The 57,671-nt window shown below is 67.8% G+C and carries 38 protein-coding genes (2 of these 38 only partly in view); 20 read left to right on the forward strand and 18 right to left on the reverse strand.

The window, feature by feature from the left end; translation table 11 throughout:
• From ACWPKK_RS15915 to ACWPKK_RS15930, 4 genes are all read right to left on the reverse strand, one after another.
• Positions 1 to 2,532, reverse strand: the 5' portion of a protein-coding gene (locus ACWPKK_RS15915) for a tetratricopeptide repeat protein (RefSeq protein ID WP_452005889.1). It extends 1,485 nt beyond the left edge of the window; only the first 2,532 of its 4,017 coding nucleotides appear in the window; the start codon lies at positions 2,530 to 2,532; the stop codon falls past the left edge of the window.
• On the reverse strand, positions 2,529 to 4,532 hold the full coding sequence (locus ACWPKK_RS15920; RefSeq protein ID WP_452005892.1) for a tetratricopeptide repeat protein: 2,004 nt from the start codon (positions 4,530 to 4,532) through the stop codon (positions 2,529 to 2,531). The genes ACWPKK_RS15915 and ACWPKK_RS15920 overlap by 4 nt, the downstream gene beginning before the upstream one ends.
• 179 nt (positions 4,533 to 4,711) lie before the next feature.
• Positions 4,712 to 7,024: an NADP-dependent malic enzyme gene (locus tag ACWPKK_RS15925; protein WP_452005895.1), complete on the reverse strand. Its 2,313-nt coding sequence runs from the start codon at positions 7,022 to 7,024 to the stop codon at positions 4,712 to 4,714.
• Between the two features lie 240 nt (positions 7,025 to 7,264).
• Positions 7,265 to 8,581 carry a dicarboxylate/amino acid:cation symporter gene (locus tag ACWPKK_RS15930; RefSeq protein ID WP_310116851.1) on the reverse strand — a complete coding sequence of 439 codons (1,317 nt, stop codon included), beginning with the start codon at positions 8,579 to 8,581 and terminating at the stop codon, positions 7,265 to 7,267.
• Between the two features lie 271 nt (positions 8,582 to 8,852).
• On the opposite strand from ACWPKK_RS15930, the gene ACWPKK_RS15935 reads away from it, so the two are divergent.
• The 8 genes from ACWPKK_RS15935 (at position 8,853) to treY (ending at position 25,824) form a co-directional block, all read left to right on the forward strand.
• A complete protein-coding gene (locus ACWPKK_RS15935; protein ID WP_452005898.1) occupies positions 8,853 to 10,697 on the forward strand; it encodes an ATP-binding protein in 1,845 nt (614 codons plus the stop codon).
• Positions 10,694 to 12,064, forward strand: a complete 1,371-nt coding sequence (locus tag ACWPKK_RS15940) for a sigma-54-dependent transcriptional regulator (protein ID WP_324870985.1) — start codon at positions 10,694 to 10,696, stop codon at positions 12,062 to 12,064. Before ACWPKK_RS15935 ends, ACWPKK_RS15940 begins: the two co-directional genes overlap by 4 nt.
• Before the next feature lie 439 nt (positions 12,065 to 12,503).
• Entirely contained in the window at positions 12,504 to 13,805 is a 1,302-nt protein-coding gene (locus ACWPKK_RS15945; protein ID WP_452005903.1) for an MBOAT family O-acyltransferase, read from the forward strand.
• A 26-nt stretch (positions 13,806 to 13,831) separates the two neighbouring features.
• The gene (locus ACWPKK_RS15950; RefSeq protein WP_452005906.1) at positions 13,832 to 14,953 is read left to right on the forward strand and encodes an alginate O-acetyltransferase AlgX-related protein; all 1,122 of its coding nucleotides are present in this window, start codon (positions 13,832 to 13,834) and stop codon (positions 14,951 to 14,953) included.
• A gap of 104 nt (positions 14,954 to 15,057) precedes the next feature.
• The gene (locus ACWPKK_RS15955; protein ID WP_452006667.1) at positions 15,058 to 16,746 is read left to right on the forward strand and encodes a hypothetical protein; all 1,689 of its coding nucleotides are present in this window, start codon (positions 15,058 to 15,060) and stop codon (positions 16,744 to 16,746) included.
• A 224-nt stretch (positions 16,747 to 16,970) separates the two neighbouring features.
• The gene (locus ACWPKK_RS15960) at positions 16,971 to 17,279 is read left to right on the forward strand and encodes a hypothetical protein (protein ID WP_109086367.1); all 309 of its coding nucleotides are present in this window, start codon (positions 16,971 to 16,973) and stop codon (positions 17,277 to 17,279) included.
• A gap of 120 nt (positions 17,280 to 17,399) precedes the next feature.
• Positions 17,400 to 23,006 (forward strand): malto-oligosyltrehalose trehalohydrolase, encoded by a 5,607-nt coding sequence (treZ, locus tag ACWPKK_RS15965; RefSeq protein ID WP_452005909.1) that lies wholly within the window; start codon positions 17,400 to 17,402, stop codon positions 23,004 to 23,006.
• Between the two features lie 37 nt (positions 23,007 to 23,043).
• Entirely contained in the window at positions 23,044 to 25,824 is a 2,781-nt protein-coding gene (gene treY / locus ACWPKK_RS15970; protein WP_452005912.1) for a malto-oligosyltrehalose synthase, read from the forward strand.
• 114 nt (positions 25,825 to 25,938) lie between these two features.
• Here treY and ACWPKK_RS15975 read toward each other — a convergent pair whose 3' ends face one another.
• Together ACWPKK_RS15975 and ACWPKK_RS15980 are read right to left on the reverse strand one after the other, a co-directional pair.
• Positions 25,939 to 26,343, reverse strand: coding sequence for a hypothetical protein (locus ACWPKK_RS15975; RefSeq protein WP_310116842.1), 405 nt, complete (start codon positions 26,341 to 26,343; stop codon positions 25,939 to 25,941).
• Positions 26,344 to 26,574: 231 nt separating this feature from the next.
• On the reverse strand, positions 26,575 to 27,021 hold the full coding sequence (locus ACWPKK_RS15980) for a response regulator (RefSeq protein WP_452005916.1): 447 nt from the start codon (positions 27,019 to 27,021) through the stop codon (positions 26,575 to 26,577).
• Positions 27,022 to 27,250: 229 nt separating this feature from the next.
• Here ACWPKK_RS15980 and ACWPKK_RS15985 point away from each other — a divergent pair, with 229 nt between their 5' ends.
• Complete coding sequence (locus ACWPKK_RS15985) at positions 27,251 to 27,469, forward strand: hypothetical protein (RefSeq protein WP_452005919.1); 219 nt, start codon at positions 27,251 to 27,253, stop codon at positions 27,467 to 27,469.
• Positions 27,470 to 27,477: 8 nt separating this feature from the next.
• Here the strand turns inward: ACWPKK_RS15985 and ACWPKK_RS15990 are convergent, their stop codons facing one another.
• From ACWPKK_RS15990 to ACWPKK_RS16030, 9 genes are all read right to left on the reverse strand, one after another.
• A complete protein-coding gene (locus ACWPKK_RS15990; RefSeq protein WP_452005921.1) occupies positions 27,478 to 28,260 on the reverse strand; it encodes an oxepin-CoA hydrolase, alternative type in 783 nt (260 codons plus the stop codon).
• The gene (locus tag ACWPKK_RS15995; protein ID WP_452005924.1) at positions 28,257 to 28,688 is read right to left on the reverse strand and encodes a PaaI family thioesterase; all 432 of its coding nucleotides are present in this window, start codon (positions 28,686 to 28,688) and stop codon (positions 28,257 to 28,259) included. The genes ACWPKK_RS15990 and ACWPKK_RS15995 overlap by 4 nt, the downstream gene beginning before the upstream one ends.
• An 11-nt stretch (positions 28,689 to 28,699) precedes the next feature.
• Positions 28,700 to 29,422, reverse strand: a complete 723-nt coding sequence (locus tag ACWPKK_RS16000) for an ABC transporter ATP-binding protein (protein WP_452005927.1) — start codon at positions 29,420 to 29,422, stop codon at positions 28,700 to 28,702.
• Positions 29,419 to 30,144 (reverse strand): ABC transporter ATP-binding protein, encoded by a 726-nt coding sequence (locus tag ACWPKK_RS16005; RefSeq protein ID WP_452005930.1) that lies wholly within the window; start codon positions 30,142 to 30,144, stop codon positions 29,419 to 29,421. The genes ACWPKK_RS16000 and ACWPKK_RS16005 overlap by 4 nt, the downstream gene beginning before the upstream one ends.
• On the reverse strand, positions 30,131 to 31,087 hold the full coding sequence (locus ACWPKK_RS16010) for a branched-chain amino acid ABC transporter permease (RefSeq protein WP_452005933.1): 957 nt from the start codon (positions 31,085 to 31,087) through the stop codon (positions 30,131 to 30,133). The genes ACWPKK_RS16005 and ACWPKK_RS16010 overlap by 14 nt, the downstream gene beginning before the upstream one ends.
• Positions 31,088 to 31,098: 11 nt before the next feature.
• Entirely contained in the window at positions 31,099 to 31,977 is an 879-nt protein-coding gene (locus tag ACWPKK_RS16015; protein WP_452005936.1) for a branched-chain amino acid ABC transporter permease, read from the reverse strand.
• 62 nt (positions 31,978 to 32,039) lie between these two features.
• A complete protein-coding gene (locus tag ACWPKK_RS16020) occupies positions 32,040 to 33,218 on the reverse strand; it encodes an ABC transporter substrate-binding protein (RefSeq protein WP_452005939.1) in 1,179 nt (392 codons plus the stop codon).
• Between the two features lie 50 nt (positions 33,219 to 33,268).
• A complete protein-coding gene (locus ACWPKK_RS16025; protein ID WP_452005942.1) occupies positions 33,269 to 34,837 on the reverse strand; it encodes a class I adenylate-forming enzyme family protein in 1,569 nt (522 codons plus the stop codon).
• The gene (locus tag ACWPKK_RS16030; RefSeq protein ID WP_452005944.1) at positions 34,834 to 35,985 is read right to left on the reverse strand and encodes an acyl-CoA dehydrogenase family protein; all 1,152 of its coding nucleotides are present in this window, start codon (positions 35,983 to 35,985) and stop codon (positions 34,834 to 34,836) included. Before ACWPKK_RS16030 ends, ACWPKK_RS16025 begins: the two co-directional genes overlap by 4 nt.
• A 247-nt stretch (positions 35,986 to 36,232) precedes the next feature.
• Here ACWPKK_RS16030 and ACWPKK_RS16035 point away from each other — a divergent pair, with 247 nt between their 5' ends.
• The 6 genes from ACWPKK_RS16035 to ACWPKK_RS16060 all read left to right on the forward strand — a co-directional run bounded on the left by ACWPKK_RS16035 (position 36,233) and on the right by ACWPKK_RS16060 (position 44,747).
• Positions 36,233 to 36,940, forward strand: a complete 708-nt coding sequence (locus ACWPKK_RS16035; RefSeq protein ID WP_452005947.1) for a glutathione binding-like protein — start codon at positions 36,233 to 36,235, stop codon at positions 36,938 to 36,940.
• A gap of 179 nt (positions 36,941 to 37,119) precedes the next feature.
• Entirely contained in the window at positions 37,120 to 38,370 is a 1,251-nt protein-coding gene (locus ACWPKK_RS16040) for a GNAT family N-acetyltransferase (protein ID WP_452005950.1), read from the forward strand.
• Between the two features lie 16 nt (positions 38,371 to 38,386).
• Positions 38,387 to 39,574 carry a carboxylate--amine ligase gene (locus ACWPKK_RS16045; protein ID WP_452005953.1) on the forward strand — a complete coding sequence of 396 codons (1,188 nt, stop codon included), beginning with the start codon at positions 38,387 to 38,389 and terminating at the stop codon, positions 39,572 to 39,574.
• Positions 39,575 to 39,694: 120 nt separating this feature from the next.
• Positions 39,695 to 40,528, forward strand: coding sequence for a metallophosphoesterase family protein (locus tag ACWPKK_RS16050; RefSeq protein WP_452005956.1), 834 nt, complete (start codon positions 39,695 to 39,697; stop codon positions 40,526 to 40,528).
• Positions 40,529 to 40,674: 146 nt separating this feature from the next.
• Positions 40,675 to 42,234 (forward strand): bifunctional metallophosphatase/5'-nucleotidase, encoded by a 1,560-nt coding sequence (locus tag ACWPKK_RS16055; RefSeq protein ID WP_452005959.1) that lies wholly within the window; start codon positions 40,675 to 40,677, stop codon positions 42,232 to 42,234.
• 8 nt (positions 42,235 to 42,242) lie between these two features.
• Positions 42,243 to 44,747 carry a sensor histidine kinase gene (locus ACWPKK_RS16060; RefSeq protein ID WP_452005962.1) on the forward strand — a complete coding sequence of 835 codons (2,505 nt, stop codon included), beginning with the start codon at positions 42,243 to 42,245 and terminating at the stop codon, positions 44,745 to 44,747.
• Positions 44,748 to 44,787: 40 nt separating this feature from the next.
• Here ACWPKK_RS16060 and ACWPKK_RS16065 read toward each other — a convergent pair whose 3' ends face one another.
• Complete coding sequence (locus ACWPKK_RS16065) at positions 44,788 to 45,126, reverse strand: DUF1491 family protein (protein ID WP_452005965.1); 339 nt, start codon at positions 45,124 to 45,126, stop codon at positions 44,788 to 44,790.
• Between the two features lie 95 nt (positions 45,127 to 45,221).
• On the opposite strand from ACWPKK_RS16065, the gene ACWPKK_RS16070 reads away from it, so the two are divergent.
• The 4 genes from ACWPKK_RS16070 (at position 45,222) to ACWPKK_RS16085 (ending at position 53,157) form a co-directional block, all read left to right on the forward strand.
• Positions 45,222 to 46,730, forward strand: a complete 1,509-nt coding sequence (locus tag ACWPKK_RS16070; protein ID WP_452005968.1) for a tetratricopeptide repeat protein — start codon at positions 45,222 to 45,224, stop codon at positions 46,728 to 46,730.
• A gap of 215 nt (positions 46,731 to 46,945) precedes the next feature.
• Positions 46,946 to 49,555, forward strand: coding sequence for a flagellar hook-basal body complex protein (locus tag ACWPKK_RS16075; RefSeq protein ID WP_452005971.1), 2,610 nt, complete (start codon positions 46,946 to 46,948; stop codon positions 49,553 to 49,555).
• A 144-nt stretch (positions 49,556 to 49,699) separates the two neighbouring features.
• Entirely contained in the window at positions 49,700 to 51,109 is a 1,410-nt protein-coding gene (flgK, locus tag ACWPKK_RS16080) for a flagellar hook-associated protein FlgK (protein WP_452005974.1), read from the forward strand.
• Positions 51,106 to 53,157 (forward strand): hypothetical protein, encoded by a 2,052-nt coding sequence (locus tag ACWPKK_RS16085; protein WP_452005977.1) that lies wholly within the window; start codon positions 51,106 to 51,108, stop codon positions 53,155 to 53,157. The genes flgK and ACWPKK_RS16085 overlap by 4 nt, the downstream gene beginning before the upstream one ends.
• Before the next feature lie 54 nt (positions 53,158 to 53,211).
• Here the strand turns inward: ACWPKK_RS16085 and ACWPKK_RS16090 are convergent, their stop codons facing one another.
• Positions 53,212 to 54,312: a TRAP transporter substrate-binding protein gene (locus ACWPKK_RS16090; RefSeq protein ID WP_324867478.1), complete on the reverse strand. Its 1,101-nt coding sequence runs from the start codon at positions 54,310 to 54,312 to the stop codon at positions 53,212 to 53,214.
• A gap of 213 nt (positions 54,313 to 54,525) precedes the next feature.
• Positions 54,526 to 56,241, reverse strand: coding sequence for an alpha-amylase family glycosyl hydrolase (locus tag ACWPKK_RS16095; protein WP_452005980.1), 1,716 nt, complete (start codon positions 56,239 to 56,241; stop codon positions 54,526 to 54,528).
• 200 nt (positions 56,242 to 56,441) lie between these two features.
• On the opposite strand from ACWPKK_RS16095, the gene ACWPKK_RS16100 reads away from it, so the two are divergent.
• Positions 56,442 to 57,671, forward strand: the 5' portion of a protein-coding gene (locus ACWPKK_RS16100) for a serine/threonine protein kinase (RefSeq protein WP_452005982.1). 396 nt of this gene lie beyond the right edge of the window; 1,230 of the gene's 1,626 nt are visible here — the first part of the coding sequence; the start codon lies at positions 56,442 to 56,444; its stop codon lies beyond the right edge, outside the window.

A 57,671-nucleotide genomic window follows, 5' to 3' on the forward strand; every position in this document is an offset into this window, starting at 1 on the left:
GTTGAGGACCAGCGCCCGCCGATGCCAGAGGATGGCGGCTTCGCCTCGCCCCGATCCGAGCAGGGTGAGACCGCCGTTGGTCCAGCCCGGCGGGTTCAGCGGATCGGCGGCAACGGCCTTGCGGTGGAGGGCGGCTGCCTCGGCCAATCGACCCTGTCGATGCAAAGAGACAGCTCGCTCCGACAACGCTTTGCTGGAAGGAGTTGAACCACTTCGTGAAGGAGGAACCGCTTTGGAAGCGAGCCTTGTCAGGCAATGGGCCATGTCGTCCAGCGTCGCCGACAGCGGTTCGCCGGGCCGGGGCTGGAACAGGCGCATCAATGGATACCAGGGACGCACCCCCGCCCCCAGCTGTGTCCAGTCCCGACCGCCGAAGCGCCAAATCGGCGCGCCGAGCGCGCCTGCTAGTTCGCCAACCGACATCGCCGGCGAGATGACGAGGTCCAGCCCGACGATCAGTGCAGCCACGCCGTCGAAATCGTCCTTGCGGTCCAGGTCGTCCCAGCGGTGCAGGCGAATGCCGAAACGCTGCTCGGCCTGTCGGATCTCCTCCTCCACATCGCCATACTGCAGCACCACCCATTGGATGCCGGGCAGCGCGAACAGCGGCGCCCAGGCATCGAGCGGCAGATAGGCGGTGCTGCGCTCCGCCGTCATCATCTGGCTGCGCCAGCCGATGCCCACCCGCAGGCCGGGGCCGAGTACCTCCAGCCGTCGGCGCCATCGCTCGACCAGGGTGGCGTCGGGGACCAGCCAGGACGGGCGCGGCGGGAAATCGGCCAGCCGACGGCGCAGGACCCGCGGCAGCGAGCCCATCGGCACATGGCGATCGTAATCCGGGATCGCCATCGCCTCCCGCCCCTGCCTGTCCAATGCCTCCGCCCTGACCCTGAGGGTCGGAAAGGAGCGGGCGAACAGCGGCACCAGCCGACGATCGACCTCCAGGATGGTGGAGACGGCGCGGCCGGCCAATTCAGCACAGAGGGCGGAGAACAGGATGGTGTCTCCCACCCCCTGCTCCCCCCAGATCATCAGGCGCCGGCCGGTTAGACCCTCGCCGCGCCATGGCTGTGCACGAGGCTGGCGTCCCTGCCCGACCTGCCCCGACCCGAAGCGCCAGGCATAGCCGGGCCAGCCACGGTCGAGGTCGCCGGCCTCCAACCGCAGCAGGCCTTTGTTGAAGTGGGACAGCGACAGATCCGGGCGCAGACACAAGGCGCGGTCATAGCAGCGTTCTGCAGCGCTGGCATCGCCGAGCCGCTGGCGCGCCAGCCCCAGATTGCTCCACGCTTCGCCATAGGCGGGTTCCAGCGCCAGGGCGCTGCGATAGCAGCCTGCCGCTCCGGCATGGTCGTGCCGGCCTTGGCGCAGATGGCCCAGGTTGTTGCGGGCCGGCGCCTCCAGCGGGGCGAGGAGGATGGCGTGGCGCTGTGACCGTTCGGCCTCGGCGAAGCGCTCGGCGTTGCGCAGGGCGTTGCCAAGGTTGGTGTGGGTTTCGGCCAGGGCGGGATCGAGTGCCAGTGCCGTATGCCATGCCCGCCATGCCTCCGCGGTGCGGCCGGCGGCGTGGCGAGCATTGCCCAGATTGTTCCACGCTCCAGCGATATCGGGGCGGTGGCCGATCGCCTGCCGGTGCAGTGCCTCGGCCTCGGCATAACGGCCTTGGGCGTTGCGGATGCTGCCGAGATTGTCCAGTGCCTCCGCATGGTCGGGCTCGATGGCGGTCGCCGCATCGAAGCAGACGGCGGCATCATCCAGCTGACCAAGCGCTTTAAGACAAAGTCCCAAGCCATTGAGGCAGAACGAGTTCTTCGGGTCGATCCGCAATGTGTCGGCGTAGCGCTCGGCCGCCTCTTCCGTCCGGCCGGCCGCGTGGAGCGCAGCGGCCAATGCCGACAACGTCGCGGGGTCGTTGCCGCCGCCGCCCAGTGTCGCGGCCATACGCAGCGCGTCGGCCGCTTCGGTCATCCGTCCGAGGTGACGCAGGCTGACCGCAAGGTTGGTCCATGGGCGTGGATCGCCGGGCAGCAGTTCCGCCGCCTTCGCGTGGGCCTCAAGCGCCTCTTCCGCTTGGCCGAGCCCTTGCAGAGCGGCGCCAAGGTTCAAGTGTGCGTCCGCCAAGCCGGGTGACAGGCGGGCAGCCTCCGCATAATGGGAAGCCGCCTCCGACAAGCGGTCCTGTGCCGCCAGCACCAGTCCCAGATTGAAGTGAGCGCCCACATGGCCGGGGTCCCGCTCCAACGCCTGCCGCTGGGCAGCCTCCGCCTCGACCAGCCTGCCCAGCCGTTGCAACACGATGCCGCGATTGGCGTGGTAGTCGGCGACATGCGGCGCATGTTCAACGGCGTTATCAATCAAACCAATAGCTTGTTCGTTTTTATTAATCTGATGGTAGAGGACACCCAGTAGGTGCAGGGCGTCTGCGTGATGCGGTTCCGCATCGAGAACCTGCCGATACAACGGTTCGGCATCTGCAAGAGCGCCCGCCTGATGGTGGCGAAGCGCTTCGGCGAACCGGTCGATGACGCTCACAGGCCACCTGCAGAAAGTCCGGCAACCATCTGTGCTGCCAGAGGAATGGCGTCGCTGATGCCGGTATTGTCCTGTGGATGGATACAGCGCATGGTCGGAAACCAGGGGCGGACCCCGGTGCCCAGTTTGGTCCAGTCCCGCCGGCCGAGCCGCCAGACCGGCACGCCGAGTGCCGCTGCCATCTCTCCGGCGGAGGACGCCACGGTGACCGCCAGATCCAGGTTGGCCATCAGCGCCGCGGTGCTTTCCAGATCGCCGATCTGGTCCAGATCGGACCAGCGGTGGATGCGCAGGCCGTACCGGTCCTCGACCGCCGCAATCTCCTCCTCGCGTCCGTCATATTGCAGACTGACCGGGTGCAGGCCGGGAAGGCGCAGCAAAGGAAGCCAGTCTTCCAACTCGGTATAGGACTGGCGGCGTTCGGTGGTGATGCGCTGGCTGGTCCAGGCGATGCCGACCGCCAGACCGGGCCCGAGCGCATCCAGCCGCTGCCGCCATGCGGCCACCCGTTCCGGGTCCGGCTTCAACCAGCCGGCGGGAGGCGCCGGGACGGGCGACGCCCTCCACATCAGCCGGGGCAGCGAACCGAAGGGCAGATGGCAATCGACATCGGTGGGCCGGCGCGTCGGGGCTCGTACAGTCGTACCGGGGAAGGAGCGCTGGAACAGCGACACCAGCCGCGGTTCGCATTCGACGATCAGGTCGGGATAGCGGGCGATGGCCTGCGGCAGCAGGGCGCCGAACATGAACTCGTCGCCCAGCCCCTGCTCCGCCCACAGCAGAAGGCGGCGGCCGGCGAGGTCGTTCCCCTCCCATTCCGGGATGCCGAACGGCCGCTTGGGGCCAAGCCGACCGGAGTCGAAGCGCGACGCATAATCCTCCCACCCCTCGGTCAGCCGTCCCCGGCGCAGGCGCAGGATGGCGCGGTTGAAGCGGGCGAGCGCCTGTTCCGGATCGGCGTCGAGCGCGCGGGTGAATTCCTGTTCGGCTCCTGCCTCATTGCCCAGATCCTGAAGGGCGAGCGCCAGATTGGTATGGGCGGCGGCATAGCCGGGGCGCTGGTCCAGCGCACGTCGTTGCAGATCGGCAGCCTCCCCGGCCCGACCCTGCAAGCGGCGGATGGTGCCGAGGTTGGTCATCGCCTCCGCCATCGCCGGCGCCAGCCGCAGTGCGCGGGCGAAGGCCTCCGCCGCCTGCTCGATGCGGTCGGCGTTTTGCAGGGCGAGACCGAAGGCGTTCCACGCTTCGGCATCCGCCGGTTCCAACGCCAGATAGCGTCGGTAGGCGGGCTCGGCATCCCCGCAACGGCGTTGCAGGGAGCCGGCCAGCGCCAGCGCCGCAGCAGCGTGGTCGGGCCGGCGGGCCAGGACATCGCGCAGCGCCGCCTCACCCTCGTCCGCACTGCCGAGGTCGAGCAGAGCGAGGCTAAGAGCGGCGCGCGCCTCCGTCAGCGCCGGGTTGGCGGCCAGTGCGTGGCGCAGCAGCGGTTCGGCCTCCGCCGAGCGGCCGAGGCTGCGCAGCACGGCGCCGAGGTTGCCCTCGGCCTCCGCATAATCGGGGCGGGCGCGCAGGGCCGCGCGGTAGGCGGTCGCCGCCTCTTCAGCCTTGCCCTGGGCGTTCAGGGCATTGCCGAGCGTGTTGGCGGCTTCGGGGAATGGGTTGCGCAAGCGCAGTGCATTGCGGGCCGCCCGCTCCGCCTCCGCCGATCGGCCAAGTGCCTGGAGGGCATAGGCGAGGTTGGCATGGTAATCGGGAACGTCACGCTTGGCCGCCACCGCCTGTCCGATCAGGTCGGCGGCCTCCTTGAGGCGGCCGGTTTGGCAGGCGATCATGCCCAGCAGGTGGAGCGCGTCGGGATGACGTGGCTGGAAGCTCAGCGCTTGGCGGTAAAGGGCTTCCGCCTCAGCCAGCCGGCCGGCCTGATGCAGCGGCACGGCTTGGCCCACCAGCGCCGCGGCGGTGGCGGCAGCGGAGTTGCCGGATTTGCGCTGGTTGCTCATGCCCCGTGCCGTACCTGTTGGCTACGGGTAAGGGATAGCACGAATTGAATGCGGTGGAAGGGGTGGAGAGCCGTGCCCCACCCCAACCCTCCCCCGCTCTCGGCCGACCGAAGATCGGTCCGATTGCGGAAGAGGGAGTAGGCGATGGCACCTGAAACGCAGCCGTGTTCAGGGCCGTTTTACGCCCCCACGCCCACCGGCGGGGTCGGGGCGGCGTTGACCGGGTCGGCAAGCTGGGCGTCGACCACGGCCACGGCGGTCATGTTGACCAGACCGCGGGTGGTGACCGACGGGGTGACGATGTGAACCGGCCGCTGGACGCCCAGCAAAATCGGGCCGACATTCTGCGCCTCACCCAGGATCTTCATCATGTTGAAGGCGATGTTGGCGGCGTCCAGCGTCGGCATCACCAGCAGGTTCGCCTCGCCCTTCAGGCGGCTGTCGGGCAGCAGCTCCTTGCGGATGGCGGGAGCGAGGGCTGCATCGGCGTGCATCTCGCCGTCGATCTCCACATCCGGCATCTGCTCATACGCCAGTTCCACCGCGGCGCGCATCTTGCGGGCCGACGGCGTGTCGGCGCTGCCGAAGTTGGAGTGGGACAGCAGCGCCACCTTCGGCTCGATGCCGAAGCGCTTCACCTCGTCCGCCGCCAGCCGGGCGATCTCGGCCACCTGCTCGGCGGTCGGGTCGGGGTTGACATAGGTGTCGGTGATGAAGTGGACGCCCTTCTGCGAGATCAGCGCGTTCATCGTCGCGGCGACCTTCACGCCCTCGCGAAGACCGATCAGGCCGCAGATATGCGCCCAATGCTCGTTGAAGCGGCCGGTGGTGCCGCAGACCAGCGCATCGGCCTCGCCACGGCGGACCATCAGGGCGCCGAACACGGTCGGCTGGGTCCGCACCACGTTGGCGGCATGGCTGGGCGACACGCCGCGGCGGCCCATCAGCTTGCGGTAATGTTCGGTGAAGTTGTGATAGCGCGGGTCGCGGATGATCTCGATGACCTCCACATCCTGGCCGATCTTCAGGCGCAGGCCCATCTCGGAAATGACGCGCTCGATCACCTCGCGGCGGCCGATCAGAACCGGCTGGGCGATGCCGTCGTCCACCACCACCTGTGCGCAGCGGATGACGCGCGGGTCCTCGCCCTCGGCGTAGACGACGCGCTTGGGCGCGGTCTTGGCCTTGGTGATGACCGGCTTCATGAACAGGCCGGAGCGGATGACGTACTGGTTCAACTGGTCGCGATAGGCGCGGAAATCGGGGATCGGCCGGGTGGCGACGCCGGACTCCATCGCGGCCTTGGCGACGGCAGACGACACCTCCACGATCAGACGCGGATCGAAGGGCTTTGGCAGGATGTAGTCCGGGCCGAAACGCAGCGATTCACCGACATAGGCCGCCGCCACCACGTCCGACGGTTCGGCGCGGGCGAGGTTGGCCATGGCGTGGGTCGCCGCGATCTTCATCTCCTCGTTCACCGTGGTGGCGCCGACGTCCAGCGCACCGCGGAAGATGAAGGGGAAGCAGAGGACGTTGTTGACCTGATTGGGGAAGTCCGAGCGGCCGGTGGCGATGATCGCATCCGGGCGGGCTTCGCGGGCCAGATCCGGCATGATCTCCGGCTCCGGGTTGGCGAGCGCCAGGATCAGCGGCTTGTCGGCCATGCGGGACAAAAGGTCCGGCTTCAGCACCTTGGCACCGGACAGGCCGAGGAAGATGTCGGCGCCGTCGATGACGTCGGCCAGCACGCGGGCGTCGGTCGCCTGCGCATAGGCTTCCTTGTATTCGTTCATCTCCTCGTTGCGGCCCTTGTGGACCACGCCGATGCGGTCGACCAGCCAGACATTCTCTCGCCGCACGCCCAGCGACAGCATCAAATCGAGGCAGGCGATGCCGGCCGCGCCGCCGCCGGTCGAGACCACCTTGACCTTGGAGATGTCCTTGCCGACCAGCGCCAGACCGTTCAGCACGGCGGCGCCAACCACGATGGCGGTGCCGTGCTGGTCGTCGTGGAACACCGGGATCTTCATGCGCTCGCGGCAGCGGCGCTCGATCTCGAAACAGGCGGGGGCGGCGATGTCTTCCAGATTGATGGCGCCGAAGGTCGGCTCCAGCCGGACGATGGTGTCGACCAGCGCATCGACGTCAAGCTCGTTCAGCTCGATGTCGAAGCAGTCGATGCCCGCGAACTTCTTGAAGAGGACGGCCTTGCCTTCCATCACCGGCTTGGCGGCATAGGGACCGATGTGGCCCAGGCCCAGCACGGCGGTGCCGTTGGTGACCACCGCGACCAGATTGGCGCGCGAGGTCAGCTCCGCCGCCTTCGACTGGTCCTCGGCAATGGCGGTGCAGGCGTGGGCCACGCCCGGCGAATAAGCCAGCGCCAGATCGCGCTGGTTGGCCATGGGCTTGGTCGCGACGATCGCCAGCTTACCGGGCCGCGGGTTGCGGTGATACTCAAGCGCCATCGCCTCAAAATCGCCGGACATCGGGTCTCTTCCTCCGGTTAACGAGATTTCAGTTAATTCTTTGCGTTCACTTCACCTGATCGGCGGTTATAGCCCATTCGGGCTGATGCGCCAACCATCCCCGGCAAACGGACAGGGGACGATTCGAACCAAATCGAACCGTCCCCCATACCTTACAGGATCCGCGGACAGGCCGGATGGATCATCTTTGGAATTTCCAAATCCGGCACCGCATGCGTGACGCGTGTCTTTTGCGTATCGTCAGAGCCGGGCCAGCGCCGGCTCCTTGAAGTGCTGCTGGTACTCGGCGACCGCCTTGGTCTCGTCGAACTCGCCTTCCATCTTGGCGACGACGACGGTGGCGACGCCGTTGCCGACCAGATTGGTCAGGGCACGGGCTTCCGACATGAAGCGGTCGACGCCCAGCAGCAGGGCCAGACCTTCGATCGGCAGCACGCCGGTGGCCGACAGGGTGGCGGCCAGCGTCACGAAGCCGCCGCCGGTCACCGCCGCCGCACCCTTGGAGGTCAGCATCAGGATGACCAGGATGTAGAGCTGCTGCCAGATCGTCAGGTCGACGTTGAAGGCCTGGGCGATGAAGATCGCGGCCATCGACAGGTAGATGGAGGTGCCGTCCAGGTTGAAGGAGTAGCCGGTCGGGATGACGAGGCCGACGACATGCTTGGAGCAGCCGAACTTCTGCATCTTCTCCATCATGCGCGGCAGCACGGACTCCGAGGAGGAGGTGCCGAGCACGATCAGCAGTTCCTGGCGGATGTAGCGGATGAAGTTCCAGATGCTGAAGCCGTAGGCCTTGGCGATGCCGCCGAGCACGACGAAGACGAAGATCGCCATCGTGATGTAGACCGACGCCATCAGCTGGCCCAGCGCGGTCAGCGAGGAGATGCCGTACTTGCCGATGGTGAAGGACATGGCGCCGAAGGCACCGACCGGGGCGACGCGCATCAGGATGCCGATCACGCCGAACAGGGCGTGGCCGATCTTGTCGAAGATGTCCTCGACCACCTTGCCCTTCTGGCCCATGGCGGACAGCGCGACGCCGAACACCACGGCGAAGAACAGGATCTGCAGCATGTCGCCCTGGACGAAGGCGCCGACGACGTTGTCGGGCACGATGCCGACGACGAAGTCGATGAAGCCGTGTTCCTTGGCGGTGGTGGCGTATTTCTGCACCGAATCGGCCTGCAACTGGCCGGGCACGATGTTCATGCCGGCGCCCGGACGCACGAGGTTGACGACCAGCAGGCCGATGCCGAGCGCGAAGGTGGTCACAACCTCGAAATACAGCAGCGCCTTGCCGCCGACCTTGCCCACCTTCTTCAGGTTGCCGATCGAGGAGATGCCGGTCACGACCGTCAGGAAGACGATCGGACCGATCACCATCTTGACCATCTTGATGAACAGGTCGCCCAGCGGCTTCATCTGCACCGCGATGGACGGATAGAAATGGCCCAGCAGGATGCCGATGGTGATGGCGGTCAGAACCTGGAAGGTCAGGTTGGTGTAGAAGGGCTTCTTCGCCGTGCCCGGCCGGCCGGCGGTCGCTTCTGCGCTCATGCTACTCTCCTCGTGGCGTTCCTCAGAACGGCGTTCCTGGCGGGGTGCCCGTTCTTTCGTCCGGCTTTGGCGCCGGCTGGGCGGGCGGCCCCCAACTGATTGCCAGTGAAAGCAAGCGGTGGGCCAATTGCTGAATCCAGCAACATCAAGCATTTGGCGAAAGACGGAGGGCGAGAATCCGCACGACACGGGCCATTCCGATGTGCGAAAATCCGCACACTTCACAGCGCTGCGGCATCTTTGTTGCGGCGCAGCAAGACGAAAGACGCCGTTGCTTAGCGATCCGAACGACCCGGCGACAGATTCCACCGCCCATTCAGCCGCTCCACCGGCACCCGCCCCGCCGTCCCGCGCGGTGCAGATGGTGGCACGGGCGCTGGAACGACCGCGCCGGCTGCTGATGGCGGCGCTGCTGCTGGGCGTGCCGGTGGCGGCGGCTCTGGCGGCCGGCTGGGCGTCGTCGCTGGCGCAGGACGATTTGCGGGACAGTGCGCGGGCGCAGCTGACACTCTACAACGCCAATCTCCGGGCGGAGTTGGAGCGGCATGCCGCCGTTCCCCTGGCGCTGGCCCAGGATGCGGAGGTCCGCGCCCTGCTGGCCTATCCGTCGCCGGCGGCGATGGACCGGCTGAACCGCAAGCTGGAGGACATCGCGCAGGCGTTGGACGCGCTGGCGCTCTATGTGATGGACGCCAAGGGCACGACGGTGGCGGCCAGCAACTGGAACGACGCCGCCAGCTTCGTGGGTGAGAATTTCTCCTACCGGCCCTATTTCCGCATGGCGATCGACCAGGGGGAGGGCCACCACTTCGCGCGGGGCACAACCTCGCTGGTGCCGGGCTACTACACCGCCAACCGGGTGGTGGCGGAAAACCGCACAGTGGGCGCGGTGGTGCTGAAACTGGGCTTCGACCGGCTGGAGCGGGCCTGGGCGCCGGGGCAGGAAAAGCTGCTGGTGACCGACCGCGACGGGGTGGTCTTCATCACCAACATGCCGTCCTGGCGCTATCACGCCCTGCCCCGCCGGCTGCCGATCAGCCTGCCGATCATCCCGCAGGGCGCCAGCGAGGGGCTGGACGTGCTGCCCTGGGTCTTCGGCGGCGCGTCCGACCGCATCGCGCTGGAGGAAAAGGGCGGGCTTCGCCACTATCTGCTGTCGTCGGTGGCCATGCCCGGCGGCGATTGGACCCTGCACAGCCTGACCAGCCTGGATCCGGTGACGGCCCGCGCCTGGGTCGCGGGTCTGCTCGCCGCGGCAGTGGTGGCGATGGCCGCACTCACCGCCTATGCCGTGGCGCTCCGCCGCGTCGCCCTGGTCGAGCGCATCGCCCTGCAGGAGGAATCGCGGGCTGAGCTGGAACGTCGGGTCGCCGCCGCCACCGCCGATCTGCGCGCGGCGGAAAACGAGCTGACCCAGGCGGCGAAGCTGGCGGCATTGGGCCAGATGTCGGCGGGCATCGCGCATGAGATCAATCAGCCTCTGGCCGCCATGCGCAGCTTCGCCGACAATGCGGTGGTCCTGCTGGAGCGCGGGCGGACGGACGCGGTGCGCGACAACCTGGCGGAGATCGCGGAGCTGACCGACCGCATGGCGGCCATCACCCGCCAGTTGAAGGGGTTCGCACGCCGCGCCTCCGGCACGCTGGGGCCGGTGTCGGCCCATGCCGCCGTCGGGCAAGCCCTGGCGCTGCTGGAATCCAAACTGCGGCGGGACGATATCACGGTCGAGGTCGACCTGCCCGACCGGCCGGTCCGTGTGGTGGGCGAGGACGTGCGGCTTCAGCAGGTGCTGGTCAACCTGATCGGCAACGCGACGGACGCCATGCGAGGCTGTCCCGTGCGCCGCCTGCGCATCGGGCTGGTCACGGCGGACGGGGAGGCGCTGCTGAGCATCGCCGATACCGGCAGCGGCATCGCCGAGGCCGACCTGCCCCGCCTGTTCGTCCCATTCTTCACCACCAAGGAGGCCGGCGAGGGGCTGGGGCTCGGCCTGTCGATCAGCCACGGCATCGTCGAGGATTTCGGCGGCAGCCTGACCGCCGCCAACCGGAACGGGAAGCCCGGCCAAGGCGCCGTCTTCACTTTGCGGCTCAAGACCACGGAGCAGCCTGCATGACCCGGTCCCTTTCCGAAAGCACCGCCCATGATGACGCCGGCAGCGTCCTGTTCGTGGACGACGAGCGCGCGGTGAGGGTGGCCGGGCAGCAGGCGCTCGAACTGGCGGGGTTCGAGGTGACCGCCTGCGACGGGGCGGAGCGGGCGCTGCGCCATCTCGGCCGTGATTGGCCGGGCTGCCTCGTCACCGATGTGCGGATGCCGCAGATGGATGGGCTGGCATTGCTGGCGCGGGTGCAGGAGATCGATCCCGACCTGCCGGTCATCCTGATCACCGGGCATGGCGACGTGCCGATGGCGGTCGAGGCGATGCGCAACGGCGCCTATGATTTTCTGGAAAAGCCCTTCCCCTCCGACCGGTTGACCGAGATCGCCCGCCGCGCGGTGGAGAAGCGCCGGCTGGTGATGGAGAACCGCCGGCTGCGGGCGCAGATCGCCGGCGGTGCCGATCCCGCCGGGACCATCGTCGGCCGCACCCCCGGCATCGAGCGGCTGCGCACCACCATATCCGCAGTCGCCGATACCGACGCCGACGTCCTGGTGTTCGGCGAAACCGGCACCGGCAAGGAAATGGTCGCCCGCGCGCTGCACGAGGCGAGCGGACGTCGCAAGAATCCCTTCGTCGCGCTGAACTGCGGCGCCATGCCGGAATCGATCTTCGAGAGCGAGTTGTTCGGGCATGAGGCCGGCGCCTTCACCGGCGCCGCCAAGCGGCGCGTCGGCCGGATCGAGCATGCCAGCGGCGGTACCCTGTTCCTGGACGAAATCGAAAGCATGCCGCTGTCGCTGCAGGTGAAGCTGCTGCGGGTGATTCAGGAACGGGTGGTCGAGCCGCTGGGATCGAACGAGCAGGTGCCGGTCGACCTGCGGGTGGTCGCCGCCACCAAGGCGGACCTGCGGCAGGCGGCGGATGCCGGGACGTTCCGTGCCGACCTCTATTACCGGCTGAACGTGGTGGTGCTGACCATCCCGCCGCTGCGCGAACGGCGGGACGACATTCCGCTGCTGTTCCAGCATTTCGTCGCCCAGGCCGCCACACGGTACAACCGCGAACCGCGCGTGCCTTCTCGCGAGCAGATGCAGCGGTTGATGAGCCAGGACTGGCCGGGCAATGTCCGCGAACTGCGCAACGCCGCAGACCGCTTCGTGCTGGGGCTGGAGGACGTGGCAGCTGTGCCGGTGTCGGCACCGTCCACTCTGTCGTTGGCCGAGCAGGTGGATCTGTTCGAGAAGGGCCTGATCCAGTCCGAACTCGCCCGTCATCGCGGCAGCGTGAAGGCCGCCATCGAGGCGCTGAACATCCCGCGCAAGACCTTCTACGACAAATTGAAGCGTTACGGGCTGAGCCGCGACGATTTTCTGGACTGAAGGCGGTACGACATTTCATACCCCATAAGGGGTAACAAAAGAGGTTTGCTATAGGAATGATGTTGCGTCAATTTGCGTGCCGTTGACCAACATTTCCGCGGCTATGGCTATGGCGCAAGACCACGTATTTCCCAGACCGCTTCGCTGCTTCAACCGTATGAAGGGCGAGCATTTTCCCACCACCATCATGGTCGAGCGGGTCTAGACACCTCCCCGATTTGGGGTATGCCCAGTGTCGTTCAGGACCGACGCGCTTCTCATCTGGAAAGTCCGGCACCATGAGCGCGCAGTGAATATGAAATTCGGGTGAAATATGGTTTTCAGCTCTATCTTGTTCATTTTTTATTTTCTGCCGATATTTCTTTTTTGCTATTACTCATTGCCGTTTAAGCACGCCACCCTCCTTTTATTCAGCTTGATTTTCTATGCGTATGGCGAGGTGATCTATACCTACGTCATGCTGTTGTCGATCCTCATCAATTATGCCTTCGGGCTATGGATCGCCGGGGGAGAGGGGCGGAGCCGCAAACTCGCCCTGGGTGCCGGTGTGGTCGTCAACCTGGGCATCCTCGTCTATTTCAAATACCTGGGCTTCTTTTACGAGATGCTGGCCGTGATGGCCCCGAACCTGCTGTCGGGCCCGCCACAGGTACATCTGCCGCTCGGCATCTCGTTTTTCACCTTCCATGCGCTGTCATACCTGATCGATGTGTACCGCCGGCAGGTTCCGGTGGAGCGCAGCCTGATCTACGTCGCCGTCTACATCACCATGTTCCCTCAGCTCGTGGCTGGGCCGATCATCCGCTTCCACGACATCCGGGACGAGATCCACAACCGCAGGGTCAACGCGGGCCTGTTCGCCGAGGGCATTCAGATCTTCGTGATCGGCCTTGCGCAGAAGGTGCTGATCGCCAACACGGTGGCGGTTGCGGCTGACCAGATTTTCGCGCTCGACCCGACGGGGCTGAGCCTGCCGGTCGCTTGGCTGGGCATCCTCTGCTACACGTTGCAGATCTTCTTCGATTTCTGCGGTTACTCGACCATGGCCATCGGGCTGGGGTTGATGATCGGCTTCCACTTCCCGCTGAACTTCAACTATCCCTACATCGCACAGTCGATCACCGAGTTCTGGCGCCGCTGGCACATCTCGCTGTCGATGTGGTTCCGCGACTACCTCTACATTCCATTGGGCGGCAACCGTGCCGGGCCGCTGGTCACCTACCGGAACCTGCTCGTCGTCTTCTTCCTGTGCGGCCTCTGGCATGGCGCCAACTGGACCTTCGTGGTCTGGGGCCTGTGGCACGGGGCCTTCCTGGTGTTCGAGCGGCTGGGTATCGCGCGGCTGCTCGACCGGTCGGTGCCGGCGATCCGCCACGCCTACACGCTGCTGGTGGTGATGATCGGCTGGGTGTTCTTCCGCGCCGACACGCTGGGGCATGCCTGGACCTTCCTGAAGGCCATGGCCGGAGCCGGCCAGCCAAGCCCTCTGGCGCCGCACATCCTCCAGTTCCTGACGCCGGAGACCGCCACCGCGCTGGTCATCGGCGTGGTCGCGGCGACACCGGTGCTCGGCCGGCTGGTGCGGGCCGGGCTTGACGCGGCGCGGAGCGCGGCCGGCGGGCGCATCCTGGTCGGCACGGGCGAGGCGCTGTACCTGGCCGGTCTGCTCGGCATGTTCGCGCTGGCCGTCATGAGCCTCGCTGCCGGCACCTACAACCCGTTCATCTACTTCCGGTTCTGACCATGCGAACGGTGACTCTCGGTATCGTGCACAGCACGCTTTTGCAGAAGCTGTGCATCGGACTTTTTCTGGCGCTCCTCCTGCTGCCCATGATCGGCCAGATCGTATCCGTGGGAACGGGCGTGACGGCGACCGAGATGCGGGCGCCGAACGCGCTGCCCGACCTGCCCGATACCGTCGAGGAGTTCTCCGTCCTGCCGCAGCGCTTCGAGGCATGGTTGAAGGACCATTTCGGCTTCCGCAACCATCTCGTGCTCGCCAACAACCTGATCCGGGTCAAGGTTTTCGGCCAGAGCACCTCGCCGCTGGTCGTGCTCGGCCGGGACGGCTGGCTCTTCTACACGGGCGAACATGCGCTCGAGCAGACGCGCGGCATCGACCGCTTCACGCCGGAAGAATTGGACCGCTGGATCGACGTGATGGAGCGGCGGCAGGCCTGGCTGGCGGAGCGCGGCATCCCCATGCTGATGGTCGCCATCCCCAACAAGGAGCGCGTCTACCGCGAGGAACTGCCGGCCTGGGCCACCCTGGTGAACCCGGAAAGCCGGATGGACCAGATCATCCGGCGACTGGCGGAGCGGCGCTCGCCGCTGGTGTTCAAGGACATGACCGCTGACCTCGTCGCCGCCAAGAAGGACATGAAGGTCTACCACCAGGCCGACACGCACTGGACGGTCGAGGCCGCCTTCGCCATCGGATATCGGGGGATCATGGAGTGGATCAAGACGGTCCGTCCGGATTTCACGCCGCTGACCCCGGCCGACATGAAGCGAACCCTCGCCATGCGCCAGGGCGCAGACCTCGACCTCGCCCGCATGCTGGGACTGGCGGCGGTTTACCAGGAAGAGGAGGTCCGCTATGACTTCGCCGGACCGCCCAAGCTTCGCAGCGCCGACGCCTCGATGCCGAACGGCATCGTCCAGAACATTCTGCGCGCCGACCGCCCGACGGCGCCGAGCGTGGTGTGGTTCCGGGACTCCTTCACCATCTCCATGATCCCTTACATTGCCGAAACCTTCCGCGAGGCAGTCGTCACCGAGCACAAGGGGCTGCGCTTCGACAAGCCGCTGATCGAGGAGCGCAAGCCGGATGTGGTCGTCTACCAGTTCGTCGAGCGGTCCCTCAACGCTCCCATCCCGGCGGAATGATCCAAGTAATCTTCTGTCGATACTGCGAAACAAATGGGTCTTGATTTTGAAGGGTTATTGCCCTAGCCTGCTTGTGGTTAATTAACCATATGGCGGCCACTGAGATGGGCGTTGTATCCTCCAAAGCCTTCCGCTTCTTCAACCGTAGGACGGGAGAGCATTTCTATACGGGGAGCACGGCCGAACGGGATGGCATCATCGCCGCAAGAGCCGACATGACGTATGAAGGCGTCGCTTTCCTGCCGGGAGGCAGTGCCAGCACTCCGGTGTCGGTGGCCCGCTTCATCAGGCTGGATACGGGGGAGCATTTCTACACCGCCAGCGCCGTCGAGCGGGATTACATCCTCCAGAACATGTCGGACAATTTCCGCCTGGAGGATTCGGAGGCATTTCTTGTTTCCGCGACGCCGGATTATCAATTCTCCCAGCCCGTCTACCGGTTCCTGGACACGGCAACCGGCAACCATTTCCTCACCGCGTCGGAAAGCGAGCGGGACGGGGTGATGGCGGCCCTGCCGAGCTATCGCTATGAAGGGGTGGCGTTCTACGCAAAGCCGACCCCGCCGCTTCCCCCTGCCCCGTCGGGGAATTTCGACGAGGCGTGGTATCTCCAGGCCTACCCGGACGTACGCGATGCGGTGAATGCCGGCTTGATGACCGCCCGCGTCCATTACGACGTTTTCGGCAAGCGGGAAGGCCGGATGCCGAACGACATGGCGGCCCTTGCCGGCAACGACCGCTGGATCGCCTTCGACGGCGCGCCCGGCCATGTCCGAATCCTGAACGGCGGTGCCGGCGACGATATCCTGGACGGGATCGACGGATACACGATCTCCAACAGCACGATGGTCGGCGCCTACATCGGCTACAGCGACTTCAGCGACGTGCTGTTCGGCGAAACCGGCAACGACACGCTGTACGGCGCGCAGAACGACACCCTGAATGGCGGAAGCGGCAACGACACCTACTACGTTCATTCGTCCGGCGTTCTGGTGACCGAAGGTGCGAATGCCGGGATCGATGAAGCTGTCCTGATCGAAGATAGCAACAGCGGCTATTTCAACTACTCCATGCCGCCCAATGTCGAGCGGCTGCGGGCGTTCATCACCCCGATCATCAATCCGTCGGTTCCCACCGTTGCCGGGAGTGCCGGGGACGACTGGATCGGTGCAGGCGGCACCACCGCCCCGATCCGCCTTCTGGGCGGCGCAGGCAATGACACGTTGAATGGCGGTCTCGGCAGCGGCGGCGGCGCGGTCGTGGAGGGTGGCACCGGCAACGACTATTTGCTGGCGGTCGGATTCAACGACGCACGTTTCTATACCTGGCTGGCATCGGGCAGCGATACGCTGAACGGCGGTGACGGCGATGACACGCTGGTGGCCTGGACCGGCAACGACCGCCTGTCCGGCGGCGCCGGTGCCGATACCGTCCTCGTCGACTTCGCCACTCCCCCGAACCTGCTCTGGCAGGATCCGAAGGCTTGGACCTCCTATCCGGGGGGCGGCGGCAACCTTTCCTATGTCCTGTGGTCGGGCACGTCGGTGACGACGGTCACCGATTTCCAGCCGGGTGTCGACGTGCTGAGCTTCCGCCACAGTTCGCTCGGTCTTTCCGACATCATGGCGCGCTTCAACGACCGTGCCGACGGGATGGGAGTGGTGGCGAGCTTCACCACCAACGAATTCGGGCTGTCGGTGACGGGCGACGCCAACAACACCTTCACGCTCTCACTCGACGGCCTAACCCGGTCCCAGGTCTCTGCGAACTGGTTCGCGGTTTCTTCGACCTGACGGCGTAGCCGGCCGCCCTGCCCCTCTCCCATCGGGGCAGTTGACGGCGGCTCGCGCTTGCCGGCTCCGCACTCGGTTCCCATGTGCCGTCTCCACCTGCGCGGCCGCCGCCGCGGGTGGAGCGGCGGGACGGACCTTTCCTTCGTTCCGGCTGTTGTATCGAAAGAACATGCAGCATCGACGTCGATGGGGACGGCCTGAGAATGTCACCGAGGATTAGCACCATGACCCCCCGTCTCCTTGCGGAGCTTCTGGAACCGATCCTGACCGCAGCGGAAGACGACGAAGAGGCCCTGTCCGAGGCCGTGAACCTGACCGCGGAGGCAATGGCGGCGCTGGGCGCCACCGTGCTCGACCCGGACGGTCAGCCGGCGCGCGGGGTGTCCGATGAACGGGCCGTCGTCGCCGCGCTCAACACCCACGCGCACAACCTGATGCGCGACGGGCGGCTCGACGACGTCGTCGAGGCTCTGCAAGTGGCCGAGCGGATCGGCCGCCTCGCCCATCTGCCGCACCACCCGCGGACTGTCTGACCACTCTTTCGGGAGAAGGGCGCGGTCGTTCGTGGAAGCGGCTTCGCGGGTGCGGGAACTCCCTCCCTCCTTGCTGTTTGAGCGACGTGCCACCCAGCGCTCAACAGGGGAGGAGCCCTCGTGCCCACCGCGCCGCAGCCACACGCCCACTCGAATGTCCTGGCGAGCCCTCTGGAAGGCGAGATCCTGTCGCGTCTCCAGGACTCCCTGCTGCCGGACCATCTGCTGACCCGCCGCTGGTATGCTGCCAAGGATGCCGGCCGGCCGGTCGTGCGCATCGTCGATGCCCTGCCCCTGCCCCTGGCCGGAGGATCGCAGGCGCAGCTCTGCCTGCTGCGCGTCGAGCCGCCGGGGCGGGAACCGCAGCTCTACCAGCTTCCGCTAATCCTCGACCGCGGCACGGGAGAGGATCCGTCGGTGATCCAAGGAACCGAGGATCTGCCGGTCGCCGGCCGCCTGCGCGACGGCTATGCCGATGACGGCGTGGTCCGTGCGCTGCTGGGCGCCGTCCTGAACCGCGACCTGGAAGTGGGCGAAACGGCCTTGTCCCCCGGCCTCACCGCCGGCCACACCCGCGCCTGCGAAGCGCTGGGCGACAGGCTGAAGGCGGACGCCCCGCTGCATCGGATGACGGCGGAACAGTCCAACACCTCCATCCGCATCGGCGACGTCGCCATTCTGAAGGGCCTGCGCAAGCTGGAACCCGGCACCCATCCGGAACTGGAGGTCAGCCGGTTCCTGACCGAGGTTGCCCAGTTCCCCAACACGCCGGCCCTGCTGGGCTGGGTGGAGCGGGCCAACAGCTCCGGCTCCACCACCCTGTGCGTGATGCAGGAACTGGTGCCGGAGGCCAAGGACGCCTGGGGCCATGTCACCGGATACCTGAACGACCGCGTCGCCCGCTTTGCCGACGGCGATGCCGCCCAATCCGCCGATGCCGACAGCGTCGCCTTCCTGCGCCTTCTCGGCCAGCGGACGGCGGAGCTGCACCGCGCGCTCGCCACCCCCGGCGGCGGCGATGCCTTCACGCCGGAGCCGGCGACGGCGGAGCGGCTGAAGGACTGGGCGGGCGGCGTGCGCGCTCTGGCGAAGCGGGTGCTGGAGCGGCTGCGCGCCGCGGCACCGACGCTTGACCCGGCCATCGCGCCCCACGCCACGGCTCTCGCCGCCAGCGAAGCGGCGGTGATGGCGCAGATCGATGCGCTGATCCCCCCGACCGCCGATCTCAGCGCCATGCGCCTGCACGGCGACTATCACCTGGGGCAGGTGCTGGTGTCGCGCGGCGACGTGCAGATCGTCGATTTCGAAGGCGAGCCGATGCGGCCGCTGGCCGAACGGCGGGCCAAGCATTGCATCCTGCGCGATGTGGCCGGCATGCTGCGCTCCATCGCCTACGCCGCCGCCATGGCCCGCGACGCGATGCCGGCCGATATCGACGGGCCGTCGCGCGATGCCCGCACGGCGTGGCTCTCCTGGTGGGAGGGAGCGGCGTCGGCCGCCTTCCTCGACGGCTACCGCAACGCCATCGGCGATTGCCCCGGCTTCCCGCGCGACCCGCAGGCGGCACCGGCGCTGCTGAAGCTGTTCCTGCTGGAAAAGGCACTGTACGAAGTCGGCTACGAATTGGCCAACCGACCGGGCTGGGTGGCGATCCCGCTGGCCGGCGTCACCGCCATCATCCGGGCCGATGCCGGGCCGGAGATCGCCAGCCGCGACCGTGACCGCATCGCTCCGGTGGACGAGCGCCGCCGCAGCCATTCCATGCCCTTCGGGGCGGAGGTGCAGGCCGACGGCTCCGTCCGCTTCTCCATCTGGGCGCCGTCGTCGGCGTCCGTCCTGCTGTCGCTCGACGATGGCGGCCAGCCGGTCGGAATGGAGGACCAGGGCGACGGCTGGTTCAGCCTGACCACCGCGCGGGCGCAGGCCGGCAGCCGGTACCGCTTCGTCCTGCCGGACGGGCTGGCGGTGCCGGACCCGGCCTCCCGCTTCCAGCCGGACGACGTGCATGGCTCGTCGGAGGTGATCGACCCCGGCGTCCACGCCTGGACCGATGCCGCCTGGACCGGCCGGCCCTGGCACGAGACGGTGCTGTACGAGCTGCATGTCGGCACCTTCACCGAGGAAGGCACCTTCCTGTCGGCCATCGAGCGGCTGGACGATCTGGTCGAGCTGGGCGTCACCGCGATCGAACTGATGCCGGTGGCCGACTTCCCCGGCTCCCGCAACTGGGGCTATGACGGCGTGCTGCCCTTCGCGCCGGACAGCGCCTATGGCCGGCCGGAGGATCTGAAGACGCTGGTGCAGGAGGCGCATGCCCGCGGGCTGATGGTCTTCCTCGACGTCGTCTACAACCATTTCGGTCCGGAGGGGAATTACCTCCACGCCTTCGCCAACAGCTTCTTCACCGACCGCCACAAGACGCCTTGGGGTGCCGCGATCAACGTCGATGGCGAGCGCAGCGCGCCGGTGCGCGACTTCTTCATCCACAATGCGCTCTATTGGCTGGAGGAGTATCACCTCGACGGCCTGCGGCTGGACGCGGTCCACGCCATCATCGACGACAGCGACCGCCATGTTCTGGAAGAGTTGGCGGAGCGGGTGCACAGCCATTTCCAGAACCAGCGCCACGTCCATCTGGTGCTGGAGAACGACGCCAACCAGGCGCGCTTCCTGACCCGCCACCGCGAGGGCGATCCGCGCTGGCACTCCGCCCAGTGGAACGACGACCTGCACCACTGCCTGCACAGCGCGGCCACGGGCGAGGACGGCGGCTATTACGCCGACTACGCCCATGATCCGGCCAAATGGGGCCGTGCCCTGGCGGAGGGTTTCGCCTTCCAGGGTGATCCGTCGGCCTACCGCGACGGCGAACTGCGCGGCGAGCCGTCGGCGCATCTGCCGCCCACCGCCTTCGTCACCTTCATCCAGAACCACGACCAGATCGGCAACCGCGCCTTCGGCGAGCGCATTTCCCACATCGCCAAGCGTGAGGCCGTGCGCGCCGCGACAATCCTCTATCTGCTGGGTCCCGGCATTCCCATGCTGTTCATGGGCGAGGAATGGGCATCGGCCAGGCCCTTTCCCTTCTTCTGCGACTTCGGCGAGGAGTTGGCGGAGGCGGTGCGCAAGGGCCGGGCGGAGGAGTTCGCCAAGTTCCCCGAGTTCCAGGACCCCGACGCCCGCGCCCGCATTCCCGATCCCACCGCGCCGGAAACGGCGGAATCGGCCAAGCTGGACTGGGACGCCCGTGGGACACCGGAGCATGCGGAGTGGCTCGACTGGTATCGCCGCGCCCTAGCTCTGCGCCGGACGGAGATCGTGCCGCGTCTGGACGGCGTTCCCGGCGGCGCATCCGGCCATGGCGTCGTCGGCAAGACCGGCCTGACCGTCTGCTGGAAGCTGGGCGACGGCAGCCGGCTGCATGCCTTCGCCAATCTGGCCGACACGCCGGCATCCGGCTTCCCAGAGGCCACGGGCCGCGTGCTGTGGACGGAAGGCGAAGGGCTGATCGGCGATACGCTCGGCCCCTGGTCGGTGGTGCTGTGGCTGGAGGAGGCCTCAGCGCTCGATCGGCTGGCCGACCGCATGGGCATCGAGCGCTCCTTCGACAACGCAGCCGGGGAGACGGTGACGGCCAGCGAGGAGACCATCCGCGCCCTGTTATCGGCGATGGGCGTCGAGGCGGGGGACGAGGCTGCCGCGCTTGCCCTTCTCGATCGGCTTGACGAGGAGGAGTATGGCCGCGCCCTGCCCCCGGTTGTGGTGCGCCGTGCGGGCGAGGCGGTGACGGCGCCGGTCACCCTGCCCCACGGCACCCGCACCCTGCGCTACACCCTGACGCTGGAAAGCGGGGAGACGCAGAGCGGCGTCGTCGGCTTCGGCAGCCTGCCGCGCTGCCGCTGCATCACCGTCGGCGACGTGAGCTATGCCGAGCGGCGCCTGCCGCTGGGCAAGCTGGACAAGGCCGGTTACCACACGCTGCGGGTGGAGACGGAGCATGGCGTGGCGGAAACCCGGCTGATCGTGGCGCCGGCCCGTTGCCATCTGCCCACGCCGATTCTGGTGGGAGAAAAGCTGTGGGGCTTGTCGGCGCAGCTCTACACCCTGCGCAGCGATCATGATTGGGGCATCGGCGATTTCGGCGATCTGCGGACGCTGGCCGACATCGCGGCATCGCGCGGGGCGGCGGTGGTCGGGCTGAACCCGCTGCATGCCATGTTCCTCGACAATCCCGAACACGCCAGCCCCTATTCCCCGGCCAGCAGGCTGTTCCTGAACCCGCTCTACATCGACGTCACCGCGGTGCCGGAGTTCCTCGACGATGCGGAGTTGCGCCGGGAGGTTGCGTCGCCCGAGTTCCGGCAGGCGCTGGACGCGGCGCGCGCCTCTGCCAACGTCGACTACACCGCGGTGTCCAAGCTGAAGCTGCCGATCCTGGAAAAGCTGTTCACCGCCTTCCAGAGGTCGGCCAAGCCGGAGCGCCGCGCCGCCTTCGACGCCTTCTGGACGGAGGGCGGCATCGGGCTGGAGCGTTTCGCCACCTTCCAGGCGCTGCGCGAACGCTTCGCGGCCGACGGCAAGGCCGATTGGCACCAGTGGCCGGCCGAGTTCCACGATGCCGCGGCAGCGGCAGTGGAGCGCTTTGCCAGGGAGCATTCCGACCGCGTCGCCTATTTCGTCTGGCTGCAATGGCTGGCGGACGACCAGCTGCGCGCGGCGGCGGAGCGCGCATCCGGTCTCGGAATGACGATCGGCTTCTACCGCGACCTCGCTGTCGGCGCCGATGCCGGCGGGGCGGAGACCTGGATGACGCCGCAGGCGGTGGTGGACGCCGCCCATGTCGGCGCCCCGCCCGACCTGTTCAACCCGGCCGGCCAGGATTGGGGCCTGCCGCCCTTCCATCCGCGGGCGTTGCGCGACACCGGCTATCAGCCCTTCATCGATCTTGTGCGCGCCAACATGCGCCATGCCGGTGCGCTGCGCATCGACCATGCGATGGCCCTCCAGCATGTCTACTGGATCCCCGACGGCAATCCGCCGGGCGAAGGCGCCTATGTGGCGTATCCGATGGAGGATCTGCTGGGCATCCTGGCGCTGGAGAGCCAGCGCCAGCGCTGCCTCGTCGTCGGCGAGGATCTGGGCACCGTGCCGGAGGGCTTCCGCGAGCGGATGACCGAGGCCGGGGTGCTGAGCTATCGCGTCGTCTTCTTCGAATGGACCGAGGATGGCGCCTTCAAGGGGCCGGACGAGTATCCGGAACTGGCGCTCGCCACCGTCGGCAGCCACGACCTCGCCACGCTACGCGGCTGGTGGGAGGGCGACGACATCGCGCTGAAGGCCGAAAAGGGCCTCTACCCGGCGGATGACGAGGAGGAGAAGCAGCGCACCCGCCGGTCGGCCGACCGCAGCGCCCTGGTTGATGCGTTGCGCGCCGCCGAGATCGCCCTGCCCGCCGGCTTCGGTGCCGACAGCCCCTATGACGAGGCGCTGGACCATGCGGCGCATGCCTTCCTCGCCCGCACCAACGCGGCGCTGGCGGTGGCGCAGCTGGACGACCTGACCCGCGAGCGCGATCAGGTCAACCTGCCGGGCACCACCGACCAATATACCAACTGGCGCCGCAAGCTGTCGATGACGCTGGAGGAGTTGGCCGACGCGCCGGAACCGGCGGCGGTCGCCGCCATCCTGGCCGCGGCGCGCCCGTCCTCTTCCCCCGCCCGTACCTGATCTCATGCCCCTTTCATACTCCGAGGAGCACACACCCATGGCCCCCGCCGCCGGCAAGCCGATCCCTCGTGCGACGTATCGGGTCCAACTGAATGGCGAGTTCGGCTTCGACCGGACCGCCGCCATCGCCGACTATATCGCCCGCCTGGGCGTCAGCCATCTCTACGCCTCCCCCTACATGAAGGCGCGGCCGGGCAGCACCCATGGCTATGACATCGTCAACCACAACGAACTGAATTCGGAGGTCGGCGACCAGAACGACTTCCGCGATCTGGTGGAGGCGCTGAAGCGCAACAACCTCGGCCAAATCCTGGACTTCGTGCCCAACCACATGGGGGTCGGCGGCTCTGACAACGAATGGTGGTTGAACGTTCTGGAGTGGGGGCCTGAAAGCCCGTATGCCGGGTATTTCGACATCGAATGGGAATCCGATTACCGCTATCTCCAGGGCAAGGTGCTGGTGCCCTTCCTGGGCGACCAGTATGGCGCGGTGCTGGTATCCGGTGGGCTGGAGCTTCGTTTCGACAACGAGACGGGCAGCTTCGCCGTCTGGGCCTATGGCACCCACAAGCTGCCGGTGCGGCCGCAGGATTACGGCACCATCCTGGGCAGCGACCACCCGGATCTGGAGCGGATCGCCGACGCCTTCACCCATCTGATGGATGCCCGTCCCCATCAGCTTCGCCGCGCTTCCGACCTTAAGGCGGAACTTGCGGAACTGGTGGCCACCCGGCCGGACGTGGCCGACGCGATCAACCAGCGGCTGTCCGTTTTCCGCGGCTACCAGGGGGAGATCGACAGCTGGGGCCACCTTCACGAGTTGATCGGCTGCCAGAACTGGCGCGTCGCCTATTTCAAGGTGGCGGCCGACGACATCAACTATCGCCGCTTCTTCAACATCAATGAACTGGCCGGCCTGCGCATGGACGAGCCGGAACTGTTCGACGTCGCCCACCGCATGGTGCTGAAGATGGTGGAGGACGGCACGCTCGACGGTATCCGCATCGACCACATCGACGGGCTGATCGACCCCAAGGGCTATTGCGAGCGGCTGGTCGCGGCGGCCTCCAAGCCCTTCTATCTGGTGGTGGAGAAGATCCTCGCCCGGCATGAGCGGCTGCGCGAGGATTGGCCGATCGACGGCACCACCGGCTACGAATACGCCAACCTGATGGGCGGCCTGTTCGTCGATCCGAAGGCGGAGGAGACCTTCACGCGCCTCTACGCCGACTTCATCGGCCGGCGCGACGATTTCGAAGAGGTGGTGCGGCAGTGCAAGATCCGTATCATGGAAAGCGAGATGGCGAGCGAGCTGAACGTGCTGTCGCGCAAGGCGGCACGCATTGCCCGCTCCAACCCCGCCACCGCCGACTTCACTGCCAACATCCTGCATCAGGCGTTGAAGGAGACCATCGCCCGCTTCCCCGTCTACCGCACCTATGTCGACGGCGGCGTGCCGAGCGACCTCGACCGCCGCGACATCGACTGGGCGATCTCCCAGGCGCGGCGGGCGGAACAGGGGCCGGACGGCTCGGTCTATGATTTCCTGCAACGGCTGCTGACCACCGATCTGGTGGCGGCACCCAAGAGCGGCTACAGCCATCGGCAGGTCACCCGCTTCGCGATGCGCTTCCAGCAGTACAGCGGGCCGGTGATGGCCAAGGGACTGGAGGACACCGCCTTCTACCGCTACAACCGGCTGGCCGCCCTGAACGAGGTCGGCGGTCACCCCGACCATTTCGGCGTCAGCGTCTCCGCCTTCCACCGCGCCAACCAGGACCGGGCCCGCAACTGGCCGGGCAACATGCTGGCCAGCACCACCCACGACACCAAGCGCGGCGAGGACACCCGCGCCCGCCTCTACGCCCTGTCCGAGATGCCGGAGGAGTGGGAGCGGCAGGTCCAGACCTGGAGCCGGCTTCTGCGCGCCCGCCGCGGCGACGTGGAGGGCACCGCTCCCCCCGACCGAAACGACGAGTATCTGTTCTATCAGCTTCTTCTGGGGGCCTGGCCGGCGGAGCTGACCGGGGCCTCGGTCGAGCAGATCGAACAATCGGCGATGACCGCCTTCGCCGAGCGCATCGTCGGCGCCATGACCAAGTCGATGCGCGAGGCCAAGCTCCATTCGACCTGGGCGGCGCCGAACGAGGCCTATGAGGGGGCGGTCGTCAGCTTCATCCACGATGCCCTCGACGTCACCCGCCGCAACGCCTTCCTGGAGGCCTTCCTGCCCTTCCAGGCCTCGTTGGCGCGCATTGGCATGGTCAACGGGCTGTCCCAGACCCTGTTGAAGCTGACGAGCCCCGGCGTGCCCGACATCTATCAGGGCTGCGAGCTGTGGAATCTCAGCCTCGTCGATCCCGACAACCGCCTGCCCGTGGATTACGACGCCCGCCGCCGACTGCTGGAGGAGGTGGAGGACGTGGTGGAGCGCGGCACCATCGCCGGCCTGTTGGAGCGCTGGACCGACGGTGCGGTGAAGCTGGCGGTGACCCGGCAGGCGCTGGCGGTGCGGGCGGACAAACCGGAGGTCTTCAGTGCCGGCGAGTATCTTCCGCTGGAGGCGACCGGCGATCGCGCCGACCATGTGGTCGCCTATGCCCGCCGCGCCGGCGACGATACTGTGGTGGTGGCGGTCCCGCGGCTGGCCGGCCAGCTGGGCGAAAGCCCAGATTGGGGCAACACCGCCATCCCGCTGCCGCGCGGCACCCGCTGGCGCAACCGGCTGACCGGCGCGGAGGTCGAGGGCGGCGACGCGGTTTCCGTCGCGACGCTGTTCGCCGATCTGCCGGTGGCGTTGCTGTCGCGAGAGGGGTGAACTCTCCCTCTCCCCCCTGGGGAGAGGGGACTCCTTTTAACCTTTGACATCCTGCACAAAAGAGAAGGGCGCGCGGTTAACCCGCGCGTCCTTCCCATTTGTCCAACTTTAAGATCAGCGGGTCGTGCTGCCGGCGCCCGAAGACCCGCCCATCGAACCGGACGGCTGCTGCGTGCCGACCGGGCCGTCGGAGCCCGTGCCCATCGAGCCGCTGTTGCCCAGGCTGTTGCCGCCCGTGCCGTTTGTCGAGCTGGATGAGCCGGAGCCGGTCATCGAACCGCTGCCCGTCGTCGAACCGCTGGAGCCGGTGGTGCCCGAGTTGCTGCTGTCCATACCGCCCATGCTGCCGCAGCCCAACTGGTTGTTGGAGGTGCAGGGCGGATTGGCCTGGTTGGAGTTGGTGGTCGAACCGGTGCTCTTGGCGGCCGGGCTGCCGGAAATGGAGTTGCTGTCGGCGGCAAAGGCCGGGGCGGCCATCAAGGCCAGAGCGGTAGCGGCGCCGATGATCAGGCTCTTCATGACGATTCCTTTCGCTGTGCTGCCCGTCGACGCCGGTCAGGCGGGCGGGCAGCCATGGTTTGGGGAACATCGAATTCCGTATTCCACGCCACCAACAGCGACGGAGCCGAATGATCTCGCCGAATTCGCACCCGTCCTCGAATGGCTCACCGATGCCACACCCGCGGACGCCGGAAATAAAAAACGCCCGCCGAAGGGCGGGCGTTTTCCACTGGAAGACAGGTGTGCCGGTCAGGCCGAACGCACCTTGGGAAGGCCGGCGGCGAAGGCGGCGGAGCCGTGGAAGATCTCCAGCGCGTCCGGCTTGGACGACGGGCGCAGTCCGCCCAGGATCTCCCCGGCGGCGCCGATGGCCTGGACCAGCGCGTCCGGCATCACCGGCTTGCGCAGCAGGCCCATGGCGAAGCTGCGGGCTTCCGCCGCATGGTGATCGAAACCGGTCATCAGCAGCGACGGAATGCCATTCTCCTGCCACAGCCGCCGGGCCAGCACGAGGCCGTTCTCCCCACCGGCGAGATTGACGTCGACCAGCGCCAGGTCGGGACATTCGCGGGCACCGACCCGCGCGGCCTTGGCGGCGTCGCGCAGCGGTCCGACCACGGTATAGCCCGCATTCTCCAGAACGGCCTTCACGGCCGGACCGATCAGCGGATCGTCCTCGACGACAAGCAACTTCAAGACGGCATGCTCCCTTGATCTAACCGAGCGGGCTTATAGCCCGCCCCGTCGGGTTTTCGAAGCCTGTTCGGCTTCGATCCACTGAACCGCCCATGTTTGTCGCGGTTCCGTCCCGTTCAAGAGGTCGAAGGGGTACCCCCTTCCGGTCATGCAGCCTCACTGAACGTCCGGTTCGGAAACATACACCATTGCCGCCTGTTTTACCCGTACGCGTGAGAGGAAAGAAGCCATGGCATTTGTCGAGCTGAAAGAGATATCGGGGGATACCGTTCTGGTGAACCCCACCGCCGTCGCCTATCTGCGGGCGACGGCCGATGGCGGGACGGAGCTTCATTTCACCGGGCAGACGGAGCCTCTGCGGGTGCCGGGCGCGCCCTCCGACGTCGCCCGTTCCCTGGAAAACGCGGCTCCTACTCCGCCCGACCCTACCCTGTCGTTGCTGGCCTGACGGCGAGCTCAGACGCGGGGGTAGCTTGGCGCCCGCTTCTCGAAGAAGGCGGTGATGCCCTCTGCCGCCTCCGCCCCGTGCAGGGCCTCGACGAAGAAGGCTGCCTCGCGGTCGAGCTGGTCGTCGGGGGCGCCGAAGCCGCTCTCGATCAGGCGCTTGGCCCGGCCGATGGCAAGCGTCGGGCCGTCGGCCAACCGCTCCGCCCAGGCCATCGCCTCGGCGAGAGCGGTGCCGGGCGCCACCACCCGGTTGACGATGGCGAGCTGCGCCAGCCGCACCGCACCGATCTTGCCGCCCTCGAACATGATCTCGGCCGCCAGCTGCGGCGTCGCGGCACGGGCCAGGAAGGCCGACGCGCCGCCGTCCGGATTCAGCCCGACCTTCACATAGGCCAGCGTGAACACCGCATCCTCCGCCGCGACGATCAGGTCGCACCCCAATGCCACCGAGAACCCCGCCCCGGCGGCGGCCCCCTCGACCGCGGCGATCACCGGCTTGGGGCAGGCGCGCATGGCGCGGGTCCAGCCATGGAAGCGCTCCAGGCTGCCGCGGGTCACCTCCGGGTCGGCCTTGGCGTTGCCGAGCAGCCGGCCCAAATTGCCACCGGAACAGAAGGTGCCGTTGGCCCCGGTCAGGACGATGGCCCCCACCCCCGGATCCTCGGCCGCCTGGGTCAGCGCGTCGCGGGCGGCGGCCATCATCTCCGGCCCCAGCGCGTTCTTGGTGGCCACGTCGTCCATGGTCAGCACCATCACGCGGCCCTGGCGCGCGACGGTCAGTTGTCCGCTCATATCTCGGTTCCCTCCCGGTTTTCGCTGCCCGGCCGGTATTTGAACATGCCTTCCGACGTGGCGATCAGGGCGCCGGTGTCACCGTGGCGGATCTCCGCCGCGATTCCGATGATCTTGCGCCCGCCGCCGCGCAGCCGGCCGGTGGCGACCAGCGTACCGGTGCGCGCCTGCCCCAGGAAGCTTGTCGACAGCGACAGCGTCACCACCCGCCGCACCCGGCCGGGGAAGGGACAGTATGTTGCCGAGAATCCGGAAACCGTGTCCAAAAGCGTCGCCAGAACCCCGCCATGCACCACCCCGGCCCGGTTCAGGTGGCGGTCGTCGATGGGCATCGTCAGTTCCGCCTCCCCCTCCTCCCAGCGACTCAAGGCGTAGCCCAGCAGGCGCTGGAATCCCGATTCCGGCTCCCCATTCAACAAGTCGTTCATACCCTGTCCCGTCACGCAGCTGTTTCGTGCGCGAAGTAAAGCGCGTGAAGGCGGTCCAGGTCCACCCGGTCGCCACGTTCCGACAGCACGACCTTGCCCGACTGCATCAGATAGACGTGGTCGGCGATCTTCAGAGCGCGGCTGGTGTTCTGCTCCACCAGCAGGATGGTCAGCCCCTCCGCCCGCAGCCGGGCCAGGATGCGGAAGATTTCGTCGACCACGACGGGGGCGAGGCCCAGCGACGGCTCGTCGATCAGGCAGACGCGCGGCTGCTCCATCAGCCCACGGCCGATGGCGAGCATCTGCGCCTCGCCGCCCGACAGGGTGCCGGCGATCTGGCCGCGCCGTTCCGCCAGCCGGGGGAACATGTCCAGGACCATCGCCTTGTTGCGCTTCCAATCCCGACGGCAGCCGGGCGGGAAGGCACCCATCATCAGGTTGTCCTCCACCGTCATATCGGGGAAGATCATGCGGCCTTCGGGGATCATCACCAGCCCGTCGGCCACCCGGTCCCAGGTCTTCACCGCCTTGCGGCTCTGCCCGTCGACGCGGATGTCGCCGGAGGTGGCGGGCACCAGCCCCATGATGGCGCGCAGCAGCGTCGTCTTGCCAGCGCCATTCGGGCCGACGATCACCGTGGTCTTGCCGGTCTCCACCGACAGCGACACGTCCCACAGCACATTGATCGCGCCATAGCCGGCCCGGAGCGTCAGGATGTCGAGCGCGTTGGTCATGACGCCTCCGCAAGGGTGGTTTCGCCGGTGTAGCTGCGGATCACCTCCGGGTCGCGGAACACCGCGTCGGGGGAGCCGTCGGCGATGATCTGGCCGAAATTCAGCACCAGCACCCGCGGGCAGAGCGCCGCGATGGTGGCGATGTCGTGCTCGATGATGACCATGGCGAGGCGGTAGCGGTCGCGCACCGCCGCCAGCCTTTCCATGAAGGCGCGCTTGCCGCTGGTCTCCAAGCCGGCCAGCACCTCGTCGAGCAGGAGCAGGCTGGGCTCGGTCGCCAGGGCCTTGCCGACCTCCAGCGCCTTGTGCTCGGTCAGGGCCAGTTCGGTGGTGGCGTCGCGGTCGGCCTTGTCGCGCAGGTTCAGGATATCGAGGATCTTGTCGATCCGCTTGGGGTCCTTCCTGCCGGCTCCGAAGCGCTGGGCGACCAGCAGGTTCTCCCGCACCGTGCAGTGGCCGAAGGGGCGCGGAATCTGGAAGCTGCGGCCGACGCCGAGCCGCGCCCGCTTCCATTCCGGCAGCTTCAGCAGCGACGTGCCGCGAAAATCGAGCCGCCCGGCGGTCGGCCGCACCACGCCGGAAATGACGTTGAACAGCGTGGTCTTGCCGGCGCCGTTGGGGCCGACCAAGCCGATGCTCTCCCCTTCGGCAATGGAGAAGCTGGCGCTCTTCAGCGCCTGGACGCCGCCGAAATTGACCTGGACTCCTTCAAGCGTGAGCATGGCGGTTCTCCTTCACCGGGCGGCGGCTGAGCGCCGGCATCAGGCCGCCGGGGCTGAACAGGATCATGGCGCAGAGCAGCACGCCGAGGATCATCTGATGGCCGTGCGGTAGGATCGGCTTGAACAGCAACTGGTCCACCAGATAGATCGCCAGCGCCCCCACCACCGGCCCCCACACCGTGCGGTAGCCGCCGAAGATGGCTGCTGCGATGGGCAGCACGGTCCAGCCGCTGGAAAAGGCGTAGTCGGGATCGAGGAAGCTGATGAAATGGGCGTTGAAGGCGCCGACCACCCCGGTGATGAAGGCCGACAGCACCAGCATCGCCGCCTTCAGGTGCGTGCTGGGCACGCCGACGACGCGGGTGGCGACCTCCGTGTCGTGCATCGCCTTCAGCGCAAGGCCCCAGGTGCTGCGCCGGATGGCGTCATAGGCGAGCGCCGCCAGCACCACGATGGTCAGCACGATCAGGTAGCCGCCCGTCTTGTCGCCGAAATCGAAGCCCAGAACGATGGGGAAGCGCGGGATCGACAGCAGACCGCCGGCCCCGCCGGTAATGGGCGTCATCTCGGTCGCCAGGATCTGGAAGATGTGGGCATAGGCGAGGATGGCGAGCGCGAAATAGGGGCCTCGCAGCCGCAGCGCCGGCAGCATGGCGATGGACGATATCGCCGCCCCCACCCCGCCCAGCAGCATTGCGGCGAAGACCGGCACCCCCAGCTTCATCGCCAGCACGGCCGAGGTGTAGGATCCAACCCCGAAGAAGGCGGCATGGCCGAAGCTGACCATGCCGCCGAGATTGCCCAGCAGCGCCCAGGCCACCGCCACACCGGCGATGGTCAGCGCGGCGACGATCAGGCCCAGCACATAGGCGTTGCCGCCGAAGACCAGGGGCACGCCGACATAGGCGATGGCGAGGGCTGCAATCAGAAACAGACGGTTCATCAGGGAACTCCTCATCGCGCCAGCGCCCTCCCCCCGCCGAACAGGCCCGAAGGCGAAACGAACAGCACGACCAGGAACAGGACCATTCCCGCCAACTCCTGCAGCGAGGCCGACAGATAGGTGACCGTCAGCGATTCGATGACGCCGATCATGACGGCGCCGATCAGCACGCCGGGGATCGATCCCATCCCGGCCAGCACGGTGATGATGAAGGCCTTGACCGTCAGCACATGGCCCAGAGCCGGGAAGACGGTCTTGCCGGTGTAGATGGCGAAGCCGGCGAAGGTGGCGAGCAGGGCGGCGATCATGAAGGACAGGATCTCGATCTTGCGCGGGTTGACGCCCATCAGCGTCGCCGCCGCCCGGTTCGACGACAGCGCCCGCACCGCACGGCCCTGCCAGGAATGGTTCAGCCACCACCAGACCCCGGCCATCAGCACCAGCCCGCCGACGAAGGCCGCGACCTCCGCATTCATCGCGAACAGCGTGTCGGCGACCACCATCGAATCCTGGAACCAGGGATCGGAGGTCGACCGGATGTCGGCCGCCCAGATCGACAGGATGGTGTTGGTCAGGATGATCCCCAGCCCGAAGGTGAGGATCAGCGAATTGATCTCGCGGTCCTGGTCGATGCGGCTGAGCAGGGCATAGACGAGAGCCGATGCCGCCGCGACGATCACCAGCGCCACCGGGATCGCCAGCACCGGAGAGACGCCATAGTTGGATTCAGCGGCATAGGCGACATAGGCGGCCAGCAGCACCAGCTCGCCATGGGCAAGGTTGATGACCCGCGTGGTCCCGAACACCAGCGCCAACCCGACCGCCACGGTCGCGTAATAGCCGCCGGCGAGCAGGCCGGAGAACAATGCCTGGAGCGTCAGTTCGAACATGGGTTGCGCCCTGTTGGGGGTGGCCTTATCCCCTCTCCCCGGGGGGGAGAGGGGGTACCCACTCACCACGGCACCGCCGGGAAGTTCATCTTTCCGTTGGCGGCGTCCTGCGGCCAGACCAGGACCACCTTGCCGCCCTGGTGCTGGCCCATGCGGTGGGTGAAGTTCAGGTTGTCGCCGTTCTTGTCGAAGGTGACGCGGCCGATCAGGGTGTTGGCATCGGTCTTGCGCAGTTCGTCCGGCAAGCCGCCCTTGCCCAGCGTCCCGGCCTCGTCGGCGCGGACCACGGCGTCGATCAGCAGGCGGGTCTGGACATAACCGAACTGGCCCAGATAGTCGGGGTCCTTGTTGAACAGCTTCTTGTAGGTCGCTGCGAACTCGACCGCCTCCGGCTGGGTGAACTCCACCGGGTAGGGCAGCATGGAGGTGCCGTAGACATTCTCCATCAGGTCGGGGAATTCCTTCGCCATCTGCGCGGTGGCGAGCGACCAGACGCCGACCACCGCCTTGACCTGCGGCTTCAGCACCTTGGATGCCCGCAGGATGCCGACATAGTCGTTCTCGTAGCCGACCATGGCGATGGCGTCGGGGCGGTCCTGAAGCTTCACCTTGTTCATCAGCGGCTTGAAATCGCTGGTGGAGCCGTCGAACTCGTGCATGCCCACGGTCACGCCCTTGGCGGTCAATGCCGTGTTCACTTGGCGGGCAAGGCTGCTGGTCGCGTCCTTGTTCAGGTAGACGATGGAGACCTTCTTGGCGCCCATGTCCTGCAGCAGGCCGATCATGGCCAGCGCATAGCCGTCGGTGTTGTTGATGCGGAAGAAGGTGGGATAGCCGCGCTGGGTCAGTTCCGGAGACACGCCGCCCGAGGTGATGTAGACCAGCCCCGCCTTCTGCGCCGCCTCCGACGCCGGACCGATGATGTTGGAGCCGTAGCCGCCGGTGATCGCCACCACCCCGTCGCCGGCCAGCTTCTCCACCGCTGCCACGCCCTTGGCGGGGGAGGTCTCGTCGTCGATGGTCTGGACCTTGAAGCTGTGCTTGCCGGCATAGCTCCTGTTCGCCATTTCGACGGCGACCGAGATGCCTTCATGCATGCCCTGGCCGACGCGGGCGAGGCTGCCGGTCAGCGGCAGTTCGGAGCCCAGCAGGAATTCCTTGGCCTGGGCCGCCCCGGCGCCGAGCGCCACGGAGAGGGCCAGGGCCGAGACTGTGACGAGATGGGCAAGTGTCCGCTTCATGGTCTTTTGTCCTCCCACAGGCTTTGTTGTTGGCGCTTTGTTGCTTGGTTTCAGGCGGCCATCACCTCGGCGGCCAAGGCCCGAAGGCCGCTTTTCAGCAGCTTGCCGGTCGGGCTGGCCGGCAGGGCGTCCATGGCGACGATGCGCGACGGACGCTTGTAGGGGGCCAGCCGTTCGGCGGCCCAGGCCTTCAGCTCGTCCTCCGAGGCGCTGCGCCCGGGAACGAACTGGACGAAGGCCACCACCTCCTCGTTGCCGGCGACGGCATGGCCGACCACGGCGGCCAGCGTCACCGCCGGGTGGCTGGTCAGCACGCCTTCCACCTCCTCCGGATAGACGTTGAAGCCGGAACGGATGACGATCTCGCGGATGCGGCCGACCACGGTGACGCAGCCGTCCGGTTCCAGCCGGGCGACGTCGCCGGTCTTCAGCCAGCCGTCGTCGGTGATGACCTCGGCGGTCAGCGCCGGCTCGCGGTAGTAGCCGAGCATCACGTTGGGGGCGCGGACCCACAGCTCTCCCGGCTCGCCGTCGGCCACGTCGCGGCCGGTGAGGTGGTCGACGAAGCGCATCTCCACCAGCGGCAGGGCCGGGCCGATGGAGGTGTCGCCGCGCGGCGCATCCAGCCGGGTCTGCGTCACCGTCGGCGAGCATTCGGTCAGGCCGTAGCCGTTGTGCAGCGGCAGGCCGAACACCCGCTCCACCGCCAGCTTGAGGTCGAGGTCCAGAACCGACCCGCCCGAGGACAGGTAGCGCAGCGCCGGGGCATCCGGCGTCCGGCCGGTGACGGTGGCGTGCTCCACCAGCTTGGCGTACATGGCTGGAACGCCTTGGAACACGGTCACGCCATCCTGTTCCAACGCCTGCCACACCGCGGCAGGGGCGAAGCGGGGGACCGTGTGCAGGCAGCCGCCGGCATAGAGCGTGCCGAGGCAGGTGGAGGCCAGCCCGAAGACGTGGCTGACCGGCAGCACGCCATAGGTGCGGTCGCTGGGTCCCAGCCCGCGCATCCAGCCCGAAACCGAAGCGACGAACAGCAGGCCGCGGTGCGACAGCATCACGCCCTTCGGCTTGCCGGTGGTGCCGGAGGTGTAGATCAGCGCGCCGACCTGCCGCAGGTTGCCGGCATGAACCGGCTCCGGATCGGCCTCCAGCAGCGGGCCGACCGCCATCGGCGGCAGGTCGGGAGCGCCCAGCGGGTCGGCACCATGGCGGGCGGCATGGGCGGCGGCATCGGGGGATACCGTATCGGTATAGAAGACCCGGCGCGGCCGGCAATGGTCGCGGATGCTGTCGATCTCGCGGTCGGACAGCCGGGCATTGACGATCACCGGCCAGGCATCGCGCTCGCTCGCCGCCAGGATCAGGGTGACGGCGGCGAGGCTGTTCTCGCAGACAATCATCACCCGGTCGCCGCCGCGCACTCCCAGCCGGTCGAAATGGCCGGCGGCGAGCCCGACCGCCTCCCCCAGCCGGCGGTAGCTCCATTCCTGCGTCCCGTCGAACAGGGCGGGGGCGTCCGGCGTCCGCTCCGCCCAGGCGAGCGCCGCGTGGCTGATGCGCGGCGGCAGCGCCGCCACCATGCGAGCGAAATCGGGAACCGGCCGGCCTGAGGTCATGCGGCCTCCCGGATCATGTTGCGGGCGATGACGAGCTGCTGGATCTGGGTGGTGCCCTCGTAAATGCGGAACAGGCGGACGTCGCGGTAGAAGCGCTCGATCCCGTAATCGGCGATGTAGCCGGCACCGCCATGGATCTGCACCGCCCGGTCGGCGACGCGGCCCACCATCTCCGTCGAGAACAGCTTGCAGCAGGCGGCGTCGGTGTTGACGTTCTGCCCGGCGTCACGGCGCCGTGCCGTCTCCAACACCATGCAGCGCGCGGCATAGGCCTCTGCCCGGCTGTCGGCCAGCATCGCCTGGATCAGCTGGAATTCGGCGATCGGCTGGCCGAACTGCTTGCGCTCCATCGCGTAGGACAGGCTGTCGCGGATCAGCCGCTCCGCCAGACCGACGCAGACGGCGCCGATGTGCAAGCGGCCGCGGTCGAGGACCTTCATAGCCGTCTTGAAGCCCTGCCCTTCCCGCCCGCCCAGGATGGCGCTGGCCGGAACGCGGCAATCCTCGAAGATGACGTCGCAGGTGTGGGCGCCCTTCTGGCCCATCTTCTTATCGATCGGGCCGAGCGACAGGCCGGGCGTCCCGGCTTCCACCAGGAAGGCCGACACGCCGCGGGCGTCGCGGCTGTCCAGGTCGGTGCGGGCGAACACGGTGAAGAGACCGGCCTGCGGCGCGTTGGTGATGTAGCGCTTGGTGCCGTTCAGGATGAAATGGTCGCCGTCGCGCCGCGCCGTGGTGCGGAGCGAGCCGGCGTCGGACCCTGATTCCGGTTCGGTCAGGGCGAAGGCGCCGACGATCTCGCCGGCGGCCAGACGCGGCAGGTAGCTGCGCTTCTGCTCCTCCGTGCCGTCGATGACGATGCCCTGGGAGCCGATGCCGTTGTTGGTGCCGATCAGCGAGCGGAAGGCCGGGGAGGTCTGGCCCAGCTGGAAGGCGACCTGCACCTCGTCAGCCATCGACAGGCCGAGCCCGCCATACTCTTCCGGGATCGACAGGCCGAACAGGCCCATCTCGCGCATCGCGGCGATCACCTCCGCCGGGATGGCGTCGTCCTCCGCCACCTTATGCTCCAGCGGGACCAGCTTCTCGCGGACGAAGCGCCCCAGCGTGTCCAGCAGTTGATCCAAAACGTCCTTGTCCAAGGCCATGCGTGCTCTCCGTCCGGGGAGAATGATTTCAGGGGGAAAACCATGCGTTGAGGGGGCTTCGAGGGGGCGCCGCCTCGTTTGTTCGTTGGCCACGCTGACAGATGCGGCAGAGGCTGTCAACAAAATGAAATTGCGTTCCGTTTTGCGAAATAAGACGATTGGGCCGAAGGGCTGCTCCGCGTCGGAGCGGGCTTGCCAGCCGGAACGAAGCGGTTAACCTTTCCCGCAAATCACTGGAGGGTTTGGGATGATCGACCTTTATTTCTGGCCAACGCCGAACGGCCATAAGATCACGATCTTTCTGGAGGAAGCCGGCCTGGATTACCGGTTCGAACCGGTGAACATCTCCACCGGCGACCAGTTCAAGCCGGAATTCCTTGCCTTCTCGCCCAACAACCGCATGCCGGCGATCATCGACAACGCCCCGGCCGACGGCGGCGAGCCGGTCACCGTCTTCGAATCCGGCGCCATCCTGGTCTATCTGGCCGAGAAGACCGGCAAGTTCCTGCCCAGCGACCTGCGTGGCCGCAAGACGGTGCTGGAATGGCTGTTCTGGCAGGTGGGCGGCCTCGGCCCGATGGCCGGACAGAACCACCATTTCGTCCAGTACGCGCCGGAGCGCATCCCCTACGCCATGGAGCGCTACGTCAAGGAGACCGGGCGTCTCTACGGCGTGATGGACAAGCGCCTTGCCGACAACGAGTTCCTGGGTGGGACGGACCTGTCCATCGCCGACATGGCCAGCTATCCCTGGATCGTCCCGCATGAACGCCAGCAGCAGGATCTGGACAACTTCCCCAATCTGAAGCGCTGGTTCAACGCGATCAAGGAGCGGCCGGCGGTGGTGCGCGCCTATGAAAAGGGGCAGGCCGTAAACCCCAACCGCACGCCCACGGTGAACGACGAGAGCAAGAAGATCCTGTTCGGCCAGTCCGCCGACACGGTCAAGCGCTGATCCACCCTACCGCCGGCCCGGTTCCATCCGCCGGGCCGGCGTGTTCGTATAGTAACGTAATCTTTTGCGACACCCTTTCGCGCTGCACAGGCTTTCGGGTGCCCCCGGCGTAGACAGGACCGTTTGTCAGACCAGCGTGTTGTTTTCGGTAGGGAATATCTTCCGGAGACGCCGCGCCGATGAGCATCTGGCCCCGCACCGACTCCGACGGCATCGCCAGCGATACGGCGACCGGCACGGCCACCCAATCCACTCCCCCTGTTAATCCCACCGCCACCATCGACATCGCCCTGCATCCGCTGCCTCCCCTGCCCCAGCTGGCGCAGGTCTGGGTGGATCTGGAGACGCGCGCCGATTCCTCCTTCTTCCTGTCCTGGTCCTGGATCGGTCCCTGGCTGGCGCAGATGCCGGCCGGGATCGAGGCGCGGCTGCTGCTTGCCCGGCGGGGGGGCGAGTTGGTCGGGCTGGCCGTGCTCTGCCCGCGCAAGCGGCGGCGTCTCGGCCTGCTGCCCAGCCGGTGCTGGATGCTGCACGAGACGGGCGACCGCGGCTATGACCGCCTGTTCATGGAATACAACGGCATCCTTGCCGACCGCCGCTTTGCCGACGAGGTGACGGACGCCGCCCTGCACTGGCTGGGCGACCGGCTTTCCGCCAACGACGAGTTGGTGCTGGGCGGACTGACCCCGGCGGCCGAGCGTGCCGCCCGGCGTGTTGCGGCGCGGACCGGCCACTCTCTGCAGCTGCGCATCGCCGATTCCGCGCAATGGGTGGATATGGCGCCGGTCAGGGCGGCGGGCGGCGATTTCCGCGCCGGGCTTGGCCGCAACACGCGGGCGGCGGTCAACCGCAGCGAACGGCTCTACCGTGCCCGCGGGACGCTGGACTACCGCGTCGCCACCACCGCGGAGGAGGCGCTTGAGGATTTCGCGGCGCTGGAGGTGCTGCATCAGGCCGGCTGGAAGGCCCGCGGGCAGGCCGGCGCCTTCGCCAACCCCGCCTTCCGCCCCTTCCACGAACAGCTGATCACGCAGGGCGTGCCGAGCGGCGCCGTGCGCCTGTGCCGGATCAGCGCCGGAGGCCAGCCTGTCGGCTACCTCTACAACTTCGTCCACCGCAACCGGGTCCTGAATTACCAGGGCGGCTTCGCTTTCGAGACTGACAACCGGCTGAAGCCGGGATTGCTCAGCCATGTGCTGGCCATCGAGGACGCGCTGGCTCGCGGCGAGGATTGCTACGACTTCATGTCGACCCCGGCGGGACACAAGCCGCTGCTGTCCAATGCCGAACAGCCGATGAACTGGCTGACGCTCGGTCCCGACCGGCTCAGCCGACGGGTGGAGGCGCACTGCCGACGGGCGCGCGGGCTGATGATCGATGCGGTCAAACGGTCTCTGCGCGGCTGGACCGCGCCGGCCAAGGGCATCTGAGGGGGGAGGCGTGCGAATGACCAAGGGGAAGACCGGGGCGCTGGCCTGCGTGCTGGGCGACATGGATCTGGTGCGCCCGCTGGGGCTGGCGGGTATCCGCTGCGCCGTGGTCGGGCCGGCCGGCGGTGCCACCGCCCATTCCCGCTTCACCGAACGGTTGATCCCGTGGGAGGGCGGCTGTGACGAGGCTCTTGTGGATCGGCTGCTGCGTTTCGGCGCAGCCCAGCCCGACAAGCCGGTGCTCTATATGGAGGAGGATGCCCAGCTGCTGATGGTGTCGCGCCACCGCGACCGGTTGGCCGCGGTCTTCCGCTTCGCGCTCGCCGACGGCGATCTGGTGGAGACGCTGGTCGACAAGGGCCGTTTCCAGGCACTGGCGGAACGGCTGGACCTGCCGGTTCCGCGCACCCGTCGGCTGCGCCCGCTGCCGGGCAGCGAGGCCCCGGACCTTGATCTGCGCTATCCCGTCATCGTCAAGCCGCTGACCCGCCGTCCGCCCTGGGACGAGATCGAGGGGCTGGGCAAGGCGATCCGGCTGGAGGGGCCGGAGGAGTTGCGCGCGCTCTGGCCGCGGCTGATCCCGGTCGGCATCGACCTGCTGGCCCAGGAGTTGATCCCCGGACCGGAGACGCGGATCGAAAGCCACCATGTCTATATCGATGCAGGCGGCGCCGTGGCGGGCGAGTTCACAGGGCGCAAGATCAGGACCTATCCGGTCGATTACGGCCACAGCACCGCGCTGACCATTACCGACATCGACGGCGAGGGGGCCGACGTGGCCGCGCTGGGCCGGCAGATCGCCGCCCGCATCGGTCTTACGGGCGTCGCCAAGTTCGATTTCAAGCGCGATCCGCAGGGCCGCCTGCACCTGCTGGAGATCAACCCGCGCTTCAACCTGTGGCACCATCTGGGCGCCGTCGCCGGGGTGAACCTGCCGGCCATCGTCCAGGCCGACCTGACCGGCCGCCCCCGCCCTGCGCCGGCCAGGGCGCGGCCCGGCGCCTGCTGGTGCCACATCAGCAAGGACCGGCTGGCGGCCCGCGACAGCGGCGTGCCGACGGCGCAGTGGCTCGCCTGGGTCGCGCGGTGCGAAGCGAAGGCGATCACCCCCGACGACCCGATGCCCTTCCTGCGGCCGAAGCTGGACCGGCTGCTCGCCCGCTTCCCCGGCGGCGCCCGCCCGCCCCGCCTCGCCAAGCCGTAAGTCAGGGATAGCGCCCATCGCATGTACAGCTAAAGCCCCTCTCCCCTTGCGGGAGAGGGGCTTATCGGCACCGAAAACAGCCGTTCCCGTCCAGAATGCAACTGCCGTGACCGCAAAGCCATGAAGATCGCCCTGATCTCCGACATCCATGCCAATCTGGAAGCCTTGCAGGCGACGCTCGACGCCATCCGGGCAGAGGGGGTGGAGCGCATCGTCTGCCTGGGCGACATCGTCGGCTACAACACCGATGCCGCCGCCTGCATCGCCCTGCTGCGGCAGGCAGGGGCGGTCTGCATCGCCGGCAACCATGACCGGGCGGTGACCGGCGCCATCGGGACCGAAGGCTTCAGCGGTCCGGCGGCGCGCGCCGTCGACTGGACCCGGCGGCGGCTGGACGAGGAGAGCCGTGCCTTCCTGTCCGGCCTGCCGCTGACCGCCGTGGTCGATGGCGCGCTGGTCGCCGTGCATGGCGCCCTGCACCCGGACGAGGGGAAGGAGCTGGTTCGGCTGGACGACGACGACAAGCGCGCCTTGAGCCTCCAGGCACTGGCGGGCCACGCGTCGGGGGTCCGGGTCTGCGCCTTCGGCCACACGCACCGCGCCGGGCTGTGGGAGTGGCGCGACGGCACGGTGCGGTCGGTCCCGCTGGACAGCGGCGCGACGCTGCGGCCCGATGCGGTCTATCTGCTGAACCCCGGCACGGTGGGGGAGCCGCGCGGGACGGACCAACGCGCCTGCTTCGCCTGTTTCGACAGCGATGCCGGCCGCGTCACCCTGCACCGCGCCGCTTATGCGCGCCGGGCGACGCTCGCCAAGACGCGGCGGGCCGGGCTGGCGCCACGTTTTGCCGCAGTCCCGGCGCCGTTGCGCATGAAGTTGATTGGAATTCTACGGACTCTCGGAGTGTATGAGTGGGTAAAACGGACACTTCCTTCCCGCGTGTCATCAATATGACAGTCCCGTAACGCGGCTTTGCTTCTACAGCGGCACCGAATTGCGCATAATCCGGCACGGGGGGCCAATGGTGACGCCGGGCTATGGACAACATCGGTATTGGAAGCGGCGCTGCCGGCGGGATCTGGTCCCGGCCCGGCAGGACATTGTCATCCCTGATCGCCCCGCTCGCGCTGGGTCTTTCCCTGTGCCTTGCGTTCGGCGCCGCCCCGTCGCGCGCCCAGCAGGCTGATCCCGCAGCGACGCCGCCGGCCGCGGAAAGCACCACGGTCAAGCTGACCATCCTTTACGCCCAGGGCACCACCGACCTGGATGAGACCGGCGGGCGCGGCGGCATGGCCCGTCTGGCCGGCGCGATCCGGCAGGAACGGAACAACCGCCAGCTTGTCCTGGCCCTGCATGGCGGCCAAACGCTGGCACCGTCGGTTCTGGCCTTCTACGACCAGGGCGCTCACATCATCGACCTGCTGAACGGCATGACCATCGATGCGATGGCCGCGCTGAACCGCGAATTCCACCATGGCGACGACCAGCTGAGCGCCCGTGCCTTCGAGGCCGGGTTCCCGATCGTGACCACCAACACCGTCGACCGCTCGACCGGCCGCACCCCGGACGGGCTGGAGGAGGCGGTGGTGCTGACCGCCGGCCCCCTGCGCATCGGCGTGCTTGCCGCAACGCCCGTGCTGACGCGGGAGACCACCCGGACCCAGCGCACGGAATTCCGCGATCCCGTCGCTGCACTGGCCGCCAAGGCCGCGTCGCTGCGGGCCGAAGGGGTGGATCTGGTGGTGGCGATGACCGGCTATGCCGGCGACACCCACCGCAGCATCCTGGCCGCCCGCCCGGCCGACATCGTTCTGTACCAGGACCGCAGCCGCCCCTTCGCAGTCGACTATGACGGCCGCTTCCTGTCCGCCACCGTGGGGCCGCAGGCGGGATGGGTGCTGGCGCTCGACCTGACGGTGGAGCGGACGGCGCAGGCGGACGGCAAGGCACGGGTGACCTGGGCCCCCTCCCCCCGGCTGATCGACACCGCCGCCGTGGCGCCCGACGCCGCCTCCGACATCCAGGCCAAGGCCTATGCGGCGCGGCTGGACACCATGCTGAGGATGGAGGTGGGACGTCTCACCGGGCCGATCGACACCCGCAAGGAATCGGTGCGCACCGGCGAAAATGCCTTCGCCAACGCGGTCGTCGACATGCTGCGGGCGGCGCTGGACGCCGACGTGGCGCTGATCAACGGCGGCGGCATCCGCGGCGACCGCCGTTATCCGGCCGGCACCCTGCTGACCCGTCGCGACATCTATGCCGAGCTGCCCTATCACGATGTCGGCATGGTGCTGGACGTCACCGGGCAGCAGCTTTGGGACGCGGTGGAAAGCGGCGTGTCGGCGGTGGAGCAGTTGCAGGGCCGTTTCCCGCACCTGTCCAACGCCCGTGCCGAGATCGATCTGAGCCGCCCGCCCGGCCAGAGGCTGCGCAGCCTGTCGGTCGGCGGCAAGCCGGTCGGCCTCTCCACCCGCTACCGGCTGGCGACCAGCAGCTTCCTCGCGGCCGGCGGCGACGGCTATGGCATGCTGGCCGGGGCGCCGCGGCTGGTGGAGGACCGCAACACGGACTTCGTCTCCACCCAGCTGATCAGCCAGATCACCCGCGACGGGGAATTCCTTCCGCGGCTGGACGGCCGGATGACGGTGAGGCGCTGATGGACGGCATGGCTTCCTCGATCGCCGAGAGCCCTCCGCGGCCCGGCACATTGATCGAACCCGGGACCCAACCGGGGGCTCACCCGCAGGCGCGGCCGGCGCCGCGGTTCCCGCCGCCGAACCGGCCACGCCGCTTCGGCATCGCCGTGCGCATCACGCTGGGGCTGTCGGTGATGGCCCTGCTGGTGGTGCTGATCGGCGGCGTGTCGATGTCGTCCTTCCGCCTGTTCCGGGCGGAGGTGACGGCGCTGTCGACCACCACCCTGCCGGAGGTCATCGCCAGCGCCGACCTGCACGGATCCCTGCAGAAGCTGGTGGCGCAACTGCCGCAGCTTGCCGCCGCCACCTCGACCCCGCAGCGCCGCTCCATCTATGACGGGTTGGTGACGGAGCTGGATTCGATGCAACTCCTCGTCGCCCGCATGCGCGGGCTGATGAAGGAGAGCGGCAATGAGGACGGCGAGCGCGACGGCAATGTCCGCCTGCTGGAGCAGACCCGGTCCACCCTGTTGATCCTGGCCGCCACGGTTGCCGACCTGAATGCCGAGGTCACGCGCCAGATCGACTATGGCGACCGACAGGCCGAGGCGGCGCGGGGGTTGAGCCGGCTGGCCGCCTCCATCGAGAGCATGCCCGACACCGGCGCCTGGGCCGTCCGCATCGGCGCGCTGATGGCGCGGGCGGCGGGCGCCTCGCAGCTGGACCATCTCAGCCGGCTGAAGGGCGAAGCGAGGGCGGCCGAACGCACGCTGGCGGACCTGGCGCGCCTGTCCGCCGACGCGCCGGACGCGACCGGACAGATGATGTCGACCGTGCAGGAGGAACTGTTCTCGCTGCTGATCGCACCGGGCGGGGTATTCCACAGCGCCATCGACCGGCTGCAGGCGCGCAACCGCGCCCAGGCCCTGACCGGCCAAGCCCGCGTGCTGGTGGAGACCGTCGAACGGTCCACCCGCACGCTCAACGATTCCATTCGCGACCAGTCGGCCCAACGCACCGACGCCCTCGCCGAACTGATCGCCGAGCGGTCGCGCACGGTGATGATGCTGGCCGGCGCGTCGATCATCCTGGCGATCTGCGTCTACTTCATCTTCCGGCATTTCCTGTCCTCGCGGCTGGTGGCGATGAACCGGGCGGTGCTGGCCGGGCTGTCGGCAGGCCACGCGGATGCCGGCCGGCCGTGGACCGCCGGGTCGGCGGCGTCCGGCCCGACGACGAATGTTCCGGTGCCGGTTCCGGTGGATGGCGACGACGAGATCACCGACATCGGCGCCTCCATCCGCTATTTCATCGACGAGATCGACCGGCGCCAGCGGGCGCTGGCCGACAACGAGCGGCGGTTCCGCGATCTGGTCGAGGGGTCGATCCAGGGCATCATCATCCACCGCGACTTCCACCCGCTCTATGCCAACGACAGCTTCGCCGCCATGCTGGGGCTGACGGTGGCCGAGGTGATGGCCCTGCCGTCCCTGCTGGCGCTGGTGCCCGTGGAGGAGCGCAACGGGCTGATCGACAACTACGACCGGCTGCTGGACGGCGGGTCCACGCCGCGCCGCCGCATCCGCGCCTGCCGACCCGACGGCGGCAGCCTGTGGGTGGAGCTGACCGGCCGGCGGGTCGACTGGATGGACGGTCCGGCGGTCCAGGCGGTGGTTGTCGACGTCACCCGCGAGGTGGAGGCGGAGAATGCGCTGCGCCAGTCGCGCGACGCCGCAGAACGCGCGCTCTGCGAACTGAAGGCGACACAGGCCAGCCTGATCCAGGCGGAAAAGATGGCCTCGCTAGGCCAGTTGGTCGCCGGAGTGGCGCATGAGGTCAACACCCCCATCGGCATCACCATCACCGGCGCCTCCCAGTTGCAGGCGCTGATCGGGGAACTGTCGGACCGCCATGCCGCCAGCGCGCTGAAGAAGTCCGACTTCCAGCGCTTCCTCGGCGACGGCATGGAGATGGCGAACCTGATCCTGTCAAACAGCACCCGCGCGGCCAATCTGGTGCAGAGCTTCAAGCTGGTCGCCGTCGACCAGTCCAGCGACGAACGCCGCGCCTTCCTGCTGCGCGACTATATCGACGAGCTTCTGCGCAGCCTGCATCCGACCTACAAGGCACGGGCGGCGCTGACCATTTCCGTCGACTGCCCGGTCGACCTGGAGCTGGACGGCTATCCGGGCGCGCTGTCGCAGATCCTGACCAACCTGATCATGAACGCGCTGATCCATGCGCTGGACCCGGAACAGCCCGGCGGCATCGCGATATCCGCCCGGCCTTGCGACGGCGACATGGTGGAACTCTCGGTGGCCGACGACGGCAACGGCATCGCGCAGGAAGTTCTGCCGAAAATCTTCGATCCCTTCTTCACCACCCGCCGCGGCAGCGGCGGCAGCGGGCTTGGGCTGCACATCGTCTACAATCTGGTGACCGGCCGCCTGCACGGCACCATCGGGGTGGAGAGCCGCCCGGGCCAGGGCACCCGCTTCACCCTGCGCTTCCCCCGGGTAACCGATCCCGCGTAAGAGGCGCTGGGCCGGGGCGCTGGGTTGGTGCGCTGACGGATCAGCGCACCGGCCCTTCGAACCAGTGGCGGCCCTGGCGGTCCTCGACCTCCACCACCCAGACGTCGGGGTCGTAGCGGGTCTGGCGGGCGATGTAGGCGTCGGCGTCGGACTCCGGCACCGGATCGGGGCCGGTGCCGCGCGCCCAGAACAGGCGGTCGCCATCGCCCTCGCGGGTCTGGACCAGCACCGTGAAGCTGCGGTCGAGCCGGTTCAGCTTCAGGATCACCGTTCCGCGGCTGGGGTCGCCCTTGCGGACCACGGTCATCGCCACCCCCTGGGCATCGGCGGCGCGGATATGGGCCGAAACCCAGAGATGCGTCGGAAGACGGTCGTCCATTCCCGTATGCGGCTCCTGTTTTTGAGGCTGCGGCCCCGGCTTGGCAATGACGTCGCCCCTCGCCCTGACCGGCGCACCGGTGTAGAGAAGAAGCCATGACGACACTCGTGGACGCTCTCAACGCCGCCGTCAACCACCACATGGCCGGTCACGCCGATGCGGCGGCCGACGGCTATGCCCGCATCCTTGCCGCGGAACCGGCACAGCCCGACGCGCTGCACCTCTCCGGCGTGCTGTCGGCGCAGACCGGCAACCTCGCCGCCGCCATCCGGTCGATCAGCCGGGCCATCCACGTCCGTCCGGCGGCAGCCTCTCCCTGGGGGCATCTGGGGGCTGCCCTGCGCGCGGCCGAATGGCCGGAGCGGGCGGAACGGACGCTGCGGCGCGCCCTGGCGCTCGACCCGGCCAATGGTGACGCGCTGGAGGCGCAGGGCGCCTCGCTGCATGCGCTGGCGCGCTATGCGGAGGCCCGGCGCTGGCTCGACCGGGCTGCCCGCTTGCGGCCCGGCCATGCGGAGACGCTGCTCAACCTCGGCACCGTGCTGCGCGACCTTCGCCGCTTCGACGAAGCGGATGCCTGTTTCGATGCCGTGCTGGCCCACACCCCCGCCCGTTCAGAGGCCCATCTCGCCCGCGCGGTGGGGCAGCTGGTGCGCGGCGACCTGCGCGCCGGCTGGGAGGGCTTCGAGCACCGCTGGCGCCGCTTCGCCGCTCCGCCCTGGGACGGCCGGCCGCCGGAAACCGCCACCATCCTGCTGCACATGGACCAGGGGTTCGGCGACGCCATGCAGTTCGTCCGCTACGCTCCGCTGGTCGCCCAGATCGCCGCACGCGAAGGCGGACGGGTGATCCTGGAGACGCACCTGCTGCTCTACCGCCTGTTCAACCGGGCTTTCGGCCAGTCGGTCCAGGTCCTGGTGCGGGGGGAGGAGCCGCCGCCGCACGACCTCCACTGCCCGCTGATGAGCCTGCCACGCGCCTTCGGGACCGATCTGGCGACCATCCCGGCCACCGTCCCCTATCTTGCCCCGGATCCCGCCGACGTTTCCCGCTGGCGCGACCGGTTGGCGGAGCAGGACGGGGACGGGGCCGGGGAAGGGAACGGCGACGGAAGTGGCGCGGCCGGCCTGCGCGTGGGGCTGGTCTGGGCCGGCAACCCGCGCCACCGCAACGACCGCAACCGCTCGATCCCGGTCGCGGCCCTGCGCCCGCTGCTGGCGGTTCCGGGGGTGCGCTTCGTCAGCCTGCAGACGGGCGACGCCCGCGCCGACCTGAGCCGTCTTCCCGGCGAGGGGGTGCAGGACGCGGTGGAGCGGGTGCGCGACTTCGCCGACACCGCCGCCATCCTCGCCAACATCGACCTGCTGATCACGGTCGACACCGCCATGGTCCATCTGGCCGGGGCGATGGGCGTGCCGTGCTGGCTTCTGCTTCCCCATGTGCCGGACTGGCGCTGGCTGCTCGACCGCGCCGACAGCCCCTGGTACCCGTCGCTTCGGCTTTTCCGCCAGCCGCGGCCCGGCGACTGGACCACGGTGATCGGCACCGCTGCCGCCGTGCTGAAGGCGCAGGCGCTGCGCGCCGCCAGAGCAGCGCAACGATAGCGGCGGGCGGCAACTTCGGCGGGAGCTTTCTGCCCGCCCGCCCCCGCCGGCACTAGGCGAAACTTTCCCACCTCCCGGCAATTTCTGGCGCCGCCGTGCCGATCACGCAGAGAAACAAGCAAATTCAATAAGTTATTCGGGAAGTTCCAGTTGGCACTCCGCTTGCTAGGTAGGGCGCAGAAGACCTTTGCCCTATTCTTTCGGAGACCCCGGCCATGAGCATCTTCGGTTCGATGACAACCGCCGTTCTCGGCCTGAATGCCCAGTCGAAGGCGCTCGGACATATCTCGGACAACATCGCGAACAGCTCGACCATCGGCTACAAGCGTGTCGATTCAGCGTTCGAGACGATGGTCCTGCAGTCCAGCCAGCGCCTGCACGAGCCGGGCGGGGTCACGGCGCAACCGGTCTTCATGAACAACATCCAGGGCAGCCTGACCCAGGTGCAGAGCCCGACCAACATCGCCATCCAGGGCCAGGGCTTCTTCAGCGTCACCAAGGTGGCGACCCAGGGGTCCAGCACGCTGGTGCAGACGCAGACGGGCACGGTGTCGTCGTCGGCCGCCTTCTACACCCGCGCCGGCGACTTCGAACTGGACAAGAGCCGCTATCTGGTCAACAGCGCCGGCTACGCCCTGAACGGCTGGCTGGTCGATCCGGTGACGGGCGTCCTGCACAAGGACCAGGTGGCGCCGATCCAGGTGAACTCGCTGATCGACAAGCCGGTGGCGACCAACACCATCGATCTGTCCGCCAACCTGCCGGCGACGCCGAAGCCGGGTGAAAAGGTCCCCGACAGCAGCATCCAGATCTTCGACAGCCAGGGCAATCCGCGCACCGTCAACTTCAAATGGCGGCAGCAGGCGGACAGCAGCTGGCGCATGGTTCTGGACGCGCCGGGCTCCAACACCAAGCCGGTCGACGGCACCTTCACCGGCAACCCCGCCACCGTGTCGTTCGGCCAGAACATCCCCGGCCAGACGGCGGTCGCGCAGGTGAACGTCATCACCATCTCCGGCAACAACACCAATGGGCAGGACAACCTGCGCATCGGCGACGTCTATTCGGTGAAGGTCAACGGCACCAACTACAGCCTGAAGATCACGGCCGACAACATCGGGTCGATCCGCACCTATTCGGGTCTGGCCGGCGCGCTGGCCAACCAGATCAACTCCGCGTCCCCGGCGGCGTCGGTGCTCGCCACCTCGTCGGGCCAGACGATCCGCGTGACCGCCCGCGATGCCGGCACGCCGTTCAAGCTGAACACCGAGGTGCAGTCCGGCACCAACACCACCAACACCATCGTCGCCCAGACATCGACGGCGGCGACGAGCAGTGCCGGCGAGATCGACAAGTTCCAGTTCCCGCAGACCCAGGTCGAGATCGGCGACTCCTTCTCCATCAACGTGAACGGCACGCCGATCAGCTACACGGTGACCGCCGCCACTTATCAGAGCTATTCGACGGTCAGCGATGTCGTGTCCCAGCTGGCCGGCCGGATCAACCAGCAGTTGGGGTCGACCGTAACCGCCTCGTCGGCCGGCAACATCCTGTCGATCCAGGCCAACGCCGCCAACACCAACGTCACCTCCAGCGCGACCGCCACCAACTCGGCTGCCGCGGTGAACACGATGAGTTCGCTGCCGTCGGTCGCCAGCGTGGCCGGCGTGCGCCAAAGCCGCACCGTGACCCTGACCGGCACGCCGGGCGACATCGGCACGCAGTACACGCTGAGCATCAACGGCACGGCGGTGACCTACAGCACCACCGGCGAAGAAATGACGATGGAGGACATCACTGCGGCGCTGGCGAACAAGATCAACGCCAACACCTCGCTGCCGGTGACCGCCAGCGCGCAGGGCGGCGTCATCACCGTCACCGCCAAGACCGCAGCCAGCCCATCCGGCCCCAATACCATCACCGGCGCGGGCACGGTGACGCTGAACGGCTCTACCGTCGACGTCGGCGATACCTACACCATCACATCGGGCGGCATCAATTATCCGCTGACGATCACCAACGCCAACTACGGCATGTACGATACGCCTGCCAAGGTCATGCAGTACTTCGCGTCGGTCATCCCCGGCGCCAGCGCGACCGGCAACCAGCTGACTGCGCCCGGCGCGACCGGCACGGTCAGCGACGCCCCCGCGGCCCAGTTCACCCTGGACCAGAGCGCCGTCGCCGGCCAGACGCCGGCCCATGTCGGCCTGACCTTCGGCAAGACGCCAGAGACGGTCGGCACGCTGACCAACATCTCCACCGCCCTCGTCGGCACCGGCACGGCGGTCAGCGCCGCCAACCAGTCCGCCGGCGCCGACGCCACCGTCACCTTCACGGTCGACTACGGCTTCGGCCCGCAGCAGGTCACGCTGAACCTCGGCAAGTACCAGAAGCCCGGCGGCCTGACCCAATATGCCGGCGAGGAGATCAACGTCACCCAGCTGGTTCAGAACGGCGCACCGCGCGGACAGTTCAAGGACGTGGTCTTCGGCGACAACGGCACCGTGATGGTCAACTACGACAACGGGCGGTCGAAGATGGTGGCCAAGGTGCCGATCATCACCTTCAACAACCCGAACGCCCTGCAGCGCGAGTCCGGCGGCGTCTTCGTCGAGAGCGAAGAGGCCGGCAAGCCGAACTTCAACGATCCGGAGACGAACGGCGCGGGTGCTGTGGTGGCGAACAGCGTGGAAAGCTCCAACGTCGACATCGCCGACGAGTTCACCAAGATGATCGTCACCCAGCGGAGCTATTCCGCCAACGCGAAGATCGTCACCACCTCCGACGAAATGCTGCAGGAAGTTCTGGGGCTGAAGCGCTAAGGCGCGGCCCTGACCTCCTGACTTCCTGATCTCCTGCACTCCGTCGTCCGTTTGCCTGATCGCCCGATTCCCTGATCGCTTGAGGGGGGCGGCGGCCATCCCGGCACCGCCCCGATCCTCCCGATCCGCGAAAGGTCTCCTGCCATGTCCCTCTTCGCAGCCTTGAACAGCGCCACGGCCGGGCTGCGCACCGTCCAGACCAACGTCAAGCTGGTTTCGGACAACATCGCGCAGGCCAACGACCCCACCCGCACGCGCCACACCGCCCAGCAGTCGGTGGACGCCAGCGGCCAGGTCATCAGCACGACCTATCGCCGGGAAGTCGACAAGGCCCTGATGGCGCAGGTGATGGACCTGACCGCGCGCGACGGCGGGTCGCAGGCGACTGCGGCCTACATGCAGCAGCTGGGCGACCTGATGCGGACGACGAACGGCACGCCCCTGCTGAACGACTATGCCGACAAGTTCCAAGCCGCGGTGAAGACGCTCGCCACCTCGCCGGAGGACGAGACCGCGCAGTACCAGCTGGTCCAGGCCGCCGACAACTTCTCGCGCGAGATCCGCCGCGTCTCCGAAGGCGTGGAGCAGCTCGACCGCGACATGAAGACGGACATCACCAAGTCGGTCGACACGGTCAACGACCTGCTGAAGCAGATCAACCAGATCAACAACGACACGGTGTCGCTGCAGGGCCAGGGGTCGGCCGCCAATGCCGTCGCCGACAAGCGCGACGGCCTGATCCGCGAGCTGAGCACCTATATGGGCGTGCGCACCGTGGAACGGCCGGACGGCCGCCTGGCGATCTTCACCCCGTCGGGGCTGGCGCTGGTCGATGCCCAGCCGGCAAATCTTTCCTATGACGGCGGCAACATCAACCTACAGGTCGGCAATCAAGTCACCTCGATCAACAACCACCTGACCGCCGGCAAGCTGGGCTCGCTGATCCAGATGCGCAAGGACGGCTCGACGACCGAACCGCCGACGCCGGCCAGCGGCGACCCGATGGCGGAAGTCATCCGCAAGCTGCGCTCCCAGCTGGACGAATATGCCCAGGCCTTCACCGGCCCGACCAAGCCCGGAGAGCCGACCAGCTTCGCCGACGCCTACGACGAGTCCGCCCCGGCCGCCGACGGCGAGCAGATCAACCAGTTCTTCACCGGGAACGACCGTTTCACCATCGCCGTGAACGCCAAACTCGTGGACAACACCGCGAAGATCAAGCGGGCCGCCATCGACGGCATGGTCACGGCCGTCAACGCGTCCGGCCGCAATTTCAGCGCCGACGGCCTGCAGTTGAAGGACACCAGCTACAGCGCCATGGGCAGCGCCATCACCGGCACCTGGATGGCCGCGGCCAAGTCCGCCAACACCGCCAGCGAGTCCAACAAGGCATCGGTGCAGCTGCTGTCCGAACGCTACCAGTCCCAGACCGGCGTCAACATCGACGAGGAAATCGCCCAGCTGCAGCAGCTCCAGACCTCCTACCAGGCTTCGGCACGGGTCATGCAAGTGGCCAATGCAATGTTTGATGCGCTGGAGGCGGTGGTCCGATGAGCTCGATAACGGGAGTCAGCAGCTACTCGAAATATCTGAGCCTTGTCCGGAACCTGTCCGGCGGCCAGAACGACATCAACCGGCTGTCCGAACAGCTGACCACGGGCAAGAAGTCGGTCGATCTCAACGCCTATGGGCCGGAGGTGCAGAAGCTCCTGGACCTGCGGGCGGAGATGGCGACGAAGGACAACTACATCCAGAGCATCAACACCGCGGCCCCGCGCGTCAAGGCGACGGACAAGGTGCTGACCTCCCTGGAATCGATCGTGTCGAGCTGGACCTCCAGCACGACCTTCCCCTTCCAGCCCGGCTCCGCCAGCGTCTCCTCGGCGATCAACACCAATCCCGAGGGGATGAAGGTGGCGATCGATCCCGCCAAGTCGAAGCTGACGGTGGGCGCCAAATACACGGTCACCGCCGTGCCCTCGCAGCAGGGCGGCAACGGCACCTTCGACGTGACGGTGACGGACGGGCTCGGCGGCAAGACCACCCGCGCCATCAACCTGGGCACCACCCCGCCCAACGACGGCAAGGGCTACAACTTCAACATATCCGGCGGCCCGGGCGAGGGCGCCATGCTGAACCTCAGCTTCGACACGCTGAAGGCGGCGTCCAGCAGCAGCTTCAACGTCTCCTTCCCGCAGGCCGATCAGGTGAAGGACCGCGCCGAGGGCGCCATGCGCGACATCCAGGCGCTGCTGAACCAGCGCTTCGGCGACCGCTATCTGTTCGCCGGTTCGCGCTATGGCACGGAACCGGTCACCGACCTCTTGGCGACCAAGCAAACCAGCAAGATCACGCTGAACGGCGCCGTGGTGAACACCGACGATTATTTCGAGGTGACCATCAACGGCCAGACCTTCAGCCATCAGAATCTGGCGGCCAATCCGAAGTCGCTGACCTTCGTCGCCCAGGCCCTGACCGCCCAGATCAACGCCGCCAACCCGGCGCTGCCGATGACGGTTTCAACCTCGAACGGCATCATCACGCTGGTCGGCAACGATCCGGGGCAGAAGTTCGACCTGTCGGCGCGCGTGGTGAATTCCGCCACGGTGGAGAACAGCGTCGATACGCCGTCCACCACCCAGGCGCCGACGGCGGCCCTGCCGCAGATCGACCGCTTCACCCTGAACGGCGCCGCGGTCGACATCGGCGACACCTTCGAGTTCACGGTGGCGGTCGGCGATCCCGACGATCCGTACAACCAGAACTACTACACCCGGAACCCGACCGCGCCGCACGACCTGCCGCCCTACCAGGCCTACACCGTGCGCTACACCGTCAGCGACACCGATTACGCCGCCGGCGTCAACAACGTCGGACAGGTCGCCGACAAGCTGCGCCAGCAGTTCGCCACGCTGAACCCCGCACCTCCGGTGACCATCGACGCGGTGGGCAACGGCCCCGGCATCGCGCTGACCAGCACCGCCAACGCCGATCCCGTCAACCACCCCAACCGCACGTCGCTGTTCTCCACCTCGGCCAAGGTGACGAACGGATCGCTGGAGAACACCATCACGGTGGGAACCCTGCCGCCGGAGCAGGACAGCCTGATCAATGTTCCCTACGCCGATCCGCCCGACCTGCCCTTCTACGACGCCGAATATCTGGCCAAGGGCAAGAATGCCGAGGCGTACCGCAAGTCCCAGGTGACCATCGACGACAACCTGAACGTCACCTACGGCGTCAGCGCCGACGACAAGGCGTTCCAGACGCTGGTCAAGGCGATGCAGCTGGTGCGCACGGCGGCGGCCAATCCCGGAAAATGGACCGAATACAGCACCCAGGCGCGCGAGATGCTGACCCAGGCCACCGATCAGATCAGGTCGATCCACGCCAAGGTCGCCTCCGACGGCGCGACGCTGGAGACCATCAAGGACTCCCACACCGAGTCCGTCGCCACCCTGACCGAGCGCATCGCCAAGATCGAGGGCATCGACCAGAACGAGGTCGCCGCAAGGCTGAGCAGCGCGATGAACGTGCAGCAGGCGACCTATGCCGTCGCCGGCCAGACGCAGAAGCTGTCGCTGCTGAACTATCTCGCCTGACGAAAAAGGGCGGCCGAACCGGCCGCCCCCTGTTTCCTCAGACTTCCGGGACCGTCACTTCGAACGGCCGGCCGACTGTGTGAAGTTGTCGTAGGGCAGCTCCGCCACGCGGAACCACAGCTGCACCTCGTCCAGGAACGGCTTCCAGCTGTCGTAGACCGCCTTGAAGTCCGGGTTGGTCTTGGCGATGTCGTCGTACAGCTCGTAGGCGATCTTGTGGGCGGCTTCCATCAGGTCGCGCGGATAGGGGCGCAGCAGGGCGCCCTTGGCGACCAGACGCTTCAGCGCCCGGGCATTCTCCGCGTCGTAACGGGCGGTCATCGCGCTGTTCGCCTCGGCGCAGGCGGCGGTCAGGATCGCCTGATAGGACTTGGGCAGCGCCTCCCATTCCTTCTGGTTGATGTAGAGCGAGACCTGCGGCCCGCCTTCCCACCAGCCCGGATAATAGTAGTACTTGGCGACCTGGACGAAGCCCAGCTTCTCGTCGTCATAGGGGCCGACGAACTCGACGGCGTCGATGGTGCCCTTTTCCAGCGCCGGGTAGATGTCGCTGCCGGCGATCTGGGTCGGGGCGGCGCCCAGCTTGGCCATGATCTGGCCGGTGATGCCGGCGATGCGGATCTTGAGGCCGTTGAAGTCGGCCAGCGACTTGATTTCCTTGCGGTACCAGCCGCCCATCTGGGCACCGGTGTTGCCGGCCGGGAACTGCACGATGCCGTGCTTGGCGAAGAAGCTGCGCATCACCTCCTGGCCGCCGCCATACTGGTACCAGGCGTTCTGCTGGCGGGCGTTCGGACCGAAGGGAATCGCGGTGTCGAAGGCGAAGGTGGGATCCTTGCCGACATAGTAATAGCCGCAGGTGTGGCCGCACTGGACGGTGCCGTTCTGCACGGCGTCCAGCACCTGCAGGCCGGGCACGATCTCACCGGCGGCGTGCACGCGGATCTGGAACTTGCCGTCGGTCGCCTCCGACACGCGCTTGGCGATCATCTCGGACGTGCCGACGAGGATGTCGGTGCTCTTCGGGAAGCTCGACGCCAGACGCCATTGGATGGTCGGCTGGCTCTGCGCGATGGCCGGGGCCGCGAGGGTCGAGGCGGCGACGGTCGAAACGGCACCGACACCGGCCTTGGTGAGAAACGCTCTTCTTTCCACTCCCGCTACTCCGCAAGATTATTGCTATCGCTGACGATTTCCGTGACCCGCGGTGAATCAGGGAATTACAGCGGCTTAGGCGAGAGTGTAACAAATCATCCAAAGCGGCGCCCCGCATCGCATAAATGTGCATGCCTGCCTTTCGAGGGTGTCGGCGACACCCTCGGACAGCCTATGCGGCCGCGTCAAAACGGCGGGGTCGAAACAGCTGGATCAGGACGGCAGCCGCAGACGCCCCAAGTAGATCGACAGCGGCGGCATCACCAGCGTCCGGCCGTCGGCGGTCATCTCCGGCGGGAGGGCGCCCGGCGCGCGCGGCACCGGCAGGGCTTCCGGCTCGCCGCGCCCGCGTAGCGCGAATTCGGCCGGCCGGTCGGCCATGTTGAAGACGGCCAGCAGGCGCTCCTCCCCCGCGACGCGCTCGAAGGACAGCACGTCGCCATGCTCCTCCACCGCCGCCACCGCACCGGTGCGCAGCGCCTCCAGGTCGCGGCGCAGGGAGAGCGCGGCACGCCACACCGCCAGCCGGCTGCCGGCGGTCCGTTCCTGCCGGTCGACCGCCAGTTCCAGATGGGCGTCCAGCACGGGCAGCCAGGGTTCGCCGATGGTGAAGGCGGCGTTGGGCTCGTCGGCGCGCCAGGGCATCGGGGTGCGGCTGCCGTCGCGTCCCTGGAAATCGGGCCAGTAGGTGATGCCGAAGGGATCGCGCAGCTGATGCTGCTCCAGAGCCGCGTTGGGCAGGCCCAGCTCCTCGCCCTGATAGAGGCAGACCGTGCCGGGCAGCGATGCCGCCAGCATCGCCAGCAGGGCGTTGAAGGATTGCGGGTCGGCGCCGGCCGGCAGCCATCGGCTGGCGGCACGCTCCACATCGTGGTTGGACAGGCTCCAGCAGATAGCCTCCGGCCGCGGCACCGCGGTCAGGGCCTGGGCGAAGCCCTTGGCGCTGAAGGGCTGCTTGGCCAGCGACAGGCTGTAGGCGGCGTGAAGCCCCTGCGGCGAGCAGTAGGCCGCGATGCGCTGGCCGGCGCCGGGCTGACTCGACAGTTCGCCCAGCAGGACGCGGCCGGGATAGCGCTCCACCGTCTCGCGCAGGCGGGCCAGGATGCCGCCGATGGCGGGGTGCATCATGTCGTAGACATGCTGCTGCAGGGCGAAGGGCTTCAGCGGCGGTTGCGGCTCGCGCCAGAGCGCGGCGGGGTTGGAGCGAAGCTGCGGATCGTGGGCGAAGAAATCCACGGCATCGATGCGGAAGCCGTCGACGCCGCGCTCCATCCAGAATTCCGCCGTCTCGCACAGGGCGTCCATCACCGCGGGGTGGTGCAAGTTCAGCGCCGGCTGGCTCGACAGGAAATGGTGCAGGTAATATTGCCGGCGCCGCGGCTCCCAGGTCCAGGCCGCGCCGCCGAACACCGACAGCCAGTTGTTGGGCGCCGTCCCGTCGGGCTTGGCGTCGGCCCAGACATACCAGTCGGCCATTTCCCCATCGCGCGACCGCCGGCTGTCCACGAACCAGGGATGGGCGTTGGAGGTGTGGCCGCAGACCAGATCGACCAGCACCTTCAACCCCAGCCCATGGGCGCGCTCGATCAGCCGGTCGAAGACGGCCAGATTGCCCATGCGGGGATCGACCGCCCGGTGATCGGCGACGTCATAGCCGAAGTCGGTGCGCGGCGACGGGTAGAAAGGGCTGATCCACACCCCGTCCACGTCCAGCGACGCCACATGGTCCAGCCCCTCGATCACACCGTCGAGGTCGCCCCAGCCGTCGCCGCCGCGGTCGCGGAAGCTGAGCGGATAGATCTGGTACAGCGCCGCCCCGTTCAGCCAGGAGATGTTCGGGCCGGACGACTGGGACAGGGTGATGGTGGTGGTCAAGGCAGCAGGCTCCGCGCCGGGGTTGGCGATCCCGGCGCAGCGCTGCCGGTTCACCACCCAAGCTTCCCCCGCCATGGCTAACGAAAGGTTAGCGGCCGATCGTGGTCACAGGCCCTCCCCTTTCGTACAGCTCGGCCGGACGGACAGGATCTTGCGGCCGGGTGCCTGGAGGCTTGGCCGCTCCGCCGCGCTGCGGCTATACCAGCGCTCACCAAGGGGGAGCGGGAATGCAGCGCGGCAGAGGGACGGCGACAGTGACGGCCGAGTCGGAGCGGCGGCTCGGCCGCTTCCGGCTGCGCGAGCTGATCGGCCGGGACGGCGAGGCCCGGCTGCACCGCGCGCTGGATGCGAACGGGCAGGCGGTGGCGCTGTGGACCGTCCCGCTGGCACGGCTGTGTGCCGATGCCGCGTCGCTGGAGCGGTTCCGCCGCACCGCCGCCGCCACGGCCCAGCTGTCCCATCCCGCCATTCCCGCCGTCCTGGCCTCCGGCGAACATGCCGGCACCGCCTTCGTCGCCACCGGGCTGGTCGAAGGGCGGACGCTGGCCGACCGCCTGGCCGACGGCGCCTTGAGCTTGGACGAGAGCGTCGCGACGCTGGACCGCGTGCTGGGCGCGTTGGACGCCGCGCACCGGGCCGGAATCGTCCATGGCGCGCTGGAGGCGGAGGCCATCCGCCACAGCGGTAGCTCCGCCATGGTCACCGGGTTCGGACGGACGGCGCTGACCGCGGCTCTGGCAAACCGGAGCCACGATCTTGCCGCCGCCGGCCGCTTGATCGAGCGGCTGCTCTCCGGCCATGACGACCACCCGGCGGTCGCGTCGTTGCTGGAGCAGGTGCGGGAGCGCGGCGCCGCCGTCTTCCCGGATGCCGCATCGCTTCGGCGCGCCGTCGCCGGCCTGACCGGCACGCCCCTCCCCGCTTCCGTGGCGACGCCGAAACGCGTACGCCGCTGGCCGCTGTGGCTCGGCGGTATGACGCTGGCGGGAGGGTTGGCGGCTGGCGCGGTGCTGATGAACCGGCCGGTGCCGACCCTGACCACCCCCCTTTCCTCGCCGCCCGCGACCGCGACAACCGCTCCCGTCCCCGCTCCGGCTACTGCTCCGGCCACTGCTCCGGCTGCAGCGGCCTCGTCTCCCCCGGAGCCCGCTCCCGCACCCGAAGTGCCGGTTGCGCCGCGACGACCTCCGGTAGCGGCGGTGGCGCAAGCGTTGCGGGGGATACCTTGCGCGCTGGTGACGGTGGAGGAAGCCGGCGGACGGCTGCTCGTTTCAGGGACGGCAATGGGGGCACAGGCGGAGACTGCAGTGCGCGAGGCGGTGGAAGCGGCGGCAGGCGGCTGGGAGCATGGCTTCGACCTCGCCGCCGCCGATGCGCGGTTCTGCGGGCCGCTCGCCAGTGTCGCCACGGCGCTGGACGCCAACCGGAGATTGGCGGAACCGCTGACGGCCAGATTGGCAACAGCGGAGGGGGCATCGGCGGAG

It is taken from the genome of Azospirillum largimobile, from assembly GCF_977007025.2.

Excerpts from the sequence above, each read along its gene's own strand:
- ACWPKK_RS16050 (WP_452005956.1), top strand. The coding sequence starts at position 39,695 with ATGAAGATCGCCCTGATCTCCGACATCCATGCCAATCTGGAAGCCTTG.
- ACWPKK_RS16025 (WP_452005942.1), bottom strand. The coding sequence starts at position 34,837 with ATGACCTCAGGCCGGCCGGTTCCCGATTTCGCTCGCATGGTGGCGGCG.
- ACWPKK_RS15995 (WP_452005924.1), bottom strand. The coding sequence starts at position 28,688 with ATGAACGACTTGTTGAATGGGGAGCCGGAATCGGGATTCCAGCGCCTG.
- ACWPKK_RS15940 (WP_324870985.1), top strand. The coding sequence starts at position 10,694 with ATGACCCGGTCCCTTTCCGAAAGCACCGCCCATGATGACGCCGGCAGC.
- ACWPKK_RS16005 (WP_452005930.1), bottom strand. The coding sequence starts at position 30,144 with ATGCTCACGCTTGAAGGAGTCCAGGTCAATTTCGGCGGCGTCCAGGCG.
- ACWPKK_RS16065 (WP_452005965.1), bottom strand. The coding sequence starts at position 45,126 with ATGGACGACCGTCTTCCGACGCATCTCTGGGTTTCGGCCCATATCCGC.
- treY (WP_452005912.1), top strand. The coding sequence starts at position 23,044 with ATGGCCCCCGCCGCCGGCAAGCCGATCCCTCGTGCGACGTATCGGGTC.
- ACWPKK_RS15955 (WP_452006667.1), top strand. The coding sequence starts at position 15,058 with ATGGGCGTTGTATCCTCCAAAGCCTTCCGCTTCTTCAACCGTAGGACG.
- flgK (WP_452005974.1), top strand. The coding sequence starts at position 49,700 with ATGTCCCTCTTCGCAGCCTTGAACAGCGCCACGGCCGGGCTGCGCACC.
- ACWPKK_RS16015 (WP_452005936.1), bottom strand. The coding sequence starts at position 31,977 with ATGTTCGAACTGACGCTCCAGGCATTGTTCTCCGGCCTGCTCGCCGGC.
- ACWPKK_RS15930 (WP_310116851.1), bottom strand. The coding sequence starts at position 8,581 with ATGAGCGCAGAAGCGACCGCCGGCCGGCCGGGCACGGCGAAGAAGCCC.
- ACWPKK_RS15985 (WP_452005919.1), top strand. The coding sequence starts at position 27,251 with ATGGCATTTGTCGAGCTGAAAGAGATATCGGGGGATACCGTTCTGGTG.
- ACWPKK_RS15960 (WP_109086367.1), top strand. The coding sequence starts at position 16,971 with ATGACCCCCCGTCTCCTTGCGGAGCTTCTGGAACCGATCCTGACCGCA.
- ACWPKK_RS15975 (WP_310116842.1), bottom strand. The coding sequence starts at position 26,343 with ATGAAGAGCCTGATCATCGGCGCCGCTACCGCTCTGGCCTTGATGGCC.
- ACWPKK_RS16035 (WP_452005947.1), top strand. The coding sequence starts at position 36,233 with ATGATCGACCTTTATTTCTGGCCAACGCCGAACGGCCATAAGATCACG.
- ACWPKK_RS16075 (WP_452005971.1), top strand. The coding sequence starts at position 46,946 with ATGAGCATCTTCGGTTCGATGACAACCGCCGTTCTCGGCCTGAATGCC.
- ACWPKK_RS15920 (WP_452005892.1), bottom strand. The coding sequence starts at position 4,532 with ATGAGCAACCAGCGCAAATCCGGCAACTCCGCTGCCGCCACCGCCGCG.
- ACWPKK_RS16000 (WP_452005927.1), bottom strand. The coding sequence starts at position 29,422 with ATGACCAACGCGCTCGACATCCTGACGCTCCGGGCCGGCTATGGCGCG.
- ACWPKK_RS16020 (WP_452005939.1), bottom strand. The coding sequence starts at position 33,218 with ATGAAGCGGACACTTGCCCATCTCGTCACAGTCTCGGCCCTGGCCCTC.
- ACWPKK_RS15925 (WP_452005895.1), bottom strand. The coding sequence starts at position 7,024 with ATGTCCGGCGATTTTGAGGCGATGGCGCTTGAGTATCACCGCAACCCG.
- ACWPKK_RS16030 (WP_452005944.1), bottom strand. The coding sequence starts at position 35,985 with ATGGCCTTGGACAAGGACGTTTTGGATCAACTGCTGGACACGCTGGGG.
- ACWPKK_RS16040 (WP_452005950.1), top strand. The coding sequence starts at position 37,120 with ATGAGCATCTGGCCCCGCACCGACTCCGACGGCATCGCCAGCGATACG.
- ACWPKK_RS16085 (WP_452005977.1), top strand. The coding sequence starts at position 51,106 with ATGAGCTCGATAACGGGAGTCAGCAGCTACTCGAAATATCTGAGCCTT.
- ACWPKK_RS16045 (WP_452005953.1), top strand. The coding sequence starts at position 38,387 with ATGACCAAGGGGAAGACCGGGGCGCTGGCCTGCGTGCTGGGCGACATG.
- ACWPKK_RS16070 (WP_452005968.1), top strand. The coding sequence starts at position 45,222 with ATGACGACACTCGTGGACGCTCTCAACGCCGCCGTCAACCACCACATG.
- ACWPKK_RS16060 (WP_452005962.1), top strand. The coding sequence starts at position 42,243 with ATGGCTTCCTCGATCGCCGAGAGCCCTCCGCGGCCCGGCACATTGATC.
- ACWPKK_RS15990 (WP_452005921.1), bottom strand. The coding sequence starts at position 28,260 with ATGAGCGGACAACTGACCGTCGCGCGCCAGGGCCGCGTGATGGTGCTG.
- ACWPKK_RS16010 (WP_452005933.1), bottom strand. The coding sequence starts at position 31,087 with ATGAACCGTCTGTTTCTGATTGCAGCCCTCGCCATCGCCTATGTCGGC.